At 69.7% G+C, this 43,918-nt stretch carries 39 protein-coding genes and 4 pseudogenes (1 of these 43 only partly in view); 24 read left to right on the top strand and 19 right to left on the bottom strand.

Going from position 1 to position 43,918, the window contains the following annotated elements; translation table 11 throughout:
* Positions 1 to 557: 557 nt before the first annotated feature.
* The 6 genes from GEV07_03725 to GEV07_03700 all read right to left on the bottom strand — a co-directional run bounded on the left by GEV07_03725 (position 558) and on the right by GEV07_03700 (position 5,291).
* Positions 558 to 1,088, bottom strand: coding sequence for a DUF805 domain-containing protein (locus tag GEV07_03725; protein ID MQA01861.1), 531 nt, complete (start codon positions 1,086 to 1,088; stop codon positions 558 to 560).
* Between the two features lie 210 nt (positions 1,089 to 1,298).
* Positions 1,299 to 1,535 (bottom strand): hypothetical protein, encoded by a 237-nt coding sequence (locus tag GEV07_03720; GenBank protein ID MQA01860.1) that lies wholly within the window; start codon positions 1,533 to 1,535, stop codon positions 1,299 to 1,301.
* 295 nt (positions 1,536 to 1,830) lie between these two features.
* The gene (locus GEV07_03715) at positions 1,831 to 2,538 is read right to left on the bottom strand and encodes an FAD-dependent oxidoreductase (GenBank protein ID MQA01859.1); all 708 of its coding nucleotides are present in this window, start codon (positions 2,536 to 2,538) and stop codon (positions 1,831 to 1,833) included.
* Positions 2,523 to 3,755: an RNA polymerase subunit sigma-24 gene (locus GEV07_03710; protein MQA01858.1), complete on the bottom strand. Its 1,233-nt coding sequence runs from the start codon at positions 3,753 to 3,755 to the stop codon at positions 2,523 to 2,525. The genes GEV07_03715 and GEV07_03710 overlap by 16 nt, the downstream gene beginning before the upstream one ends.
* Positions 3,756 to 3,760: 5 nt before the next feature.
* Complete coding sequence (locus tag GEV07_03705) at positions 3,761 to 4,117, bottom strand: transcriptional regulator (GenBank protein MQA01857.1); 357 nt, start codon at positions 4,115 to 4,117, stop codon at positions 3,761 to 3,763.
* A 118-nt stretch (positions 4,118 to 4,235) separates the two neighbouring features.
* Positions 4,236 to 5,291, bottom strand: coding sequence for a substrate-binding domain-containing protein (locus GEV07_03700; GenBank protein ID MQA01856.1), 1,056 nt, complete (start codon positions 5,289 to 5,291; stop codon positions 4,236 to 4,238).
* A gap of 74 nt (positions 5,292 to 5,365) precedes the next feature.
* Here GEV07_03700 and GEV07_03695 point away from each other — a divergent pair, with 74 nt between their 5' ends.
* The 3 genes from GEV07_03695 to GEV07_03685 all read left to right on the top strand — a co-directional run bounded on the left by GEV07_03695 (position 5,366) and on the right by GEV07_03685 (position 9,751).
* Entirely contained in the window at positions 5,366 to 6,721 is a 1,356-nt protein-coding gene (locus GEV07_03695) for an amidase (GenBank protein ID MQA01855.1), read from the top strand.
* Entirely contained in the window at positions 6,718 to 8,223 is a 1,506-nt protein-coding gene (locus tag GEV07_03690; GenBank protein MQA01854.1) for a hypothetical protein, read from the top strand. The genes GEV07_03695 and GEV07_03690 overlap by 4 nt, the downstream gene beginning before the upstream one ends.
* Positions 8,224 to 8,509: 286 nt before the next feature.
* Entirely contained in the window at positions 8,510 to 9,751 is a 1,242-nt protein-coding gene (locus GEV07_03685; GenBank protein MQA01853.1) for a L,D-transpeptidase family protein, read from the top strand.
* A 15-nt stretch (positions 9,752 to 9,766) separates the two neighbouring features.
* Here GEV07_03685 and GEV07_03680 read toward each other — a convergent pair whose 3' ends face one another.
* A complete protein-coding gene (locus tag GEV07_03680; protein MQA01852.1) occupies positions 9,767 to 10,963 on the bottom strand; it encodes an MFS transporter in 1,197 nt (398 codons plus the stop codon).
* A gap of 284 nt (positions 10,964 to 11,247) precedes the next feature.
* Here GEV07_03680 and GEV07_03675 point away from each other — a divergent pair, with 284 nt between their 5' ends.
* Together GEV07_03675 and GEV07_03670 are read left to right on the top strand one after the other, a co-directional pair.
* The gene (locus GEV07_03675) at positions 11,248 to 11,499 is read left to right on the top strand and encodes a hypothetical protein (protein ID MQA01851.1); all 252 of its coding nucleotides are present in this window, start codon (positions 11,248 to 11,250) and stop codon (positions 11,497 to 11,499) included.
* A gap of 22 nt (positions 11,500 to 11,521) precedes the next feature.
* The gene (locus GEV07_03670) at positions 11,522 to 11,938 is read left to right on the top strand and encodes a hypothetical protein (protein ID MQA01850.1); all 417 of its coding nucleotides are present in this window, start codon (positions 11,522 to 11,524) and stop codon (positions 11,936 to 11,938) included.
* A gap of 585 nt (positions 11,939 to 12,523) precedes the next feature.
* Here GEV07_03670 and GEV07_03665 read toward each other — a convergent pair.
* Positions 12,524 to 13,036, bottom strand: a complete 513-nt coding sequence (locus GEV07_03665; protein MQA01849.1) for a hypothetical protein — start codon at positions 13,034 to 13,036, stop codon at positions 12,524 to 12,526.
* Positions 13,037 to 13,191: 155 nt separating this feature from the next.
* Here GEV07_03665 and GEV07_03660 point away from each other — a divergent pair, with 155 nt between their 5' ends.
* Entirely contained in the window at positions 13,192 to 13,581 is a 390-nt protein-coding gene (locus GEV07_03660) for a VOC family protein (protein MQA01848.1), read from the top strand.
* Between the two features lie 47 nt (positions 13,582 to 13,628).
* Here the strand turns inward: GEV07_03660 and GEV07_03655 are convergent, their stop codons facing one another.
* From GEV07_03655 to GEV07_03630, 6 genes are all read right to left on the bottom strand, one after another.
* Positions 13,629 to 14,348 carry a hypothetical protein gene (locus GEV07_03655; GenBank protein ID MQA01847.1) on the bottom strand — a complete coding sequence of 240 codons (720 nt, stop codon included), beginning with the start codon at positions 14,346 to 14,348 and terminating at the stop codon, positions 13,629 to 13,631.
* 121 nt (positions 14,349 to 14,469) lie between these two features.
* A complete protein-coding gene (locus GEV07_03650; GenBank protein ID MQA01846.1) occupies positions 14,470 to 15,453 on the bottom strand; it encodes a zinc-binding dehydrogenase in 984 nt (327 codons plus the stop codon).
* A 12-nt stretch (positions 15,454 to 15,465) separates the two neighbouring features.
* On the bottom strand, positions 15,466 to 18,186 hold the full coding sequence (locus GEV07_03645) for an altronate hydrolase (protein ID MQA01845.1): 2,721 nt from the start codon (positions 18,184 to 18,186) through the stop codon (positions 15,466 to 15,468).
* A gap of 19 nt (positions 18,187 to 18,205) precedes the next feature.
* A complete protein-coding gene (locus tag GEV07_03640; GenBank protein MQA01844.1) occupies positions 18,206 to 19,522 on the bottom strand; it encodes a DUF2088 domain-containing protein in 1,317 nt (438 codons plus the stop codon).
* Between the two features lie 12 nt (positions 19,523 to 19,534).
* Complete coding sequence (locus GEV07_03635) at positions 19,535 to 20,935, bottom strand: divalent metal cation transporter (GenBank protein ID MQA01843.1); 1,401 nt, start codon at positions 20,933 to 20,935, stop codon at positions 19,535 to 19,537.
* A 230-nt stretch (positions 20,936 to 21,165) separates the two neighbouring features.
* The gene (locus GEV07_03630) at positions 21,166 to 22,362 is read right to left on the bottom strand and encodes an aminotransferase class I/II-fold pyridoxal phosphate-dependent enzyme (GenBank protein MQA01842.1); all 1,197 of its coding nucleotides are present in this window, start codon (positions 22,360 to 22,362) and stop codon (positions 21,166 to 21,168) included.
* 93 nt (positions 22,363 to 22,455) lie between these two features.
* On the opposite strand from GEV07_03630, the gene GEV07_03625 reads away from it, so the two are divergent.
* Both GEV07_03625 and GEV07_03620 read left to right on the top strand, forming a co-directional pair.
* Positions 22,456 to 22,818: a Rieske 2Fe-2S domain-containing protein gene (locus GEV07_03625; protein MQA01841.1), complete on the top strand. Its 363-nt coding sequence runs from the start codon at positions 22,456 to 22,458 to the stop codon at positions 22,816 to 22,818.
* Positions 22,815 to 23,480: a hypothetical protein gene (locus tag GEV07_03620; protein MQA01840.1), complete on the top strand. Its 666-nt coding sequence runs from the start codon at positions 22,815 to 22,817 to the stop codon at positions 23,478 to 23,480. The genes GEV07_03625 and GEV07_03620 overlap by 4 nt, the downstream gene beginning before the upstream one ends.
* Here GEV07_03620 and GEV07_03615 read toward each other — a convergent pair.
* Positions 23,477 to 24,472, bottom strand: a complete 996-nt coding sequence (locus tag GEV07_03615; GenBank protein ID MQA01839.1) for a LacI family DNA-binding transcriptional regulator — start codon at positions 24,470 to 24,472, stop codon at positions 23,477 to 23,479. The genes GEV07_03620 and GEV07_03615 overlap by 4 nt on opposite strands.
* Here GEV07_03615 and GEV07_03610 point away from each other — a divergent pair.
* From GEV07_03610 to GEV07_03590, 5 genes and pseudogenes are all read left to right on the top strand, one after another.
* Positions 24,368 to 26,980 carry a hypothetical protein gene (locus GEV07_03610; protein MQA01838.1) on the top strand — a complete coding sequence of 871 codons (2,613 nt, stop codon included), beginning with the start codon at positions 24,368 to 24,370 and terminating at the stop codon, positions 26,978 to 26,980. The genes GEV07_03615 and GEV07_03610 overlap by 105 nt on opposite strands.
* Positions 26,919 to 28,148: an aminotransferase class I/II-fold pyridoxal phosphate-dependent enzyme gene (locus GEV07_03605; GenBank protein MQA01837.1), complete on the top strand. Its 1,230-nt coding sequence runs from the start codon at positions 26,919 to 26,921 to the stop codon at positions 28,146 to 28,148. The genes GEV07_03610 and GEV07_03605 overlap by 62 nt, the downstream gene beginning before the upstream one ends.
* 69 nt (positions 28,149 to 28,217) lie before the next feature.
* Complete coding sequence (locus GEV07_03600) at positions 28,218 to 28,841, top strand: ECF transporter S component (protein ID MQA01836.1); 624 nt, start codon at positions 28,218 to 28,220, stop codon at positions 28,839 to 28,841.
* Positions 28,842 to 28,853: 12 nt separating this feature from the next.
* A complete protein-coding gene (locus tag GEV07_03595) occupies positions 28,854 to 29,639 on the top strand; it encodes an energy-coupling factor transporter transmembrane protein EcfT (GenBank protein MQA01835.1) in 786 nt (261 codons plus the stop codon).
* Positions 29,630 to 31,298 (top strand): annotated as a pseudogene (locus GEV07_03590) (ATP-binding cassette domain-containing protein). The gene GEV07_03595 and the pseudogene GEV07_03590 overlap by 10 nt, the downstream one beginning before the upstream one ends.
* Before the next feature lie 13 nt (positions 31,299 to 31,311).
* On the opposite strand, the pseudogene GEV07_03585 reads toward GEV07_03590, so the two are convergent.
* Positions 31,312 to 32,226, bottom strand: a pseudogene (locus GEV07_03585) (pyrimidine-specific ribonucleoside hydrolase RihA).
* 354 nt (positions 32,227 to 32,580) lie between these two features.
* On the bottom strand, positions 32,581 to 33,417 hold the full coding sequence (locus tag GEV07_03580) for an NAD(P)H-binding protein (protein MQA01834.1): 837 nt from the start codon (positions 33,415 to 33,417) through the stop codon (positions 32,581 to 32,583).
* Positions 33,418 to 33,519: 102 nt separating this feature from the next.
* Between GEV07_03580 and GEV07_03575 the strand changes: the two genes are divergently transcribed.
* Both GEV07_03575 and GEV07_03570 read left to right on the top strand, forming a co-directional pair.
* Positions 33,520 to 33,990 (top strand): carboxylesterase family protein, encoded by a 471-nt coding sequence (locus GEV07_03575; protein ID MQA01833.1) that lies wholly within the window; start codon positions 33,520 to 33,522, stop codon positions 33,988 to 33,990.
* Entirely contained in the window at positions 33,987 to 35,012 is a 1,026-nt protein-coding gene (locus GEV07_03570; protein ID MQA01832.1) for a carboxylesterase family protein, read from the top strand. The genes GEV07_03575 and GEV07_03570 overlap by 4 nt, the downstream gene beginning before the upstream one ends.
* Positions 35,013 to 35,119: 107 nt before the next feature.
* On the opposite strand, the gene GEV07_03565 is transcribed toward GEV07_03570, so the two are convergent.
* Complete coding sequence (locus GEV07_03565; protein ID MQA01831.1) at positions 35,120 to 35,746, bottom strand: LysE family translocator; 627 nt, start codon at positions 35,744 to 35,746, stop codon at positions 35,120 to 35,122.
* A gap of 108 nt (positions 35,747 to 35,854) precedes the next feature.
* Here GEV07_03565 and GEV07_03560 point away from each other — a divergent pair, with 108 nt between their 5' ends.
* The 8 genes and pseudogenes from GEV07_03560 to GEV07_03525 all read left to right on the top strand — a co-directional run bounded on the left by GEV07_03560 (position 35,855) and on the right by GEV07_03525 (position 42,045).
* On the top strand, positions 35,855 to 36,220 hold the full coding sequence (locus GEV07_03560; protein ID MQA01830.1) for a cupin domain-containing protein: 366 nt from the start codon (positions 35,855 to 35,857) through the stop codon (positions 36,218 to 36,220).
* Positions 36,217 to 37,329 (top strand): NDMA-dependent alcohol dehydrogenase, encoded by a 1,113-nt coding sequence (locus GEV07_03555; protein ID MQA01829.1) that lies wholly within the window; start codon positions 36,217 to 36,219, stop codon positions 37,327 to 37,329. The genes GEV07_03560 and GEV07_03555 overlap by 4 nt, the downstream gene beginning before the upstream one ends.
* 144 nt (positions 37,330 to 37,473) lie before the next feature.
* Positions 37,474 to 38,088: an ABC transporter substrate-binding protein gene (locus tag GEV07_03550; GenBank protein ID MQA01828.1), complete on the top strand. Its 615-nt coding sequence runs from the start codon at positions 37,474 to 37,476 to the stop codon at positions 38,086 to 38,088.
* A gap of 12 nt (positions 38,089 to 38,100) precedes the next feature.
* Entirely contained in the window at positions 38,101 to 38,370 is a 270-nt protein-coding gene (locus tag GEV07_03545) for a hypothetical protein (GenBank protein MQA01827.1), read from the top strand.
* A 16-nt stretch (positions 38,371 to 38,386) separates the two neighbouring features.
* Entirely contained in the window at positions 38,387 to 39,454 is a 1,068-nt protein-coding gene (locus GEV07_03540) for an iron chelate uptake ABC transporter family permease subunit (GenBank protein ID MQA01826.1), read from the top strand.
* A pseudogene (locus GEV07_03535) lies at positions 39,454 to 40,508 on the top strand (iron chelate uptake ABC transporter family permease subunit). The gene GEV07_03540 and the pseudogene GEV07_03535 overlap by 1 nt, the downstream one beginning before the upstream one ends.
* An 11-nt stretch (positions 40,509 to 40,519) precedes the next feature.
* Positions 40,520 to 41,369: pseudogene (locus GEV07_03530) on the top strand (ATP-binding cassette domain-containing protein).
* Positions 41,302 to 42,045: a protein-tyrosine-phosphatase gene (locus tag GEV07_03525; protein MQA01825.1), complete on the top strand. Its 744-nt coding sequence runs from the start codon at positions 41,302 to 41,304 to the stop codon at positions 42,043 to 42,045. The pseudogene GEV07_03530 and the gene GEV07_03525 overlap by 68 nt, the downstream one beginning before the upstream one ends.
* On the opposite strand, the gene GEV07_03520 is transcribed toward GEV07_03525, so the two are convergent.
* The gene (locus GEV07_03520) at positions 42,034 to 43,551 is read right to left on the bottom strand and encodes a PucR family transcriptional regulator (protein ID MQA01824.1); all 1,518 of its coding nucleotides are present in this window, start codon (positions 43,549 to 43,551) and stop codon (positions 42,034 to 42,036) included. The two genes, GEV07_03525 and GEV07_03520, sit on opposite strands and share 12 nt — an antisense overlap.
* A 92-nt stretch (positions 43,552 to 43,643) precedes the next feature.
* Here GEV07_03520 and GEV07_03515 point away from each other — a divergent pair, with 92 nt between their 5' ends.
* On the top strand, positions 43,644 to 43,918 hold the 5' portion of the coding sequence (locus tag GEV07_03515) for a DUF917 family protein (GenBank protein ID MQA01823.1). 802 nt of this gene lie beyond the right edge of the window; only the first 275 of its 1,077 coding nucleotides appear in the window; it begins with the start codon at positions 43,644 to 43,646; its stop codon lies off the right edge, out of view.

Here is a 43,918-nt window from a genome sequence, read left to right as displayed (position 1 = left end):
GACCTGCGGGCCCTCGGCGAACGAGTGGGCGGCGTTCAAGACTTCGAGCAGGAGATGCGGCGACTCCGCGCGCAGCACGCTCGCAAACCGAGCTTCCTCACCAGGCTCGGCCAGGCCGGCCTGTAATCCATCGAGGACGGGTGTCCGTGGGGTGTCCGTGAGTTCCGGACGCGACTGTCACGGGGTGGTATGCGCCGGCTCGCGAGAGTCGCGCTGTCCTGCAGGAACGGCAGATCCCGGCACTGGGTGAAACCAGTCAATACGGGAGGAACGGGACCTACGGATCAGAAGGTTGGGGGTTCGAATCCCTCCGAGCGCGCCACCCACCACAGGCCCCTCACCAGCAAACTTTGCCCGGTGGGGGATTTGTTTGTTGGCACCGATGTTCAACTGTCGATCTAGGTCGACGGCGAGAGGTTCTTCTGTTTCCCAGCGCTCGGGCGCTCGACGGCTATCAGCAGCGGAGCCGCCGACATCAACGCGCTGTGTGCTGAGCAGCGCTCCCGCCGGGTGGCATGGGCACTGGTCCCTGTCGATGCGACGCGAGCCATCGGCCGTCACTCCCGGGTGGGGTCCAGGGTATGGGTCGTCGAATAGCCCTCTCGGGTGATGCGGTACCAGGGGTCGTCGAACCGTGCGCCTTGTGGGATCGGCGGCAACAGGGCGATGACGAGCATGATCAGCCAGCCCACGTACGGGATCAGGCCGAGGATTACGAGCAGACCGCTGAGGTTGACATCGTGCAGTCGGCGCACGGTCAACGTGATGTGTGGCACGACGATGGCGAGCAGACACAGGGCGGCGACGCCGACGCCGACGAACCGGCCTGGCCCTGGCCCGGCCGAGTCCGTACCTGGGATACCGGCGAGCAGGGCCAGGAGGTACAGCGCGAGGCCCCCGACGAGGCTCACGAGCTGCCACCACCAGTACTCGCTGCGGCTGGCCCGTCCGGTGAAGTCAGCGTACTTCCTGAAGAACCTGCGGACCGCATCGCCTGGTGAGCACCTGTAGTGCGGCGCCCATAGTGGCGGGTCCGCGGGGTCGAACGACGACGACTCCTGCGGGTCGACTGGTGGGGTCGATGTCACGGTCCGGCCTCCTCTGCACCCACCGGCTGATCGGCCACCGACCGTGCCTTCGAATCCCTTGTCGCCGCGCGTATACGCCGGACAGTTGCCGACGCAATGAGATGGTGGCGGTCACCGGCATAGGTCGGCTATAGGCACTCCGCCGAAGACGAGAAGTCGGCCGCCGACGACCTCGCCATCCGTTCGAGCAGATCCAGCCGACCCCACTGGTCACTCGGGCAGAGGTGTTGGCCAGTCCAGGAGGGTTGGTAGGCCGGGTTGCGCGTCCCCATCGGGTAGGTCTGTACGGCGCTCGGTTGTCGGCGGGCGGCCGGTCATTCGAGTGCTCGCGATCACGTTGTCCTCGACTCGCTGGCGGCGGGCGCGTTCGTAGCGTTCCAGGGCGGTGTCGAGGGTCGGCAGGTCGCGCAGTGGCTTGCCGAGGACGACGGCGTCCTCGGCAGCCATCGACGCGCCCTGGTCGGCAGGTCGCTGGCGACGCGGCGTGCGCGGCGTCACCGACGAGGACCACCCGGTGACTGCGCCAGTGCCGCACCGACGGGAGGTCCCGGGCGTCGGTGGCCAGCAGGCCGTGGCACGGACGACCCGGGCAGGCACGCCTGGCGGAACCCGCGGCAGCAGCCACTCCCGCCATACGTCCGGGTCGGTCACGGTCGGCTCGCCGGACGGGAGCGCCTGGCCGGTGATCCTCGCGTACCAGAAGACCCGGCCCGCCGGGGCGCGGAACAGGTCGAAGGCACAGTCACCCGTTCCCGGGTAGGCGTCGAACTGGTGCGGTGTGCCGGCATCGACGCCGTCGGCGTAGCCGTAGAAGACGCGCTGCCCCGCGTACCGCGGCTGCGCTGCGTCGGGGTCGACGAGGCCGCGCGTCGTCGACCACAAGGCCGGCGGCGCCGACGAGCAGGTCGGCGTCCGCCACCGCGCCGTCGGCGAAGGTGGCTCGTACGGCATCCGCGGACTCCGCCACCGCGACCAGTCTCCGGCCGTGGTGCAGCTCGGCCCCGCGGCCGGCCACCGCCGAGCGCATCACGTCGACGAGGTCGGCCCGGTGCAGACACTGGTACCTGGTCGCAGGTCCGCCCGCATCGTCCAACGCTCGTGCGGCGACCTCTACGTCGCCGTCGTCGCGCACCCGCATCGACGTCAACGCGAAGCCGGCGGCGGCGACGCCCAGCTGCGCCAGCGCGAGCATCCCGTTGCTCGCGACGGTGAGGAAGGCGCCGGTCGCTTCCGACGCGACGGGGGTGGCTTCGCACACCATCACCTCGAGCCCGGCCTGCCGCAACGCCAACGCAACGGCAGTGCCCGCGAGCCCGCCACCGACCACCAGGACGCGCACGCCTAGGCCCCAAGACCTGTCAACGAACGAGAGACTGCACGCAGCATCACGGGCCGCGGGTCTAGTGGAGACGACATGCGCCTTGGGGCCGGTCGTCAGGGCGAGGTACACCGCTCGGCGCGCTGCCTGAGCAGGTCGCGCTCGCGCTCGTTACGGGCCATCGATGCGGCCCGCTCGAACTCGGCGCGGGCTTCCGCCGGGCGGCCGAGCCGCTCGAGCAGATCTCCGCGGACGCTCGGCAGCAGGTGGTAGTTCTTGGCATCGAGCTCGGCCGCGACCGCGTCCACGAGCTCGAGCCCCGCCGCCGGGCCGTCGACCATCGAGACCGCCACCGCGCGGTTGAGCTCGACCACCGGCGACCGCGTCAACGTCGCCAGGCGGCCGTAAAGTGCGGCGATCATCGCCCAGTCGGTGTCCGCGTAGCGGACGGCTCTGGCGTGGCAGCCCGCGATGGCCGCCTGCAGGGAGTACGGCCCGTTGCCCGCGCGGAACAGGGCGTCCACGCCGCGGCCGATCAACAGCTGGTTCCACTTCGACCGGTCCTGGTCGGCCAGCAGCACAGGCTCGCCGTCGGGGCGAATCCGTGCGGCGAGCCTGGACGACTGGAACTCAAGCAGCGCGACCAGGCCGTGCACCTCGGGCTCGTCCGGCATCAGGCCGGCCAGCACCCTGGCCAGTCGCAGCGCGTCCTCGCACAACGCGGGACGCAGCAGGTCCTCACCGGACGTGGCGGCGTACCCCTCGTTGAAGATCAGGTAGATGACCTCGAGGACCGACGACAACCGCTCCTCCCGGTCGGCCCCGTACGGCACCTCGAACGGGACGCGGGCCTCGGCGAGCGTGCGCTTCGCGCGGACGATGCGCTGCGCGACCGCCGCCTCGGACGTCACGTACGCACGCGCGATCTCGTCGGTCGTCAACCCGCCGAGCAGCCGTATCGTCAACGCGATCCGCGCCTGCGTGGACAGCACCGGGTGGCAGGCGGTGAAGATCAGCCGCAGCAGGTCGTCCTCGATGTCGTCGACGTCGACGGCGGCCGAGGGCATGTCCTCGAGCGACCTGCCGATCTCCGCCAGCTTGCGTGCGTAGGTGTCCTTACGGCGCACGAGGTCGACGGCCTTGTACCTGGCGATGGCCATGAGCCAGGCGCCCGGCCGGTCCGGGACGCCTGACTCCGGCCACTTCTCCATCGCGGCGACCAGTGCGTCCTGCGCGATCTCTTCGGCGATGCCGACGTCACCGACGATCCGCGTGACGCCGGCGATGATCTTCGCGGCGTCGATCCGGTACGCCGCCTCGACCGCCCTGGTCGCGTGGTCCTCGGTCATGGCTGCTAGTCGGAGCCTTCGACGATCTCGCGGACCTCGATCGTCAGGGGCCCCACGTACGACTGGATCTCGGCGAAGCGCCTGGTCCACTCCAGCGCTTCCGCCTTGTCCCTGGCCTGGACGATCGAGTACCCGCCGACGACTTCCTTGGCCTCGGTGAACGGCCCGTCGACGTAGCTGGTCTTGCCGTCGTTGGCGACGATCTTCGTGCTCTGCTTGGTCGACGTCAGCTCGCCCATGTCCAGCATCACGCCGGCCTTGGTGATCTCCTCGTACAGGGCGCTCATCCGGGCGGCGAGCTCCGGCTTGACCTCGACAGGGGCGTTCTCGTCGTGGTGGACGATCGCGAGATAGCGCGGCATGGTGGTTCCTCCTGTGTCCGGTGGGCGGGGACGCTCCCCGCCTCTCACCCTGTTCGCCGAACGGGCCCGCCCCAGATCGACAACGCGGCCGAGATTTCTTCCGCCATTCTCCGCGGCACTACCGCCGCTGCGGCGGCGCGCAGGTGGACGCGCGGACGACGAGCTCCGGCGCCAGCCGCTCGGACTCCGGCTGCTCACCGGCGAGCATCTGCACGAGCAGCTCGGTGGCCCGGCTACCGATGTCGTACATCGGGGACCGCACGGTGGTCAGCGGTACCGGCAGCTCGGCGGCGAGCGGTACGTCGTTGAACCCGACGACGGCGACGTCCTGCCCCAACCAGAGCCCACGCTCGCGGGCGGAGCCGGCGGCTCCGATGGCGGCGAAGTCGTTCACCGCGAATATCGCGGTCGGCCGGTCCTGCTCGTTCAGCAGTTTCGCCGCCGCTTCGTGGCCGCCTGCGGTGTCGAACCGGGAGTGCAGCACCCGGTCGGTCGGGACGGGCAACCCGCAGTCACGGTAGTAGTCGGTGAACCCGGTGGTGCGGTCGATGCCGGTGCTTGCGTGCGGCTCGCCGGCGATCACGGCAACGTGCTCGTGTCCGAGCTCGCGCAGGTGCTCGGCCGCCAGCCGCCCGCCGAGGTAGTCGTCGCAGGTGACCGAGGTGTGGTCGCCGGCCCGGCGGCTGGCGAGCACGAACCTGGTCCCCCGGCCGGCGACCTCATCGAGGAAGCTCGCGTCGACGTGGGCGTCGCCGAAGATCAGCCCGTCCACCCGGCGGGCCAGCATCATCTCCGTACGTGCCCGCTGGGTGGCGGGGTCGTCGCGGGTGTTGGCGACGAAGGCGGACAGCCCGTACTGGGTCGCGGCCTCCTCGACGCCCTCGTAGATGGTGGCGAGCACGAGGTCGGTGAGCTTGGGGACCAGCACGCCGATGAGGTGGCTGCACCCGGTGCGCAGGCTGGTCGCATGCGGGTTGCTGCGGTAGCCCAGGTCGGCGGCGACCTGCCGGATCTGCTCGGCGGTGTCCGCGGAGGCGGCGCCGGTCTTCGCGTTCTCCGGGCCGTTCAGGACGCGCGAGACGGTCGAGACATCCAGGCCGAGCCGCTCGGCGATGACTCGCAGCGTGACCGGTCGACCCTGGCGTGGCACGCAGTCCTCTCTTCGGGCGGGCATTGACAACTCAGAAGATACTCGCCAGGATAACCCAAACGTTTGGGCCAAACGTTTGGGTTACTCGAAGGAGCCGGATGTCCCCCCACGACGGCGCCGACGCGCACCTGCCTGCTGTGCGCCGCGGCTACTTCGTCGGCCGCGCGCTCGCCGACCTGCACGCCAGCGGCGCGTCCTCGACCGAGCTGGTACGCCACTCGCTGGCCGCGATCGCCGAGCTCGACCCGGTGCTCAACGCGTTCGCAGCGGTCGACCAGGACGGTGCGACGGCCGCGGCACAGCAAGCGGACGAGGAGCGCGCGAGCGGGATCGACCGCGGGCCGCTGCACGGTATCCCGGTGGCGGTCAAGGACATCGTCGACGTCGCGAGCCTGCCCGCCACCATGGGCTCGGCGCACCTGGCGGACCGCGTCGCCACGACCGACGCCGAGTGCGTGCGGCGGCTGCGCGCCGCCGGCGCGGTCATCGTCGGCAAGACCACGACGCACCAGTTCGCCTTCGGTCCCACAGGGGACCGTTCGGCCACCGGCGCGACCCGCAACCCGCACGACCCCGGGCGGATGTCAGGTGGTTCGAGCAGCGGCAGCGCGTCGGCGGTCGCCGCCGGCATGGTCCCGGTCGCTCTCGGCACCGACACCGGCGGCTCAGTACGTATCCCGGCCGCGCTGTGCGGCGTGGTCGGGTTCAAGCCGGCGTACGGCACCGTGCCGACCGACGGGGTGTTCCCGGTCGCCGGCTCGCTCGACACCGTCGGAGTGCTGGCCGGCACCGCAGCCGACTGCCTGCACACCTGGCGCACGCTCGCCGGCCTGCCGCCGGGCCCAGCCGCGAACGCGCCGACGCCGACCCGGATCGCCTGGCTGCGACCGTTCAGCGACGTCGGCGTCGATCCCGCCGTACAACAGGTCGCACGCGAGGCACTCGGCCAGGTCGACGAGGTGACGTGGCCGGCGGCCACCGAGACGCGCGAGGCGTTCCTCGCGGTGCAGACGTACGAGGTGGCCGGGGTGCACGCCGACATGATGGCGAATAGCCCCGAGCTCTACGACCCCGAGGTGCTCGACCGGCTGCGCGGCGCGAGCCACACACCGGCGGCACGTCACGCCTGGGGAATCGAGCAACGGGACCGGTTGCGCGCCACAGTCCTCGAGCTGCTCGACGACCACCAGATACTCGCCCTGCCGACCGTGCCGATCGTCGCGCCGCAGCTGCAGCAACGCGAGGTCGACATCCTCGGCTCGACGGTCGGCACGCGGGACGCACTGCTCTCACTCACCTCACCGTGGAACCTGCTCGGCCTCCCGGCTGTCTCCGTGCCGACCGGTACGGTGGCCGGCCTGCCGGTCGGCACCCAGCTCATCGCGCGCGCCGACGCGGCGGAGCTGCTGCTGTCCGCCGCCGACGACCTCCGGATGACACAGGGAGCGGCATGAACACCACCCAGACCTACATGGCGATTGGTCTCGTCCTCTTCCTCGTCGTCATGTTGACCCTCGGCTATCTGGGTTACAAGAAGACCACCAACATGGCGGACTTCGCGATCGCCGGCGCGAAGATGGGCCCGGTCGTCCTCGGGCTCGCGTTCGCGGCAACGTTCTTCAGCGCCGCAACCTTCGTCGGCTACACCGGATGGGCGTACGGCTGGGGGCTGTCCTCGCTCTGGATCTTCCTGACGCTCATCCTCGCCTCGCCGCTCGGCCTGATCGTCGTCGCCAAACGCGCGCGGAGCAGGAACGTCGCGCAGAAGTCGCTCTCCCTGCCGGACTGGCTGGGGGACCGGTACGGCAGCGACTTCGTCCGGGTGGTGGTCGCCGTCGCCACGCTGTTCAACCTGTTCTACATCGCGGCGCAGTTCAGCGCCGGCGCGCTGATCTTCCAGCAGCTGTTGGGCATGCCCTACAAGGTCGGGCTCGTCATCATCGCCGTGATCGTCGTCGGTTACACCGTCGGCGGTGGCTCGTTCGCCGACATCTACACCGACGCCTTCCAGGCCGTCCTCATGGCGGTCGTCGGCGTCCTGGTCTTCGCCTCCGGCTTCTGGGTGTTCAACGGCGGCTTCGGTGACGTGATGGAGACCGTCTCCGCCAAGCTCGCCGAGCAGGGCCCGGAGATGGTCTCCACGGTCAACCCGGACTCGGGCATCTTCTACTCCGTCCCGGCCATCATCGGTGCGTTCATCATCCAGTTCGCGTTCGCGTCGCAGCCGCAGCTGTTCAACAAGGTGCTCGCGCTGAAGGAACCGCGCGACATGGCGAAGATGATCGGCGTCTACGTCGCCGCGGCCGTGACCTTCCTGCTCGTCATCTTCGGCGGCCTGTACGCGGCCGCGACCGTTCCCGGTCTGGACAACCCGGACAGCGCAATCTTCGAGTACGTCCAGGCCGCGTTCCCGCCCATCATGGTCGCCCTGTTCGGCGTCACCGTGCTCGCGGCGGCCATGTCCACCAGCGACGGCATCTTCGTCGTCATCTCGACGTCGATCGCCAACGACATCTACCGCAAGTTCCTCGTCGGCAGGGGGCACCTGGCGACCCCCGCGTCCGACGCGGACCGGATGGCATTGCGGATCGGCCGGATCGTGACGTTGCTGACCGGCGTGATCGCGACGCTGATGGTGCTCGACCCGCCGGAGTTCATCGGCAGCTTCATCTGGATCGGCATCTCCGGTGTCGCCTCGGCGACGCTCGGCCCGATCATCGTCGGGCTGTTCTGGCCGCGCCGGGCGAGTGCCACCGCAGCCAAGATCTCCGTCGTCGCCGGCCTCGCGTCGTACTTGACGATCCACCTCGCCGAGGTGGAGGAGAGCACCCTCGCCGCCGGCGCCTGGGCGGTCTGCATCGGCGTCGCAGCGATGGTGCTGGCCAGCATCGCGTTCCCGAACCGGAGAGGGGACGAGGACAGCGCCGTGCAGACCGTGACGGAACCGGTGGAGTGAACCGTGTGGATCAACGCAATGCTCACCATCTGGGCGTGGGGGACCATCTTCGCCCTGCTGCTCATCGCCTTCAGCCTCTGGAAGTGGTACCGCCCCCGCCCCGACGACCAGGAAGACGACAACGGCTAGTGGCGTGACCCCGTCCAGCCGATCTCGCCTCGATAACGGCGGGCCGTCAGCAGGCCATCCCGCGGACGGCTCCGCTATCCTTCAGCACAGACCAGACGTCGACGACGGCGTACTCGGTCTTCGGCCCTTTCGGGCAAGTCGGGGATTCGCGACGGGGATGGACATGCGTGACGACGCCGCAAACGCGCGGTATTTCGTAGCTGCCGTCATGGTGCTCTCCGCGCTGCTGACGCTCACCTACATCGACGTCGGTTGGAGCAGCGGCCCGGCGACCCGTGAGGTGGCTGCGACACATACGCCGACACCTACGGCGCCAAAGGCACGTGTCAACATCGAGCCGGCCGACCAGACGCGCAAGGTGCGCCCGGACGGCCGGGTCGTCATCCGCGCCACGGGCGGGCGGCTCACCGCCGTCTCGGTCGAGTCGAAGAACGGTCGCGAGCTCGAGGGCAGCTACAACGCGGACCGCACCACCTGGACGTCCAGGTGGTCGATGAAGCCGTCCATGAAGTACGTCGCCAACGCGGTCGCCGCCAACCGGGACCACGAGGCCACGAGCGCGAGCTCGACGTTCCGCACGCTGACGCCGCCGTCCACGTTCACCGCGTTCTCGTACTCGAGCGGCATCGCGCCGAGCGGCTCGACCGTCGGCGTCGGCTTCCCGCTCATCCTCAACTTCACCGCACCGATCACCAACAAGACGGCCGTGGAGCGCGCGCTCGACGTCGACATGTCGAAGCCGGTCGAGGGTGCCTGGCACTGGACCAGTGACACCGAGGTGGTCTACCGACCGAAGCACTACTGGCCCGCCCACCAGAAGATCCGGCTGAAGGCGCACCTGGCCGGCGTCAAGGCGGGCAAGGGGCTTTACGGGGCGAAGAACTACTCCGCCAGGTACAAGGTCGGCGAGCGCGTCATCGTCAAGGGGAGCGCGAAGACGCACCACATGACCGTGTACGAGAATGGCAAGAAGGTGAACCGCTGGCCGGTGAGCATGGGCCAGGGCGGGGTGTGGAAGTACTACACGACCTCGGGCGTCCACCTGACGATGGGCAAGTCCAACCCGGAGCGGATGATCTCGCCCGGCATCGAGAAGGGCGAACCCGGCTACTACGACGAAGTGGTCTACTTCGCCGTCCGCATCTCCAACAGCGGCGAGTACATCCACTCCATGCCGAGCACCGTCTGGGCACAGGGCCGCCAGAACGTCAGCCACGGCTGCATCAACTCCCCGCCGGCGAAGGCCGAGTGGTTCTACAACTACACACACCCCGGCGACGTCGTCATCCTCAAAGGCACCCCGCGCAAACTGGAGTGGAACAACGGCTGGGGCTACTGGCAGAAGTCCTGGAAGTCGTGGGTAGCCGGCAGCGCCCTGAACAAACCAGCCACCCCGTAGCGACTCCTCTTCCGGTCAGGCGCGACGCAACGGACGTCCTGCGGTCTCTTTGCTGAGCAGCGCGGAGACCAGCGCCAGCACGGCGACCGCCCCCAGGTACCAGGTGGGCGACAGCTCGTTGCGGTGCGCGACACGAGGAACGCGGCGATGAACGGGGTCGTACCACCCAGTGCCGCGACGAAGATGTTGTAGCCGAGGGAGAACGAACTGACCCGCCTCTCGGTGGGAAACAGCTCCGCCATGAAGGCGAACGGCGCGCCCGTAGATGCCGAATATCGCACCGAGGATCGCCTTGGCCAGCTCCCCGCTGAGCATCAACGAGAACGCCGGGTAGGAGAGCAGCAGATAGCCCACGCAGGCAGCGATCGTGACCTTGCGCCGGCCGATGCGGTCGGACAGGTAGCCGGTCAGCGGCAACACCGCGATCGCGACCACGAGGGCCGTCATGGTGGCGACGAACGCGCCTGCAGACCCGACGGCCTCCTTCTCCGCGAGGTAGCTGGGGATGTACGTGAGGACCATGTAGAAGCCGACTCCGTGCATCGCGCCGATCAGGCCACAGCGGATGATCGGACGCCACTCGGTGCGAAGCGCTCCGCGCAGCGGTGCCTGCTCGACCGCGCCTTCCGCGTCCAGCGCCTTGAAGTGCGGCGTGTCCTCCAGCTTGAGGCGTAGGTAGAGCCCGATGACGCCGATCGGCCCGGCGATGAGGAACGGCAGTCGCCAGCCCCAGCTCTCCATCGCGGCATCGCTGAGCACGAGGTACTCGACCGTCACGATGCTCGAACCGAGCAGCGCACCGAGGAACGCAGAGACGTTGCCGAAGCTGGTGAAGAAGCCGCGCCGGTGTTCGGGCGCGTACTCGGTCAGGAAAGTGTACGCGTTGCCGGTCTCGCCGCCCGCGGAGAAGCCCTGCGCCGTACGTAACAACACCAGCAGGATCGGGGCGAGCACGCCGACGGTTGCGTGCGTAGGGAGCAACCCGATCAGCAGCGTCGCACCCGAGATCAGCAGCACGACGAGGGCGAGGGTCCGCTGCCGCCCGATCCGGTCGCCCAGGGAGCCGAAGAACAACGCACCAAGCAAGCGTACCGCGAAGGTGAGACCGAAAACGGCGAACGACGCGAGCTGCGCGACGTCGGCCCAGAGCCATCGGTCTTCCGCGGGAGGCGCTGATGTACGCAGCACTCTGGCGCGCGTTACCAGGTCCACGGCCGGTGAAGGTCGTCATCCTCGTCGTGCTCGCCGACGCAGTGGTCTTTGCGTGCGTCGAGTGGGTGTTCCCCTGGCTGTCTGACGTCCTACCGCTCGACGACGGTACCGTCGAGTAACGCACGACGGTTGCCCAACACAGCGTGAGCACTGGAGCTGGTCCGTACACTCGGATGCGATTCGGTTGGGCTTTGGCGAACTGCTGTCTATGATTCTGCGGTGCCTACCCTGACCGGGTGGGCTGAGTCCGCTGCAAACTTGCTCAGCTGTTACGGGTGACCTCGGTGACAGAACAGGCTTCGCCTTCCCATCCGCTATCCGCCACGACGTCGGACGAGGTTTCGTTCCAGCCGCCAAGCTGCGACGGCCTGCTGTGGTACCACAGCCACGGCGAAGCCGTGATCGCTGCCCGCAGCCACGGTGACCGGCGCACGCTCTACCGGGTCTGGTACTGCCAGGAAGGCAGCCACTGGCACGCGGCTCCGCGCACCGTCGAGACCAACCAGGTCATCGACGGTCACCTGCCGCCGGCCTAGGCCGCGCTCCTACCCTGGGGATATGGCAGAGTCCCTTGCCCGTCTCCGTCGACTGGTCTTCGAGCGACACAGCAATCCGTGGAGCGCCTGGAGCCGGCTGCTGACCACGCCGCTGATCCTGGTGCCCTTCTGGACGCGCCGCCCGAGCCACTTCGCCGCAGTCGTCGGGTGGATGACGCTGAACGCCGTGGTGTTCCCCGCACCGGCGGACGACAGCAACTGGGCGACCCGAGCCATGCTCGGTGAGGAACAATGGCTCGAAGCCGGGCAGCTGGACCGGGTGGCGGCGGTGAACGCCGTCGCATCCGTCCTGCTCACCGGCAGTGTCATAGCTGCCTGGAAGCACCGCTTGGTGCCGGCCGCAGCGCTGACGGCCGGGATGATCGGCCTCACGCTCTACCAGTGGCAGCTGATGGCGGAGAGCTACGACCCGTCCTGACCGCTGCCCGCGGCCAGGACTGGTTCGCAGGTCAGGACACCCGCAGTGAGCTGGCCCTGTTGTAGAACCCGTTACCGAGCCGACTGAGCCGCGGGTGCTCGTGGATCCACGTAGTGCTGCCCTTGCCGAAGTCGGGGTTGAGCTTGTGGCCGTCGTACAGCTTGACGTCGCACTTGGCGTTCCTGCTGGCGGCACTGAAGCTGGTGTCGACCGAGCTGATGCGGTTGTCGAAGTACGTGCCGTGCCAGATGTTCCAGCTGTACTCCTTGTCGTAGCGCGACGTGCACCTCTGCTTGCCCTTGGGCAGGTGCAGCCGGAGATAGTAGCCCTTGTACTCGGGGTGCTGGTAGAGCTTGGCGACCGCCGGTCCCTTGACGGCGTTCGGCTCGCAGTTCGCACCGCCGCCAGGCTTCAGTACGCACTGCAGGCCGATCTCCGCTCGCGGTTCCGCGCTGCTCCCGCCGGCGCGGCCTGCGCGGGCGCCGCGGTGATGAGCGCGACTGCGACGGCGATGGCTGGTACTGCGATACGTCTCACGATGAGCTTGATGTGTGCTGACATGACTGGAGGGAAGGTCCTTTCTGGTCAGGAAACTCGGAACGAGCTGGCCCTGTTGTCGAACCCGTCACCGAGCCGACTGAGCCGCGGGTGCTCGTGGATCCACGTGGTGCTGCCCTTGCGGCCGGCGTGGAGGTGATGACCGTCGTACAGCTTGACGTCGCACTTGGCGCGGCGGCTGGCGCGGTCGAACGCGGTGTCGACCGAGCTGATCCGGTTGTCCCAGAACGTGCCGTGCGGGATGTTGGCGTGATACTCGTCGTCGTAGGCCGACGTGCACTTCGCCTCAAGACTCGGCAGCAGGTACTCGTGCATCTTGCCCTTGTAGTTCGGGTGTTGGTAGAAACGCGCCACCGCCGTGTAGTCCGCCGCGCGCAGCCGGCCTGGCTTGCACTCCGCGCCGCCGCCGCGTTTCAGCACGCAGGTGACGACCCGCTTCTCACTGCTGACGTCGGCGTGTGCCGGCATGGCGACGCCGAGCAACGCCATGCTGCTGGCGGCCGCCGCGATGCCGGTGAGCACCGACCTGGTTACGGACACGACTGCATCTGCCCCTTCGTAGGTGATCGGACGAGTCATGCCTATGCGGCGGCGACGTTGTTCGACACCCCGGCAGCCGCCGAACAACCGTGTACGTCGTGGCCTGTTCCGGCCACGGCGGCCTAGAGTCGACAACCAGCGAAGGAGGTGTGCGGATGGAGGTACTCAGCAGCCGGGTGTTGATCCGCCCGGCCGACCCGCAGCGCAGCCGCACGTTCTACCGCGACGTGCTCGGCCTCGCCGTCTACCGCGAGTTCGGGCCGGCCAGTGATCCGGGTGTGGTGTTCTTCCTCGGCCAGGGTTTCCTCGAGGTGTCCGGCAGCGGCAGCCAGCCGACCGAGCGCGACGACGTCGCGTTGTGGCTGCAGGTACGGGACGTCGAGGCAGAACACCGACGACTGCGGACGGCGGGCGCCGATGTCATCCGGCCGCCGCAGCGAGAACCCTGGGGACTGGTCGAGATGTGGCTGGCAGATCCGGACGGTATTCGCATCGTCCTCGTCGAGATACCGGCCGACCATCCGTTACGCCGCGACCAACGATGAAGGGGCGGTCGCTGCCGCGACCGCCCCTTCGAATGACCTCGTATGCGTTACGGAATCTGCTCGCCGGTCGTCTGCGGCATCTCCTGCGTACGCGGTGCGGAACCTTCGGACAGCTCGCGCTCGGCGCGGTTCAGCCAGTTGTCCCAACGGCTCTGCATCGGCCGGATGAGTCCGCCACCGACGCCGACCACGAGGATCCCACCGATGGTCGCCAGTACGGCGACGAGCACGGGAGTCGTCACCGCGAGACCGATACCGAGCTGGTTCACCGCAGCGATGACGCCGAGTGCCACCACGAACGCGAACACGATCGTGCCGACCATCGGACCGAACGGCCGGCCGGCCAACGCGGACCGGATCAGGTCGCGCAACACCCCGGCGACGGCCGCGGCCACGACGATGAGAACGACCGCGATGGCGATCCTCGGCAGGTAGGCGATCACCTGGTTGAGCAGTCCGCTCACCGGGTTGTTCGTGCCGAAGACGCTGAACGCCCACTGGAGCGCGATCAGCAGGATGAAGTAGTACACGATCTTCACGATGATGCCGGCCGGGTCTACGGCCGAGTTCCTCGCCAGGTTCCCCAGTCCTGCCTTGTCGAGCAGCCTGCCGAAGCCCAGGCGTTTCAGCAGCGCACCTAGCGCTTTGGAAACACCCTTCGCGATCAGCCAACCGATGAACAGGATGACCAAGAACCCGATGAGCTTGGGTACAAAGACCGCGATGGCCGACCAAGCATCACCAAGACCTTGGATCAAGGTGTCCATTATGGAGCCCCCCTCCGTCCCTGCTTCGTGCGGGATTATCGATCCGCGATCATCCCACTACCCACAGTGGCGATACAAGCACATCCCTTCACGTTGGCCGGCGCGTCCTGGTATAGGGTCGTCAGGGTCCGATGTCGATGCCGACCTTTATCGTGCGGTCGCCATCGTTTCTGGCCAATGCCATCGCCTCGGCTATCCGTTCCAGCGGGTAACTGGGCTCGCCGCAGTAGTCGACCTCGTAGGTGCCGTCGTTGATACCGGCCAGCGCCTCGCGGAACGAGACCAGGCCGGGTTCCGCCTGGGCACCGGAAATCCAGGCGATAGTCGCCGCCTTGCGGAACGCCGTGAACGACGGGTACGGCGCGTCACCGTCGCGCTCGGGGAAGCCGAAACAGCCGACGGTGCCGTGGTCGGCGACCGCCTCGACGGCCTCCGCCCGCAGCTTGTCGAAGCCCGCTGCCTCGATGACGAGGTCGGCTCCTCGACCGGCGGACGCGTCGCCGATGGCTTCCGCGACGCTCTCGCCTGGCGCATGCACCACGACGTCGGCACCCAACCGCTTCGCCACTCGCAGGCGCTCAGGGATCAGGTCGGAGACCAGCACCTGCTCGAACCCGAGCCGGCGGACCTGCTGGAGGAAGAACAGGCCGGCCGAGCCCATGCCGAGGATCGCGGCCACCTTGCCGGTACCCACCTTGTCCGCCGGCCAGAACCTGCGCATCGCGAAGATGGTGGTGCCGAGCTGCTGGGCCATCAACAACCTGCGCTCGTCACCGTCCGGCAGGGCCACCAGATGCAGGTCGTCGACGAGCTGGTACTCCGCAAAGCAGGCGCCGAAGTCACCGGGCGGCACGGTGAGCACCCGTTGTCCGGTAGCGAAGTTCGGCGACCTGCTCTCGACGACCTCGCCGATGCCCTCGTGACCGGGATATCCGGATCTGCCGATCGCGTCCGCGCAGTGGAAACCGTCGTACGCCATATGCAGGTCGGAGCCACAGATGGAGGCCCGGCGCATCCGCACGAGCACTTCACCGGCAGCGGGCTCAGGGATCGGGAAGTCATCGATCTCGATCCGGCCTTGGGCAGCAAGATAACCAGCACGCAAGTCGAACTCCTTCTACATCGAGACGCCGAGCAACCCGCGGGTGATCTGGAACCCCACGTTGCCGCTGGTCAATGTGCGCGGTGCGCGTTCACCGGACGCCAACGCAGCCACCACGCCGAGCAGGTCGAGCGCCTGCCGATCCGCATCGCCGCGCAGCACCCCGTCGAGATCCTGGCCGTACGTCTCGTCCGTCCACGGATCGGCGGTGACCTGGGCGACGGGTAGCAGCGGCTGGCCGGACACGGTACCGCCTGCCACGTGCGTCAGCAGCAGCTGCGCACCGGTGGCACCGAGCCCGCTACCGGTCTCCGTCCAGTCGGTCGTCGGCGTACGCATCACATGCCAGCCGGGCGCGGCGGGACGTTGCCCGTGCGCCAGGGTCGCCGACACCTGGTCGGTGGAGCCGAACGCGTGCCGGCGGAAGTCCGCGTCGGCAAGCAGCTTGCCCGCCGAGGTGAGCACGACGGTGCCGCCGCTGGCAACGATCCAACTGCCGACCGTCGCGAGCGCGACCGCCGTGTCCTGCCGCATCGGGCCGCGGGCCTCCAACGCGACGCTGAGGTCACCGAGGCCCGCCGGCATCCGCGCCGGCGCGTCGAGCGCGCCTGCGGTCGCCTCGAACCAGTCCCGCACCTTCGCGGTGACCGCGTCGATCCCGCCGTCGAGCTGGATGCTCGCCCAGCCGAAGCTCGTCGGGTCGACGCCCTGCTCGACCAGGCGGCTGCGGAAGTAGTCGTTGTGCGTCTTCTCGCAACCGTGTTCGAGCAACAACGCCATCCGCACGCTCGGGTGGGTGAGGTAGCCGGTCATGACGCGCGCGTACGTGTGCTCCGCGGACCCGCTCGCGACACCACACCCTTCGGTGTGCGCGAGGCTCACCGCCCTGCTCACCTGCTGCCGGTACCAGTTCTGCCGGTTCGCGAGGTCGGCGAGCCGCAGGCCGATCTGGCCCGAGCAGAGGCTCGTGGGCAGGACGAGCGCGAGTTGTTCCGGCGCACGGGAACCCTCCGCCGCGTACATGATGAACGACGGCGCGGGCGGGTCGTGCGGCATCGGCACCTGCAACGGCTTGCCGTCGAGCTCGGTGTCCATCTCGTCGTCGGTCGACGGCGCGCGCCCGATGCTGACGGAGACCGCCTGCCGCGGCTCGGTCTGCTGCCAGTTCCGCCAGATCGACACCTGGCTGTGCCCGGCCCGCTCGCCGGCGGACCTCGCGCCAGATGCGGTGGCCAGCGTCAGGTCGAACGTCTCCGCGGTGAGCTCGGCCATCGACGTGCCGGTGAGGTACCGGCCCGCGTCGACGTCCATCTCGTGCCGCAGCAGCTCGTACCTGGGTGTCGTGGTGACGAACTTCAGCGTGGGCACGAACGGGAAGTTGGTGATCGACCCGTTGCCCGTGGTGAAGAAGATCATCGTGCAGCCGGACGCGACCTCGCCGGCCACGGACTCCAGGTCGTTGCCGGGACTGTCCATGAAGACGAACCCGGGGCCAGGCAACGGTTCCGCGTAGTCGACCACGCGGTCGAGGCGCAGCTGCCGGTCGCGCTTGCGCGCGGCGCCCACCGACTTCAGCACGATGTTGTACAGCCCCCGGTAGATGTTGCCGCCTGACGGGTTGCCCTCCGCGGTGTGCCCGTGCCAGCTTGCCCGCTCCTTGAACGACTCCACCGTACGGAGGAACCTGCGTGCAACCTCGACGTCGCGGACGTTCTCCAGCACGTAGCCTTCTGCGCCGATCAGCTCGTCCGTCTCGGCCAGCACGGCCGCGCCACCGTGCCTGATCACCTCGCGTGCCACGGCACCGGCCAGCGGGTTGGCGGTGATGCCGGAGAACGCGTCAGAACCGCCGCACTGCAGCGCGATCTTAAGGTCGGACAACGGTTGTTCGGTGCGTTCCTGCGCGGCAAGCGCAGGCAGCCACGCCTCGACGTGCTCGGCGGCCGCAGCCAGGTCACCACTGAAACTGCCTGCCCGGGTGAAGAACGCATGCGGCACGGCGATCTCCGGATACCCGTGCGCCGCCATGAACGCCGTGACGTCGCTGCCGGTGATCGCCGCTCCCGGCTCGTCGACGACGAGCACCGCGCCGACGTTGGGGTGCACGAGGAAACCGGCCAGCGCCCGCAGCACGAAGTCGGCGTTGTTGGGAGTGGTGTCCTCGCCGCCCTCGGTGTGCGCCACCGGCACCACACCGTCGCAGCCGCCGGTGGCACGACCGGCGAACCGCCGCGCGAGCTCGGTGACGAACGGCCCGGTACGCGAGGTCGTGCCGACCACGACCGCGTGGTTCCGCGTGCCAGCGGGGCCGGCGGCTCGCGGGTAGCCGAGGAAGGTGGCCGGCTGCTCGACCGGGTCGACCTGCCGGCCGATCACCAGCTGGGACTCGTCCAGCCGGAACGGGTCGAGCGGCCGGTTCACGGCGGTCGGCTGGTCCGGCAGCTGCTCGACGCCGCGCGTGCGCAACGCCTGCAGCGTGGTCTCGGTGCACACGTAGTCACCGGCGGCCAGGTCGCCTGAGGCGTACGCGAACGGCGTCGACCAGGAGAGCAGCGGCTCGCCGTCGGCGATCGGCTGCACGACGATGCGGTGTCCCTCGAGCACCTGGTGGGCAACGGTGATCCGCGGGCCGTCGCGGTCGAGCACGGTGCCCGCGGGCAGGTCGGCGGAGACGATGGCGACGTTGTCGCCCGGCTCGGGAAGGACGGCGACGGTGTCGAACTCGACTGCGGTCATGCTCTCCTTACTGTTGCGCTCACGACCATCCGGTGATGCGGCCGTCCGGGCCGAACGCGAGTGGGCTCGGCTCGCCGGTGATGGTCAGCCGGTCGTTCGCCAGCACCTCGTCGCGGAGCGCCTCGCTGACCAGCAGGTCTTCCAGGTCCAGTGTGCTACGCATCCGCACCACCCGGGCCTGGGCCGTGTCCGGGCGGCCGCAGGTGAGGATCGCGGCGGCCACGGCGTCCCTGTCGGTGGGCAGCGTGATCGGTAGCTGCGCCCGCTGCGGGCCGCCGAGCCCGGACGTCATGGCGTTGACGTACGTCGCACGCAGGTCGACCTTCGCCATCAGCCGGAACGGGACGAAGTCCGCGAGGCCGACTCCGACGGAGTTGCCGTGGGACTCGTCGGTGAGGTCGAGGACGGCGATGTTGCGGATGTTCGGCCCCTCGAACTCGGGGCTGCCGCGGATCATCATCCGGCCGATCACGTTCGTGTCCATGCCCGAACCCGACACGTTCTTGCCCATCGCGTCCACCACGGCGACGTCGATGTCGTCGAACGGCAACCGCCCCATCAGCTGCTTCGCCTCGAGCAGCAGCTGCGCCTCGCCAGGTCCCGCGATATCGGCCGGCTCCAGGAGCTCGATCCTCGCCGCCCGGTCGTGGGCGTTCTCGAGTATCGCCAGGCCGCCGAGCACCTTCCCGGTGTCGACGAGGTGCCGCGCGACCCGCGGGATCCAGGTGCCCAGGTTCGCCGGCCCGAACCGGTGGACGCCCTCGGCTCCGCGTTGCTTGCCGAGTCCGATCGCGACGATCTTGCCCACGCCGCTCTCCAGCTCGCCGGAGAAGTCGGTGTGCGCCTTCACCCGGTTGACGGCGAGGATGCCGTCCGCCTCGGCAGCGTAGGCGTCCAGATGGACCTCGGGCCCACCGGGCACCTGGCCGACCCGCGCCGTGTCCATCGTCGCGCGGATCGGCATGCCCACGCTCTGCTCGGTCATGCCGAGCTCGCCGAGCAGCTCCACCTGCCCCTCAGGGGTCGCACCGCCGTGCGACCCCATCGCAGGCACCACGAACGGTTCAGCGCCGACCGACCGCAGCCACTCGCCGGCCGCGCGTACGACGGCCGGCTTGTCCGCGATGCCGCGGCTGCCCGCGGTGATCGCGACCGACATACCGGCGGTGACCCGTGCGCGTAACGGCTCGAGCGCCGCCCGCGTCGCGGCGGCGACATCGGCCACCTGTGGGGCGTCGACCTTCTGCTGCACCGGCAGCATCGCCGGGAACGCCACGTCGTACGAGAGATCGCCGACCGCCTCGAAGGGGCCGAGCCCAGCTGCTGCCTTATCCATCTGACCTCCCCGTCAGCCGAGCTCGAGGCCGAACACGCTCAACACGCTGTAGACGCCGAGTGCGGCAATTGCGACGCTACTAATTGTCAGTGCGATCGTGAACCACCTGGTGCCGTGCAGTCTCGCGTCGGTCTCCTTGTTGCGCAGATACCAGACCGCGATCACGACCGCCACGAGGAAGATGCCGGTCATCACGCCGCCGATCTGGACCATCAGCACCGGCTCCTGGATATAGAGGAACGCCGCAGCCCACAGCACCGGCAAGATGACGGTGAAGATGCGCACCGACCGCCTGCGGGCCACCACGTTCTGCCAGTCGAACACGCCCAGGGTGGACAGCAGGTTGGAGTACATCCGGGACCAGCTGGGAATGGCCGCCCACATCGTCGAGCCGAGCACCGCGATCGCGCCGATCAGGAAGAGGACGTTCGCCCAGTCGCCGAGCGTGCCGGTGTAGATCCTCGACAGGGTGGTGATCATCTCGTTGCCCTCGGGCACCAGACCCTGCGGCTTGAGCACGGCCGCGCCCATCAGGTAGAAGGCCAGCGTGCCGAACGTGTAGATCAGCCAGGACACCAATGCGTCCTTCTTCATGACCTTGATCCAGCCGTTGGCGCGACGCCGCCACTCCTCGGACCCGTCGTTGGGGCCGGTCCACCGCGCGTAGCCCTTCTCCACGCACCAGTAGGTGTAGAACGTGATCTCGTCCGCACCCACACCGGTGATGCCGAACATGGCGACGGCGGCGCCGATCGTGCCGGCGGGGATGAGGAACTTCAGGCCGCCGCCGATGTCGCCGGCGCTGTAGGCGAACTCGGTCACCGGCAACCCGACCGCGATGAAGATGGTCAGCAGCGAGAACAGCACCACCAGGGCGACGGCGCCGCGCTCGATCAGCTTGTACTTGCTGGAGTACAGCATGGCGATGCTGAGGACCATGACGATGATCGTCCATATCGTCAGCGACGTCTGCCCGAGTGGCGCGCTACCCAGCGGCATTAACACGCTCAGCGCGACGGCGACGCCGCCGATGATGCCGCCGAGCTGCAACAACTTGCTGAGTGCCAGCACGATCCAGAGGACGTTGACCCAGCCGATCCGGCCGAACTTCGGTGGCACCCGGCCGTACCCGGTGAGCGCCGGTTCGCCGGTGACGATCGTCCACCTGGCCAGCTCGATCTGCACCGCGACTTTCACCAACGTGCTGACGATCACCAGCCAGAGCAGCACGAACCCGGCCTGTGCGCCCAGCGTGGTGGTGGCGATCAGCTCGCCCGACCCCACGATGGAGGCGCTGAGGATCATGCCGGGACCGAGATACCTGAGGCTGTTCTTCCAGCCGACGGGGGGTTCTTTTATGCCTTCGGCGGTGAGGAGGTACGGGTCCGCCGGAGTCGCTTCGGTGGTGGCCATGAGGCTCCTTTGCCTGGCGCCATGAACCGACGACACGGCCGTGCCGAGGTTGCGGGGGACAGCTGCCAAAAGCGCATCGACGCTGGTCGCCGACTCCGATCGCCGGCCAGCCCAGCGGTACTAGCGACGGGAACGCCTCGATGCACATGAGATGTGCCGTCCAGTATTACCGCTGGATCACCGGTCAGGATAGATCTTGACCTCTACCCGCAACACGTGTTGACCGTGCGCTACTCGTACGCCTGGGCAAGGGCGCGGTCGAAGTCCGCGAGAACGTCCGATGCGTCCTCGATGCCTACGGACACCCTGACGGCGCCGTCGCGTACCCCCATCTGCTGACGTTGTTCCGGCGAGATGTCCAGGAACGCCATGGTGGCAGGCACCTGCGCGGTCGTACGCAGTCCGCCGAGGCTGGCGGCGAAGCTGGCCAGGCGCAGTGCCTTGAGCACGGTGACTGCCGCCCGCTCGTCGGCGACGGCGAAGGTGAGCATCGCGCCGTAGTTGCGCAGCTGCTCGGACGCGACGCCGTGCTGCGGGTGCGACGGCAACCCCGGGTACCACACCGCCTCCACCGCGGGGTGTTCCTCCAGATGCCGGGCCAGCGTCATGGCGTTCGCCGACTGCCGGTCCACGCGCAGCCCCAGGGTCTGGAGGCCGCGCAGCAGCAGCCAGGCGTTGAACGGCGACAGCGCACCGCCGAGCTTGTTCAGCGTGTTCCACCGAACGTCTTCCAGCCAGTCCTGCGGGAGCAGGTCCGAGCGCATCGTGATCACCCCGCCGACGGCGTCGTTGTGTCCACCGATGAACTTCGTGGCGCTCTCCACCACGACGTCCACGCCGAACGCATGCGGCTGGCAGACCGCGGGGCTGGCGAACGTGTTGTCGCAGACCAGCGGGATGCCGCGCTCGTGCGCGATCTCGGCGAGCGGCGGGATCGGGGTGACCTTCATCGTCGGGTTGGCGACCGTCTCGAAGTAGACGAGCTTCGTCCGCGGCGTGATCGCCTTGGTCACCGCGAGCGGGTCGGCGGTGTCGACGAACGTCACGTCGATGTCGTAGTCCGTGATGCGATGGTCGAAGAACTCGTGCGTGCTGCTGTACGTCGTCCAGTCCGCGACCAGGTGGTCACCCGACTTCAGCAGGCCGAAGAGCGCGTGCGACACCGCGGCCATGCCCGACGCCGTCGCGAGGCAGGAGTCGGCACCCGCTGCCTTCGCCACCTGCTCCTCGAGCTTGTACTCGGTCGGGTTGCCGCAGCGGCTGTAGATGTTCACATCCCGACGCTCACCCGCAACGATCTTGTCGTAGATGTCGTCCGCGTACTGGTAGTTGGCCGACATGTAGATCGGGTAGCTGATCGACTGCGACGCCGGCTCAGGCGCGTAGTAGACGAGCTTGCTGTCGAAGGCGAGGTCCGATGGCTCCACGAGGAGCGACGCTAGTCCGGTGCCAGGCAATGGGTCAAGCGCTTGACTAGTGCCGGTCGCTCGTCCAGGGTGACTGGCGAGGAGGTGCGGACGATGCCGGTAAGGGAACTCGACGCTGTGGGCGAGGAAGCGCTCTACCAGCAGTTGCGCAGGTTCTGGCATCCGGTGTTGTTCGCCGACGAGCTCGGCACCGCACCCGCGCGCGTGACGCTGCTCGACGAGGCCGTAGTCGTCGTGCGGATGGCCGCCGGCGTGGCCGCGTTCCGCGACCTGTGCGTGCATCGAGGCACGGCACTCTCGCTCGGCAAGGTCGTCGACGACGAACTGGTGTGCCCGTACCACGGCTGGACCTACGACGCCGGCGGTGTCTGCACCAGGATCCCCGCGCGGCACGGCGACAACATCCCGCGCCGCGCCAGGCTCGTGCGCCACCAGGCTCGGGAGGCGCCGGCATGATCTGGGTCTGCCTCGACGACGAGCCCGCACTACCGCTGCCGGAGTTCCCGGAAGCCGACGACGAGACGTACCGCTTGGTAAAGATCCCCACCTACGACTGGCACTGCAGCGCGGCCCGGCGGGTGGAGAACTTCGTCGACTTCTCGCACTTCCCGTTCGTGCACGAGGGCATCCTCGGGTCACCGGACCGGCCGGAGATCCCCGACCACGAGGTGGTGCGCGACGGCTGGACACTGCGGTTCGCGCTGGGACTAGAGGAGCCGGCCAACCCGGTGAAGGGCGACCCTGCGGACGCCGTGACCATCCAGCGCGACCCGACGTCGTACGTGCTGACGGCACCGTTCTCCGTGTACCTCAACCAAGCCCTGCCCGACGGCAGGCACTTCGTGCTGTTCGTGGCCTCGTGCCCGGTCGGCAGGAAGGAGACGCGCTCGTTCAGCATGTGCGCGCGCAACTACGACCTCGACCCGGCCAACGACGCCGAGTACGTCTCCTTCCAGGAGGTCGTGCTCGAACAGGACCGAGTGGTGGTGGAGTCACAGCGGCCGGAGGAGCTCCCGATCGACCTCAGCGCCGAGCTACACATCCGCGGCGTCGACCGTGTCTCCATCGACTACCGGCGGCTGCTCGGGGAGATCGCCGCCGGCGCGATCCCGTCCTAGGCACGCTTCGCGCGCCTGCCCTTCTTCGGCCCGGTCGTGCCGCGCACCTGCAGCTCGCACGACAGCCGGACGTGTGTCTCCTCCGGCCGGCGTCCGTCCATCAGCTCGCGCAACAACGCCGCCGACCGCAGGCCGAGCTCGTAGCCGGACAGGGTGATCGTGGTGAGCCCGCCAGGGGCGAGGATCTTGGAGAACGGCAGGTCGTCGAAGGCCGCCACGGACAGCTCACCGGGCACCGCAATGCCGAGCTCCTGCGCCGCATCCACCACCCCGTAGGCCTGGATGTCCGTGGCGCAGACGACACAGCTGACCCCGTCGGCGCGCCACTGCGGCCAGCGTTGCCTGAACTCCGCCGCCGCCTCCTCGACCGTGGTGGCGGACCTGGTGGTCGACAGCGTGACGGGGTCCTCGGTGAGACCGCGCATGCGCCGCAACAGGAGCTGCCTGCGGGTCTGGAACGTCGGCCCCTGGCGAGCGGCGTCCACGTACCCGAGGTGGCGGTGGCCGAGCTCGACCAGGTGCGCGGCGAGCTCCCGCACGCCCTTCGCGAGGTCGAAGTCGACGTGTGGCAGCGTCGTGCCTTGCGTGGGCCGGTCGAGCACCACCACCGGGCAGGGCACGTCCAGCTCCTCCACCAACCGGGCACCGGGAGCCTCGGCGAGCACGCCGTCGACCCGTTCGGCGAGCATGTTCTCCACGTTGACCGTGAACCTGTCGTCGTCCACCCTCGTCACCAGCAACATCAGCTGGTAGTCGCCGAGCCCCTCCGCGACACCCATGGTCACCTGCGAGAAGTACGGGTTGACGAGGTCGGGAACGGTCAGCGCGACGGAGTTGCGCCGCCCCGTGGCGAGGCTCCTGGCCACCCCGTCGATGCGGTAGCCGAGATGCTGCACGGCGGCATGCACCCGGTCCTGGGTCTCCTGCGAGACGCGACCCGCAGCCTTCCCGTTGATCACCAGAGACACCGTCGAGGTCGACACACCGGCCATGGCGGCGACGTCCGTAGCGGTCGCGCGGTACTGGGCTGTCTTCGCCTTGTTCACGTCTCCCAGCCTACGGCCGGCGAGTTAGTCAAGCGCTTGACGTCTCAGGCGTTTCGTGAGAGAAATCGAGCACCGGTCGAGGGGATGATGATGGTCGAAGGCCGAGACGAGGTTCGCTTCGAACGTGTCGAAGGTGTCGCCGTCGTGACACTCGACCGACCGGACAAGCTCAACGCACTGACCCCGTCGATGGTCACCCGGCTGACCGAGGTGCTCGACGAGGTACACCTCGACAAGTCGATACGCGTGGTGGTGCTCACCGGTGCGGGCGTCCGCGCGTTCTCCGTGGGGTTCGACCTCGACGGGCTCGACATGCCGACCCGCACCGACGACGTCACAGCGGCCACCGAGGCGAACTTCCAGGCGCTCATGCGTATCTGGCAGCTGCGTGTGCCGGTCGTCAGCGCGGTTGACGGGTACGCCGTAGCCGCGGGCGCGAACCTGGCGCTGCTCGCGGACATCGTCATCGCGTCGAGCCGGGCGACGTTCGCCGAGCCGGAGATCAGGCACTATGCGCTCTCCCCGCTGTTGCTGCTCCCGTGGTTCGCCAACAACCCGAAACGGGTGAACTACCTGTACTTCACCGGGGACAGGTTCGACGCCGAGGACGTCCTGCGACAGGCCGCCGATGCCGGTGCCCGCGCGGTCTCGTTCCTCGCCGGTGGGTTCGCCGAGAGCGGCGCGGCAGGGCGAGCGACACAGGATCGGCTGCGCGAGGTTTCCGAGCAGCACGACATCCGGCTGGTCGGCCCCAACTGTTACGGCGTCGCGAACCTGGTCGACGGGTTCGCCGCCTACTTCGGGTCGCTGCCGTCCGACCCGACGCCTGGCACGTTCGCGGTCGTGTCGCAGAGCGGTGGTGTGCTCAACGCGGTGATCGACACGGCGGGCGGACGAGGGCTCGGCTTCAGCCACCTGATCACCACGGGGAACGAGGCGTCGCTGCGCCTCGACCACTACGTCGAGGCGCTGGCCGCGGAACCCGCGGTCGAGGTCATCGCCTGCTACCTCGAGACGGTGCGTGACCCGGCCGCGCTCGACCGCGCGCTGCTCGCCGCGCAGCGCGCCGGCCGACCGGTCGTGGTGTTGCGGGCGGGCCGCACCGAAGCCGGCAGGCTCGCCGTCGCGGCGCACACCGGCGCACTGGCCACCCAGTCGCGGGTGCTCGCGGCCGCGTGCCGCAGTCGTGCGGCCGTACTGGTCGAGGACGTCGACGAGCTGGTGAACGCCTGCGAGCTGCTCGCCCGTGGCCGCCGCGAGCCGTCGCGACGCAGCGTCCTGATGAGCATCTCCGGTGGCACCTGCGCGCTGGCGGCCGACGTCGCGGAGGAGGCCGGCGTGCGGCTCGCGGAGCTGGACGGCGCCACATCGGCGGGGCTCAGGGAGCAGCTGCCGTTCGCCACCACGCCGGCGAACCCGCTCGACCTCACCGGTGTCGCCGCCACCGACGACGCCGTGCTGCCGCGTGTGCTCGGCACGTTGGACGCCTCACCCTCGGAGCACGACCTGGTGCTGCTGCTCAACTCGCCCAGTGCAGCCGACGAGGCGGACCAGGAGACGTACCGGCGGCTGGCGCACGCGTTCAGCTCGCACGCCGCGGGCAGCCGACGACACCATGCCATCGTGACGTCGGGCTCCGGCCCGGTCGACTGCGTCGTCGCCGATACAGCGCATCGCCACGGCGTACCCGTGCTCACCGGGATGCGGCCCGCGTTCCATGCGATGGCAGCGGTCGCCGATCGCGACCCCGACATCCACGTCACCGACGACCTACCGGCGCCCGCGTGGCCGGCGGCCACCGAGGCGGACCTCAAGCGAGCACTCGCCGAGCTCGGCTTCGCCGTGCCGGAAGGCGCGCTGGTCACGAGCGAGGACGACGCTGCCGCTGCGGCGGCTCGGCTCGGTTTCCCCGTGGTCATGAAGGCGCAGTCACCCCGGCTGGCGCACAAGACCGAGTACGGCGCGGTCCGGGTCGGCCTCGCCTCCGACCAGGAGGTGCGGACCGCATACCGCGAGATCACCGCGGCGGTGCGGACGCATCTCACCGAGCCGCAGGACGCCATGCTCGTCGAGCGGATGGTGCCGCAAGGAGTCGACGTGCTCGTCGGCATCCTCGTGGACGCCGACCTCGGACCGTTCCTCGTCTGCGGCTCCGGCGGCGTACTCGCCGAGGTGCTCGATGACGTGGTCGTCCGGCGAGCGCCCGTCACGCCTACGGCTGCGCGACGGATGATCGGGCAGACGCGCGTTCTCGACGCACTGCTGCGAGGTGTCCGTGGAGCCGCTGCCGACGTCGACGCCCTCGTCGACGTGCTGTGCCGCCTGTCCGACGTCGCACGCTCCCTCACCGGTGGGCCTGGTGTGCTCGACCTGAACCCGGTGCGCGTGCTGCCTGCCGGGCAGGGCGCCGTCGTGCTCGACGCCTGGTTGTCCCGCACCGAGGGTGGCCGCTGATGGCAATGCCGCTCACGGATCGCATTCCACGCTCGGGGATCCGGTCACTGCTCGAGCAGTACGCAACTGCGGACGTCGTCGACCTCGCCAGCGGCGACCCCGCGGCTGCCACACCGCAGCACGTGATCCACGCGGCACACCGGGCGGCAGCCGAAGGACAGACGCACTACACGGACGTCCGTGGCCTGGCTGCCGTACGCGCGGCGGTCGCGCAGAAGCTCCGCACCGAGAACGGCTTGTCCGACGTCGACCCGGACAGACAGGTGGTGCTCACCGCGGGCGCGATGAACGGCCTTGCCGCCACACTCCGCGCCATCACCGCACCCGGGGACGAGGTGATCCTGCTCGATCCTTCGTTCCCGAACTACCGGGCGCACGTCCTGCTGGCCGGTGGCGTTCCTGTCCCCGTACCCCTGCAGGCTTCCTGCCGGACGAGGACGAGCTGCGGGCGGCCATCACACCGCGCACCCGCGCACTCGTCGTGAACTCGCCGAACAACCCGACCGGTGTCGTGTACCCGGCCGACACCATGCGGATGCTCGTCCGGCTCACGGAGGAGTACGGCTGCTGGCTGGTGTCCGACGAGGCGTACGAACACCTGGCCTTCCCGCCTAACCAGCACGTCAGCCCCTGCTCGCTGCAGCGGCCGCTGCGGCACGTCGTCGGCATCTTCACGCTCTCCAAGTCGTACGCGATGACCGGCTGGCGAGCCGGTTACGTCGTCGCACCGGAAGAGGTTGCAGAAGCAGTCTGCCTGGTGCAGGAACACCAGCTCGGCTCGCTCAACGCTCCTACCCAGCACGCCACCCTCGCGGCACTCACCGGCCTGCGTTCGGAGATAGACGCAATGATGACGGAGTACCGCGCTCGCAGGGACATCGTCCACGACACGCTCGCGGACATCGACGGTGTCCAGGTCGTGGAACCACAGGGTTCCTTCTACGCGTTCCCCCGCACCGGCGGCTCGTCGACCGACGTCGTCAGGTGGCTCGCCGAGTACGCAGGTGTGCTGGTCATGCCAGGCAGCTGCTTCGGTCCGGGCGGGGAAGGGCACTTGCGCGTGTCGTACTGCGGGCAGGGCGAACGTCTCCAGAAGGGCTGTGCGCGCCTCCGCGCCGGCCTCAACGCGATGCCCGAACAGTTGCGCCGATTCACGTCAAGCGCTTGACGTATTCGACGCGGCATCGACCATAAGGAGCACCCGATGCCCGCCCCCCGAAGAAAGGTCTCGGCCGATATGAGCACATCACGGTCTTCGGACACGGAACCCGTCGGCTTCCTGCAGGGCGTGAAGAGCGACTTCAACACGAGGGCATGGGTGATCATCCCCGTCGGGGTCGGTATCAACGTCGCCCTGGGAGCGGTAGTGCAGGCCCTGCACCTGCCCATCTTCCTCGACGTGGTCGGAACCATCCTCGTGGCGATCATGTGCGGCCCCTGGGTCGCAGCGGTCACCGGGATCACCACGAACGTGGTGATGACCGCCGTCAACCCGATCTGGATCTGCTACGCACCGTTGCAGGCCATCATCGGGATCGTCGCTGGAATCCTTGCCGTCAAGGGCCTCATGCGAACCAACATCGGCCGCCTCGTCGTCGGATTGATCCTGACGGTGACCGCAGCCGTGATCGCCGCCCCCATCATCGTCGCCACCACGGGCGGCGCGGGCGGCACGGGTGAGTCCGCGATAACTGCGTTCTTCCTTGCAACCGGCGACCAGATCTGGTCCAGTGTGGTGAAGTCGAAGTTCATCGTGGAACCAATCGACAAGATCCTCAGCGTCTTCATCGCCGTGCTCATCATCAAGGTGCTCCCGGCCAGGTACCGGACCACACGCGCGACCAGAGCCCTCACCCGTTGACGAGGTGCTGCCGTGTCGAGACGCACCACGTCCTTCGGCTACCTGCCGGGACGATCACTGCTGCACCCACTGCATCCGGTGACGAAACTGACGATGGCCGTCGGTCTCTCGCTCGCCGCGTTCCTCGGGCCCGGCTACTGGATCGCGGCCGGCATCACCGGCGTGCTCCTGCTGCTGACCGTCACGTCCGCCACGCTGCGGCCGCTCCTGCGAGCGGCCGCAGTGCTCTTCCTGCCGCTCGCCATCGCGCTGTGCGTGATCCAGGGGCTGCTTCAGCCGGACCGCGAAGGCGTCCTCGGGAGCTGGGGGCCCTTCGAGGTCAGCATGGAAGGGATCGCCGCAACGACCACGTACGCTTCGCGGCTCGCGGTGATCATGCTCTGCGCGATCCTGCTCGTCGTATCGACCAGGCCGAAGGAGCTGGCCGTCGGCCTCACCCAGCGGGGTCTGTCGCCGAAGTTCGCGTACGTCGTGCTCGCGGCGATGCAGTTCGTGCCTGACGCGCAGGCGCGGGTGAGCCGCATCGTGCAGGCACAGCAGGCGCGCGGACTCGACGTGCGCGCGAACCTGGTCACCAGGTTCCGGTCCCTGCGGTCCATCGTCATCCCGTTGTTCAGCGGCGCGCTCGTCACCGCGGAGACCCGTGCTATCGCGCTCGAGGCCAGGGGCCTCAACCACACGGGCGAACGGACGTCGCTGCTCGTGCTAAACGACACGCGCACCGACAAGGTCACCCGCGTCGGCGTCGTGTGCCTGGCCGTCGCAGCTCTCGCGTGGCGGGTGGCGACATGGCTGTGATCAAGGTCGACGACGTCACCTTCGCGTACGGCTCGCGCCCGGACACCCAGGTGCTCGCACAGGTGAGCTGCGAGATCGAGGAGGGCTCCTTCGTCGCGGTGACCGGAGGAGCGGGCGCGGGGAAGAGCACGTTCTGCCGACTGATCGGCGGCTACATCCCGCGCTTCTTCGAGGGTGAGTTCACCGGCACGGTCAGCGTCGACGGCACCGACATCGGCGCTCAGCACGAGCATCTAGTGGACAAGGTCGGGTTGCTCTTCGACAACCCGTTCGACCAGCTGACCGGCGCCACGACCACCGTGCTCGACGAGATCGCGTTCGGGCTGGAGAACCTCGGCGTGCAGCCGGAGGCCATCGCCGCCCGGGTCGACCAGGCGCTGGCCGACCTCGACATCACCGACCTCGCCGAGCGCGAGCCGCTGCAGCTCTCCGGTGGCCAGGCGCAACGGGTCGCGCTCGCGTCGTTGCTCGCCATGCGCCCTGAGGTGATCGTCCTCGACGAACCCACTTCGCAGCTGGACCCGATCGGGTGCGAAGAGGTGCTCGAGCACGTGTTCACGCTGACCGACAAGGGGTACACGGTGGTGCTGGTGTCGCAGGACCTCGGCCCGGTCATCCACCACGTGGACCGGCTGCTCGTCCTCGCCGACGGCCGGATCCAGCTCGACGACCATCCGCGCGCCGTCGTCGAGCGGTTGCTCGACGACCCGGGTGCGGTGCGCATACCGCCGGTCGCCGAGATCGCCGACCTCGCACGGCGACCTGGGGCGCTGCCGGATGCCTCGCCGCTGCCGTTGTCCGAGGCCGAGCTCGTCGCACAACTGCTACCGGGAGCGTGACGTGGCACCGACCATCGGCTTGCGTGAGGTCGCGTACGACTACCCGGGCAGCGTGAGCGCACTCGACCAGGTCACCGTCGACCTGACCCGCGGCTGTGTCTGCGTGGTCGGCCAGAACGGCTCGGGCAAGTCGACGCTGATGAAACACCTGAACGGCCTGTTGCGGCCGACCGCCGGTCGGGTGGACGTCGACGGCGTCGACACCGCCAGGCAGAGCGTGGCGAAGCTCGCCGCCACCGTCGGCCTGGTGTTCCAGAACCCGGACGACCAGCTGTTCTACTCCACTCTCCGCGCGGAGGTGCAGTACGGCGCAAAGAACCTCGGCATCCCCGACCGGCGTGCCGGCGAGCTGGCCACCACGGCGCTCGAACGGTTCGGTCTCGCGGACGTGGACGACAGGAACCCGCTGGACTTCGGGCTCTCGGTACGCAAGCTCATCGCCATCGCGTCCGTCGTCGCGATGGACACCCCCCTGGTCGTCCTCGACGAGCCCACCGCCGGCCAGGACGCCGCCGGCCTGGCCGCGCTCGAACGGCTGTGTCACGACCTCGTCGCCGACGACCGTCTGGTGGTCGTCGGCACGCACGACGTGGAGTTCGCCGCGAAGGTCGCCGACCGGATCGTCGTGATGCACGCGGGACGGGTGCTGCTCGACGGGCCGGCCCTCGACGTCCTCAGGCAGGAGGAGGACCTGGCGCTCTCGCATGTCCGCCCACCCACCGCACTGCGGCTGGCCAACCGGCTCGGCGTGTCCGTGCCGACGCGCACCGCCGAGGACCTCGTCGACGCGCTGTGTCAACGCCGTGGCGTGACCCGCTGACTCGCCGGTACGTGGCGACGGCGTCGACCACCAGGTCGAAGAAGCCGGGGACGTCGACCCGGACGGCGACGTCGGCGTTGTCCGGCTCCCCGGTGACGTGGTGGAGGTCGACGACGGTGGCGCCGTCGGTGTAGGTACCCGCGGTCTCCACGCGCACCGGCGCGCGTACGCACTCGACGAGGGAGGGAGCGATCACCCTGGCCACGGCGATCGGGTCGTGCAGCGGCGCCCCCGGCAGGCCGAACACCCGGTGGTAGGCGTCCGCGAAGAACGTCATCAGGTCCGCGCAGACGTCCCCGGCCGGCGTCTCGAGACCGCGCAGCCGCGCCACGACGTCCGGCGTGACCAGCGCCTGGTGCGACGCGTTCAGCCCGACCATGGTGACGGGCAGGCCGCTGCCGAAGACGAGCTCGGCCGCCTCGGGGTCCACGCGGATGTTGAACTCCGCGTACGGCGAGGAGTTGCCGCGCTCGGTCGAGCCACCCATCAGGACGATCGCGGCGACCTGCTCACGCACCTCGGGATGGCGGTCGAGCAACGTCGCGATGTTCGTCAGCGGCCCGACAGGCACGAGCGTCACCGGTTCGCCATGGTCGAGCAGGGTGCGCCTGAGCAGCTCGACAGCCGGCTCGCTGACGACGTCCACCGCCGGCGTCGGGAGTGCCGGGCCGTCCAGCCCGGACTCGCCGTGGATGTCGGACGCGACCCGCGGTGGCCGCACCAACGGACGGTCGGCGCCCGCCGCAAGCGGCACGTCGATGCCACCGAGGGTCAGGATGCGGCGGGCGTTGAGCGTGCACTTCTCGAGCGTCTGGTTGCCCGCGACCGTGGTGACGGCCAACAGCTCCACTGCATCGCTGGCCGCCGCGAGGAGGAGCGCGATCGCGTCGTCGTGGCCGGGATCGCAGTCGACGACGATCGGGGGCATCGGGGCACCTCTCGCTCGTGCTGGCTGGTGCCCCTATCCAACCGCACTCAGGCCCGTGTCGTACGGAGTCCCTGGATCGCCGGCGACACCCAGTGCGCCCCACACTGCGGACAGCACGGGCCGCCAGGTGCGGTGGGCGTCACCACCGGCAGGCCGTCACGCGAGTAGTAGTCGTGCTCGTGGCCGTGCCCGTCCTCGACGTGGCGTACCTCGTACTCGGCACTCCAGTGATGCCGGCAATGTACGCAAGTGAACGAATACCTCTCGACGTAGGACTCGCTACGCACGGGTCACCTCCCCGGTCGCCGACCGCAGGCACCTCACTTCGATTGTGCACCCGCATGACGGCCGCCGTCACGTCAGCAGGTCGCGCAGCGCGGTCGCGGGGCGCCCGGTGAGGGCCGCCACCTCGTCCGAGGTCGCCGCCCAGCGGTGTTGCCTGACCGAGGTGAACATCGACGAGTACGCGTACATCCACCACGGATGCTCGCCGGCCCGCGCCATCTCCACGCAGTGCTCTGCCGGCGACACCTCGACGTACCTGATCGGTGTGCGCCAGTGCGCCGCCGCTTCGGCGGCGATCACGTTCAGGTCGAGCGCCGCCGGGCCGGTCACGTCGTGGTGGCGGCCGGTCGGCCCGGCCACAGCGAGCGCGGCCAGGCAACGGCCCACGTCCGTGCGCGCCACCAGCGAGAGGCGCGCGGCGGCTGCGGGCAGCCGGATCTCGCCCGACGACCTGGCCGCGGTGAGCCAGTGCAGGAAGAACTCGGTGAAGATCGAGGCCCGCACGACGGAGTACGGGCAGCCGGTGTCGCGCAGCAGCTGCTCTGTGTAGCCGTTGGTCACGCCGTAGCAGAACGGCGATGCCAGGTCGGCGTCCAGGCCGCTGAGTGCCACGACGTGCGCGATGCCCGAGTCGGCCGCGGCATGCACGACGTTCCGGTGGTGGAGCATCATCTTCGCGGCGTCGCCGTCGCTGGAGACGAAGACCAGCGCGTCCACGCCGCTCAGCGCGGCACGGAGGGCGGCGGGGTCCGCGTAGTCCGCCACCGCAGGCTCGACGCCAGGCAGCGAGTCGGCCCGGTTCCTGGACACCGCGACCACGTGGTGTCCTTCGGCCGCCAGGATCCGCGCCACCTGGCCGCCCAACTGCCCGGTCGCACCCGTCACCGCTATCCGCACCATCGACATTCTGCCCCGAAGCAGCGCGCGAGACACGTACGTCGACGGACGTAGCCGGGGATACGCTGCCGGCGGGACGCGCTGAGCAGCAGTAGGCACGATCGTGTCCGCATGAACAGGTCACGGCTCTTCGCGCTCGTGGTGCCAATCGTGCTCACACTGCTGGTCACCGTCGGCAGCCCGGCTGCCGCTGCCACCGGCGGCGCCGTCGTCCGCACCTCCGACGGCGCGGTTCGCGGCACAGCGACCGAGGATCACCGGATCTTCCAAGGCATCCCGTACGCACAGCCACCCGTCGGCGAGCTGCGGCTGCGCGCACCCCGCCCGAACCAGCCGTGGACCGGCATACGGGACGCCACCGAACCAGGCTCGTCGTGTGCGCAGGTCTACGTGTATCCCCCCGGCTCACCGCCGACATTCACCGGTGACGAGGACTGCCTCGACCTGAACGTCCACGTGCCGAAGGGCGCAACGGGGCCGCTGCCGGTGATGCTGTTCTTCCACGGCGGCGGTTCACCAGCGGCTCCGGCGCCGGTTACGACCCGCGGCGGGTCACGAGGGCAGGCGACGTCATCGTCGTGACGGCGAACTACCGGCTCGGCGCACTCGGCTTCCTCCGGCACGCGTCACTGCGCGACCCGTTCGCAGGCAACTTCGGTATCGCCGACCAGCAGGCAGCGTTGCGCTGGGTTCGTGGCAACATCGCGGCGTTCGGCGGAGACGCCGGCAACGTCACGCTGTGGGGCGAGTCCGCGGGTGGCTTCAGCGTCTGCGCGCAGCTCTCCTCCCCGGCGGCCCGCGGACTGTTCGACAAGGCCATCGTGCACAGCGCACCGTGCGGCAACGACCTGCTCACCCGGCGCGAGGCCGAACGCCGTGGCCAGGACGCCGTCGGCGCGCTCAGTTGCGGCGCGGCGGCCGACGTCGCGGCGTGCCTGCGCAACCGGTCGGCGCGGGAGCTCGCGGCCCTGTGGTCCGACAGGCAGTTGGTCTTCCGCACCGGGGTGGCGAACAGCGTTCCGCTGATCCACGGTGGCACCCGGGAGGAGATGCGCTCAATCATCGCGAGCAAGTACGACGCCGTCGGCGAACCGGTGTCGGCCGTGCAGTACCGACAGGTCGTCGAGGAGATGTTCGGCAACGACGCCAACCGCGTGCTCGCCGAGTACCCGCACGCTGACTTCGACACGCCCAGCATCGCGCTGGCGACGGCACTCACCGACGAGGGCGGGCAGGTAGGTACGTGCACACAGCTGCCGTACAACGACGCCGCAGACAAGCGCGCTCCGGTCTACGCGTACGAGTTCGCGGAACCGATGGACACCGTCGTTGGTGATATGCCGTACCTCGCCTCCCACGGCGCGGATATCCCGTACTACTTCGACAGCTACCTGCCTGGCCCTCCGGCGCCCCCGATGTCGCAGCCGCGCCAACGGCTAGCGCAGAACCTCATCGACCACTGGACGACGTTCGCCAGGACCGGGCATCCCGCGGCCGGTTGGCGCACCTACCGCGACGGCGTCGCCATGTCGTTCCACAGCGAACGGGTCGGTCCGGTGGACATCGCTCGTGAACACCGCTGCGGGTTCTGGCGCGCGGTGTGACGGGTTTGCCGGGAGTGCAAACCACCCACCCGCCTCCCGGCAGGTAGGAGCACCTCGCTCCTCGGGCGCGGGCCGGCGCCGCACATGGGCGCCGGCCCGCGGTTCGGTCACTCGGTGGCGACCCGCACGCCGAGGGCGACCAACGTGGTGCCCAAGAGCGCCTCCTGGATCCGCCGCACCCGGCGCGACCGCAGCAGGTGCCTGACCTTGCCGGCGCCGACCGCGACCAGGCCGAGGCCGGTCAGGCTGAACAGCACGGCGATCATCGCGAGTCCGAGCGCGATCGGCACCGCGTGCGCCGGCCGGTCCATGGGGACGAACTGCGGCAGGCTCGCCATGAAGAACAGCGTCGCCTTGGGGTTGGTGAGGTTGGTCAGCAGCCCCTGCAGCATCGGCGTACCACGCGGGGCGCGGGCGGGTGCCGCATCGGCCACCTGGTGTGCGTCCCTCGTACGCACCGCCGACCACAACGACCTGCCGCCGAGCACGACCAGCACACCCGCGCCGACCAGCTTGACCACCATGAACGCCGTCTCACTGCGCAGCAGTAGCTCGGCGAGGCCGTACGCGACCGCCACCGCGTGGACGAACAGGCCAAGCGCGCAACCGAGCCCGGTACGCACGCCGGCACCGACGCCGCCCTGCATCGTGTTTCGCAGTACGACCGCCGTATCGAGCCCCGGCGTGACGGTGATCAGCAGACACAGCCCGAGGAACGGCAACAGCTCCACCATGGCAGCACGGTAGCCGCCGGTACGGACCACGGCCAGTACACATCGGCCAAGGGGCAGCGCCGGACGCATGGAACGTGCCAAGGTGGTCGGAAGTGGAGAGGCGTAGCAATGACCGCACACGTCATCAACCGCAAGGACGGTCGCGCCGACGGCGAGGACTGGACCGAGAACCACCAGGGCAAGCCGTACGGCGCCGGCATCTCGATCATCCTGGAGAGCACCGAGGACGTCGGGAGCGGCCCGCGCCTGCACCGCCACCCGTACCCGGAGACGTTCGTCATCCGGCAGGGCCGCGCGCTCTTCACCGTGGGCAGCGACGAGATCGTCGGGCAGGCCGGACAGATCCTCGTGGTGCCCGCGAATACCCCACACAAGTTCCGCACCCTCGGACCCGGCCGGTTCGAGAGCGTGAACATCCACGCCAGTGACGAGTTCGTCACCGAGTGGCTGGAACCCGCCGAGGAGCACCGATGAAGACGAAAGCAGCCGTACTGCGAGACGTCGGCAAACCGTTCGAGATCACCGAGCTCGACGTGGACGGCCCCGGCGCCGGGGAGGTGCTGATCCGGTACACGGCCGCCGGCCTGTGCCACTCCGACCTGCACCTCACCGACGGCGACCTGGTGCCGCGGTTCCCGATCGTCGGCGGGCACGAAGGCGCCGGCGTCATCGAGGAGGTCGGCCCCGGCGTCACGAAGGTCGCACCAGGCGACCACGTGGTCTGCAGCTTCATCCCCAGCTGCGGCACCTGCCGGTACTGCTCGACCGGCCGGCAGAACCTGTGCGACCTCGGCGCGAACACCCTCGAAGGCTCGTTCGCCGACGGCACGTTCAGGTTCCACAGCGCCGGCGAGGACTACGGCAGCATGTGCATGCTGGGCACGTTCAGCCAGTACGCGACGATCTCGCAGCACTCCGTGGTCAAGGTCGACGAGTCGCTGCCGCTCGACACCGCCGTGCTCGTCGGCTGCGGCGTACCCACCGGCTGGGGGAGCGCGGTCTACGCCGGCGGTGTGCGCGCCGGCGACACCGTCGTGGTGTACGGCATCGGCGGCATCGGCTGCAACGCCGTGCAGGGCGCCGTGCACGCCGGTGCGCAGCATGTCGTCGTGGTCGACCCGGTCGAGCTGAAGCGCGACACCGCGCTGCGCCTCGGCGCCACGCACGCGTTCGCCACCGCGGAGGAGGCACAGGAGACCATCACCGAGGTCACCTGGGGACAGGGAGCGGACCAGGCGCTGGTCACCGTAGGCACCGTCGACGAGGACGTGGTCAACGCCGCCTTCGCCGCCGTCGGCAAGGGCGGCACGGTCGTGGTGGTGGGGCTGGCGAACCCGGAGAAGGCGACCATCCACGTGTCCGGCGGCGTGCTAACGCTGTTCGAGAAGACGATCAAGGGCACGCTGTTCGGCTCCGCGAACCCACAGTACGACATCGTGCGGCTGCTGCGTCTCTACCAGGCCGGCAAGCTCGAGCTGGACACCCTGGTGACCAGGCGGTACGCCCTGGACGAGGTGAACGAGGGCTACCAGGACCTGCGTGCCGGCCGCAATATCCGCGGCGTCATCGTGCACGAGCACTAGCCGGTACACGCCGCGTGCCTGCGTGAGCGAAGCCATATGGTGACGGCGAGGTTTAGGTTAGCCTAACCTCATGTTGCCGCCACAGTTCGTACGCCGCCTGCTCGCGCCGTTGCTCGGTCTCGCCCTGCTCGTCGGCGCCGCAGGGTGCGGGTCGCAAGAGCAGGACTCCGCCGGCACCCCGCTGGACGAACCGGTGAAAGTCGAGCACCGGTTCGGCACCACGAAGGTGGACGAGGTGCCGAAGCGCGTGGTCACCGTCGACATGCCGTGGACCGACGTCATGCTCTCCATGGGCGTCGAGCCGGTCGGGCACACCGTCGACCCGCTGATGCCGAAGTCCGGTGTGCCGTGGCAGGACCTGCCGGCCGACGCCAAGCCGCTGTCCACGGCCGACGGCCTGCCGATGGAGCAGATCGCCAAGCTGAGCCGGACCTGATCGTCGGCACGTTCAGCATCGCCGACAAGGAGACGTACCGGCTGCTCTCGGACATCGCACCGACCACCGCGACGCTGGACGCGAAGCAGGTGACGCCCTGGCAGGACCTCGTCGACGTGGCCGGCCAGGTGCTGGACAAGGAGCAGCAGGCCGAGTCGGTCGTGGAGTCCGTGGAGAGCAAGATCGACGCCACGGCGGAGGACCTGCCCGGCCTGAAGGGCAAGACGTTCGCACTCGCCCAGTACATCGTCGGCGACGCCATGTACATCGTGGCCGACGAGAAGGACGGGTCGAGCGCGCTGTTCCAGCAGCTCGGCATGTAGCTGTACCCACCGGTGGTCCGCCAGGGTAAGAAGACCGGGGACGCGCGGGTCAGCGTCAGCACCGAGCGGTCCGACCTGTTACGCAGCGACCTGCTGGCGTTCCTCGTCAACGGCGGGGACAGGAGCGACCTGGACGACATCACCGGCTTCGACGAGCTGCCAGGCACGGTCGCCGTGCTCGACTACGCGACCATCGTGGGGATCAACACGCCGTCCCCGCTGTCCACTCCGTACGCGCTGCAGAAGCTGCGCCCGTACCTCGAGAAGACCGCGAAGGCGTGACCCGGGCCGTGTCGGCGTGAACACGACCTCGCTGCGTCCCGTCGGCTGGGCCCCCGAGGGGGGAGCCCAGCCGGCGGCGCGTGTCTCCCGCCCGTTGCTCGCCCTCGGCCTCGGCGTCCTGGCCGTCACCCTGCTGGCGACGGCCTTGGGGAGCCTGTTCCTCGGCAGCCGGTCGATCGGCATCGACGTCGTGGTGCAGGCGCTCGTCCACTACGACCCGGCCAACGACGACCACGTGGTGATCCTGACCTCGCGGCTGCCCCGGATGCTCGCCGGCCTCGGTGTCGGTGCGGCGCTCGGGGTGGCGGGCGCCGTGATGCAGGGCGTGGTGCGCAACCCGCTCGGCGACCCGGGACTGCTGGGGGTGAACGCGGGTGCGGCGCTCGCCGTGGTGTGCGCGATCGGGTTCCTCGGCATCGGCAACGCGTCCGGTTACGTATGGTTCGCGTTCGCCGGCGCCGCCCTGGTGGCGCTGCTCGTCTACGCGGTCGGCTCGCTGGGCCGCGACGGCGCCACACCGGTCAAGCTCGCGCTCGCCGGTGCCGCTGTGTCGGCGGCGCTGACCTCGGTCACTACGGCGGTACTGCTCACCGACGCGGCCACGTTCGACCAGTTCAGGTTCTGGACGGTCGGCGCGCTGACCGGCAGGAAGCTGGAGCTGGTGGGGCGGCTCGCCCCGTTCCTCGTCGTCGGCCTGGTGGTGGCGCTGTGCACGGGACGGGCGCTGAACGTGCTCTCGCTCGGCGACGACGTCGCCCGTGCCCTCGGCCAGCGGGTGGGGCGCACCCGCGGCGTGGTTGCGGCAAGCGCGGTAGTGCTCTGCGGCGCCGCCACCGCGCTGGCCGGCCCGATCCCGTTCGTCGGGCTGGTCGCGCCGCACGCCGCGCGGCTCGTCACCGGACCCGACTACCGCTGGATCCTGCCGTACTCGGCGGTCCTCGCGCCGCTGCTGCTGTTGCTCGCCGACGTCCTCGGGCGCCTGGTGGCCCGTCCTGGCGAGGTGCAGGTCGGCATCGTCCTGGCGTTCGTCGGGGCGCCGTTCCTCATCCTGCTCATCCGCCGTCGACGGCTGCTGGAGCTGTGATGGCCACCCACGTCGACCGATCGCCGCGCGGTGTTGTGGTGCGGGTGCGCCTGCGGCAGCGGGCACGGGTCACCGCGGTGGCTCTCGCGCTCGCGGGTGCCTGCTTCCTCGCCGGTTGTGTCTCGCTGTCCATCGGCGACGTCGACATCCCGCTGGTCGACGTCGTACGCACGCTGTTCGGCGCCGGGGACGGCGGCACGACGTTCATCGTCCAGCAGCTGCGGCTGCCGCGTGCCGTGGTCGGCGTGCTCGCCGGTGCGGCGTTCGGCCTGTCGGGCGCGCTGTTCCAGACCCTCGTACGCAACCCGCTGGCCAGCCCGGACATCGTCGGCATCACCGCGGGCGCGAGCGCAGCCGCGGTGATCGCGATGCTGTCGTTCGGGCTGGCCGGGTTCGCCGTCTCGGTGACCGCTTTCGGCGGGGCGCTCGGCATCGCGGCGGCCGGGTACCTGCTGGCCTGGCGCGACCGGGTGACCGGCTACCGGATGGTGCTCATCGGCATCGCGCTCGCGGCCGTCATGACGAGCATCGTTTCGTACAGCCTCACCAGGGCGGACGTCTACGCAGCGCAGGACGCGCTGGCCTGGCTGACCGGGAGCCTGAACGAGAAGACCTGGCCGACGGTGCGGCTGCTGGGCATCAGCGTCGCGGTGCTCCTGCCGCTCGCCCTGCTGGCCGGCCGCTGGCTTGCGGCGCTCCAGCTCGGCGACGAGCAGGCACGCGCGCTGGGGGTCGCGGTCAACCGGAGCAGGCTCGGCATCGTGCTCGTCGCGGTCGCGGTCGCGCTCGCGGCGGTGGCGACGGCGGCCGTCGGGCCGGTGCCGTTCGTGGCGTTCGTGGCCGGCCCCATCGCCCGCCGCCTGGTCAGCAACGACGGCATCGGCCTGGTGCCAGCGGCTCTCGTCGGCGCGCTGTTGCTGACCGTCTCGGACTTCGCCGCCCAGCACGCCATCCCGTCCGTACCGCTGCCGGTCGGGGTGGTCACGGCCATCGTCGGCGCGCCGTACCTGTTGTGGCTGCTCGCGTCACCAACCGGGTCGGCCGCGGCGGGTGAGGGAGGAAACCATGGAGCACAGCATCGGTACGCAGGACCTGTCGCTGGCGTACGGCAGCCGCGAGGTCGTCAGCGAGCTGTCCGTGCAGATCCCTGCCGGCCGGCTGACGGTGATCGTCGGTGCCAACGCCTGCGGCAAGTCCACGCTGCTGCGCGGGCTCGCGCGGTTGCTGGCACCCAGGTCGGGTGCCGTGCTCCTCGACGGCAAGGACATCCACACGCTGTCGAGCAGGGCCGTCGCCGCGCGGCTCGGCCTGCTGCCGCAGGCACCGGTCGCGCCCGAAGGCATCAGGGTGGCCGACCTGGTCGGCCGCGGCAGGTACCCGCACCAGGGCTGGTTCCGTGGCCGCACCGCGGGCGACGACGAGGCCGTCGCACGTGCCCTCGTCGCCACCGACACCCTCGACCTGGCGGCGCGCTCGGTGGACGAGCTCTCCGGTGGCCAGCGGCAGCGGGTGTGGATCGCCATGGCGCTCGCGCAGGAGACCGAGCTGCTGCTGCTCGACGAACCGACCACGTTCCTCGACGTCAGCCACGGCGTCGAGGTGCTCGACCTGCTGACCGACCTGACGCGACGCCACCACGATCGTGCTCGTGCTGCATGACCTGAACCTCGCGGCCCGTTACGCCGACCACCTGATCGCGATGAAGGACGGCGGGATCGTCGCCGAAGGCGAGCCCACGGACGTCATCACAGAGCAGACGGTCGCGGACGTGTTCGGCATGCCCGCTCGGATCCTCGCCGACCCCGTCTCGGGTACCCCGCTCGTCGTGCCGATCGGTCGGCACCACAATGACGGAGAGCCGAGAGGAGCCCATGACGGCCACCGACACACCGCCGACTCCGGTCAATCTGCGTGACGTCGCAGGCCTGCGTACCGACGAGGGCCGAACCGTCGCCGCCGGGGTGTTGTACCGCAGCGAGGCACCGCAGCCGGGGGACGCCGCACCGGCGGACGTAGCGTCCTGGCCGGTTCGCACGGTGGTCGACCTGCGGTCGCACAAGGAGGCCGACGACGCACACCCGCTCGCCGGCGCCGGCGCCCGGGTGCACCACTTCCCGCTCGGCCTGACGCTGACGCCGGACGCGAAGCTGCGCCGCGGCCCCGTCGACGACCTGGCACCGCTGTACCTCGGCCTGGTCCGCGGCTGCGCCGCGCAGATCGCCGACGCCGTCACGGCGGTCGCTGACGGCCCAGGGCCCGCGCTCGTGCACTGTGTGGCCGGCAAGGACCGCACCGGGATCATCGTGGGCATCCTGCTGCGCGCGGTCGGCGTACGCCGCGGGGACGTGCTCGCCGACTACGTGCGCACCCGGGAACGGCTGCCGCTGCTGTGGCCGCGGCTGACCCGTACCGGCACCCGGCTGCCCGACAACCCGGTGCTGCTCGACGTCGACCCGCGTGCGCTCACCGGCGTGCTCGACCACGTCGACGACCACCACGCAGGGGCGGCCGGCTGGCTCGTCGACGCGGGCGTCACGGCCGCGACCCTCGCCGGGTTGCGCGCCCGGCTGCTGCCCGGGTCAGCGGAATAGGCGGGCGCGGCAGGCCAGCTGGAGTGCGAGCCGCTGGTCGGCGTCGTCGAGGTCCACGCCGAGCAGGTCGGTGATCGACTTGATCCGGTACGTCACCGCATTCCTGTGCAAGTGCAGCCGCTCGCCCGCGCGGGATGTCGAGCCGCGCTCGTCCAGGTAGACGTGCAACGTCTCGATCGCCGCCTCCGCCCGGTGCCGGTCGAGCGCCTCGAGCGGGCGCAGCAGGTCGTGCACGGCCTGGCGGGCGGAGTCAGACGCGTACCAGTCGACCAGCATCCGGCCGAGGCCGGTGAGGTCGTAAACGACCGACTGACCGGCACGTCCGAGCGCACGCCCCTTGGATACTGCCGCCCGTGCCTCCGCAGCGCTCGCGAGCAGGCCGGTCGCGCCGTCGTGCGCGGTGCCGATGCCGCACCACTGCGCGCCGCCGGGCGCGAGGTCGGCCAGCCGGGCGAGCACCCGGTCGGCGACCGCCGCGGTGTCGCGGGTGCCGGCAGTGCCCGGGTCGTACCTGCTCGTGCGTACCAGCACGACGGCGCCATCGGCCTGCGCCACGTTCCAGGTGCGGCCACTGGCCCGCGCGACCTGCAACGCCAGCCGGGTGGCCGACTCCAGCAGCGCGAAGCGGCTGACCTCGTCGAGTGCACGTCCCCGACCGTCGTCGAACTCGATCCGGACGACCTCGTGCCAGCCGTCGATCGGCATCCCGACGGCGCGCGCCGTGTCCAGCAGCCGCGACAGCCGCTCGCCGCTGGCCACGAGCACCTCGCCGAGCACCGCGGAGCGCGAGCGCACCGGCACGTCCTCCCTGCGCCGGTTGGCGGCGAGCAGCCGTCCTGCCGCACCTGCCGCACCTGCCGCGAGCGTGAGCACGAGCCGCGCGGTGACCTGGTCGGCCGCACCGGCGTCCACGACCAGCCAGCGGGTCGGCTCGCCCTCGCACTCCACCGTTTCCGCGACCTGCTCGGCGGTCTGCGTACCGGCGTCGTACTGCTGCGCCACCGGCCGGCCGAGGGCGTCGGACGCGACCCGGGTCGCCTCGGCCAGCGGGTCCTCCGCCCCGCGCCGCTCCAGGTCCGCAAGTGCGGCGTGCGCCGACGCGACGACCCGCAGCTGTTCCCCGGGCCCGCCGACGAGCGCGGCGGACAGCGACACCACCAGGTCGGCCAGCGGCTCCTGGTCGGCGCGCAGCACGACGACACCCGCACACTCGGCCATGCCCGCGACCGTGGCGGGCACCTGGGCGGGCGCCCGGGCACCGGTGAGCACCAGGCCGGCGACCCGGACCGCGGCCACCTCACGTACGGCGACGTCCAGCCGGTAGCCCCACGCGTCGGCGGTGGCGAGATCGGACAGCACCGCGACGCTGCCGGCGGCGAGCGCGCGCAGGTCGGCGAGCCGCTCGACCACGACGACGGCCGCCGGGTGTACGCGTGCCGGCTCGCCGGCCAGCACCGTCACGCCGGCGAGACCGGGGAAGTGGAGCACCTCGGCAAAGGTTCGCACCACGATATTGTGCGCTCCGCCCGCGAGCGGCGAAAGTCTTGTGCCAGTGGCACAGGAGCGAGGCACCCCGGTGGCCGTACGGTCCTCGTGTGTTGATCGACGACGAGGTGCTCCCCGCCCACGCCAGAGGCTGCGCCATCTTGGGCACCGGCGGCGGTGGGGCGCCGAAGATCGGGCTGCTCGCCGCGCGCCAGGCGATCGCCGACCACGGCCCCGTGCCGTTGGTGGACCTGGACGACCTCCCCGACGACGAGATGGTGATGCCGATCGGCATGCTCGGCGCGCCGACGGTCTCGATCGAGAAGATCAGCAACGGCGACGAGGGGGTGTGGTTGCGCGATGCCGTGGAGAAGACCACCGGGCGGAA

Source organism: Streptosporangiales bacterium, assembly GCA_009379825.1.
Classification (GTDB): domain Bacteria; phylum Actinomycetota; class Actinomycetes; order Streptosporangiales; family WHST01; genus WHST01.
The sequence above is the reverse complement of the archived record's forward strand: the minus strand, read 5'-3'. Positions and strand labels throughout refer to the sequence as shown.

What these genes read in the sequence shown, in the direction of transcription:
- GEV07_03720 (MQA01860.1), bottom strand. Translation starts at nt 1,535, where the DNA reads ATGGCTGCCGAGGACGCCGTCGTCCTCGGCAAGCCACTGCGCGACCTG.
- GEV07_03710 (MQA01858.1), bottom strand. Translation starts at nt 3,755, where the DNA reads ATGACCGAGGACCACGCGACCAGGGCGGTCGAGGCGGCGTACCGGATC.
- GEV07_03705 (MQA01857.1), bottom strand. Translation starts at nt 4,117, where the DNA reads ATGCCGCGCTATCTCGCGATCGTCCACCACGACGAGAACGCCCCTGTC.
- GEV07_03700 (MQA01856.1), bottom strand. Translation starts at nt 5,291, where the DNA reads ATGCCCGCCCGAAGAGAGGACTGCGTGCCACGCCAGGGTCGACCGGTC.
- GEV07_03695 (MQA01855.1), top strand. Translation starts at nt 5,366, where the DNA reads ATGTCCCCCCACGACGGCGCCGACGCGCACCTGCCTGCTGTGCGCCGC.
- GEV07_03690 (MQA01854.1), top strand. Translation starts at nt 6,718, where the DNA reads ATGAACACCACCCAGACCTACATGGCGATTGGTCTCGTCCTCTTCCTC.
- GEV07_03685 (MQA01853.1), top strand. Translation starts at nt 8,510, where the DNA reads ATGGACATGCGTGACGACGCCGCAAACGCGCGGTATTTCGTAGCTGCC.
- GEV07_03670 (MQA01850.1), top strand. Translation starts at nt 11,522, where the DNA reads ATGGCAGAGTCCCTTGCCCGTCTCCGTCGACTGGTCTTCGAGCGACAC.
- GEV07_03660 (MQA01848.1), top strand. Translation starts at nt 13,192, where the DNA reads ATGGAGGTACTCAGCAGCCGGGTGTTGATCCGCCCGGCCGACCCGCAG.
- GEV07_03655 (MQA01847.1), bottom strand. Translation starts at nt 14,348, where the DNA reads ATGGACACCTTGATCCAAGGTCTTGGTGATGCTTGGTCGGCCATCGCG.
- GEV07_03645 (MQA01845.1), bottom strand. Translation starts at nt 18,186, where the DNA reads ATGACCGCAGTCGAGTTCGACACCGTCGCCGTCCTTCCCGAGCCGGGC.
- GEV07_03640 (MQA01844.1), bottom strand. Translation starts at nt 19,522, where the DNA reads ATGGATAAGGCAGCAGCTGGGCTCGGCCCCTTCGAGGCGGTCGGCGAT.
- GEV07_03635 (MQA01843.1), bottom strand. Translation starts at nt 20,935, where the DNA reads ATGGCCACCACCGAAGCGACTCCGGCGGACCCGTACCTCCTCACCGCC.
- GEV07_03625 (MQA01841.1), top strand. Translation starts at nt 22,456, where the DNA reads ATGCCGGTAAGGGAACTCGACGCTGTGGGCGAGGAAGCGCTCTACCAG.
- GEV07_03620 (MQA01840.1), top strand. Translation starts at nt 22,815, where the DNA reads ATGATCTGGGTCTGCCTCGACGACGAGCCCGCACTACCGCTGCCGGAG.
- GEV07_03610 (MQA01838.1), top strand. Translation starts at nt 24,368, where the DNA reads ATGCTGCACGGCGGCATGCACCCGGTCCTGGGTCTCCTGCGAGACGCG.
- GEV07_03615 (MQA01839.1), bottom strand. Translation starts at nt 24,472, where the DNA reads ATGGCCGGTGTGTCGACCTCGACGGTGTCTCTGGTGATCAACGGGAAG.
- GEV07_03600 (MQA01836.1), top strand. Translation starts at nt 28,218, where the DNA reads ATGAGCACATCACGGTCTTCGGACACGGAACCCGTCGGCTTCCTGCAG.
- GEV07_03580 (MQA01834.1), bottom strand. Translation starts at nt 33,417, where the DNA reads ATGTCGATGGTGCGGATAGCGGTGACGGGTGCGACCGGGCAGTTGGGC.
- GEV07_03575 (MQA01833.1), top strand. Translation starts at nt 33,520, where the DNA reads ATGAACAGGTCACGGCTCTTCGCGCTCGTGGTGCCAATCGTGCTCACA.
- GEV07_03565 (MQA01831.1), bottom strand. Translation starts at nt 35,746, where the DNA reads ATGGTGGAGCTGTTGCCGTTCCTCGGGCTGTGTCTGCTGATCACCGTC.
- GEV07_03560 (MQA01830.1), top strand. Translation starts at nt 35,855, where the DNA reads ATGACCGCACACGTCATCAACCGCAAGGACGGTCGCGCCGACGGCGAG.
- GEV07_03555 (MQA01829.1), top strand. Translation starts at nt 36,217, where the DNA reads ATGAAGACGAAAGCAGCCGTACTGCGAGACGTCGGCAAACCGTTCGAG.
- GEV07_03525 (MQA01825.1), top strand. Translation starts at nt 41,302, where the DNA reads ATGACGGAGAGCCGAGAGGAGCCCATGACGGCCACCGACACACCGCCG.